Source organism: Pseudomonas sp. 1 (assembly GCF_056626735.1).
Window position 1 is genome coordinate 1 of record NZ_JBWXMQ010000010.1, and the last position, 57061, is coordinate 57061.

Annotated in this window: 49 protein-coding genes (1 of these 49 cut by a window edge); 24 read left to right on the forward strand and 25 right to left on the reverse strand. The window is 60.6% G+C overall.

Features of this window, described 5'->3' with window-relative positions; all coding sequences use genetic code 11:
• Positions 1 to 42: 42 nt before the first annotated feature.
• Genes AC1MDC_RS16205 through AC1MDC_RS16220 form a run of 4 tightly spaced genes read right to left on the reverse strand, consistent with a single transcriptional unit; the run spans position 43 to position 3465 of the window.
• Positions 43 to 1197 (reverse strand): osmoprotectant ABC transporter ATP-binding protein OsmV, encoded by a 1155-nt coding sequence (locus AC1MDC_RS16205; protein ID WP_085702450.1) that lies wholly within the window; start codon positions 1195 to 1197, stop codon positions 43 to 45.
• The gene (locus tag AC1MDC_RS16210; RefSeq protein WP_085698416.1) at positions 1194 to 1847 is read right to left on the reverse strand and encodes an ABC transporter permease; all 654 of its coding nucleotides are present in this window, start codon (positions 1845 to 1847) and stop codon (positions 1194 to 1196) included. The genes AC1MDC_RS16205 and AC1MDC_RS16210 overlap by 4 nt, the downstream gene beginning before the upstream one ends.
• 13 nt (positions 1848 to 1860) lie before the next feature.
• Positions 1861 to 2754, reverse strand: a complete 894-nt coding sequence (locus AC1MDC_RS16215) for a glycine betaine ABC transporter substrate-binding protein (protein ID WP_480393338.1) — start codon at positions 2752 to 2754, stop codon at positions 1861 to 1863.
• Between the two features lie 21 nt (positions 2755 to 2775).
• Positions 2776 to 3465 carry an ABC transporter permease gene (locus tag AC1MDC_RS16220; protein ID WP_166554532.1) on the reverse strand — a complete coding sequence of 230 codons (690 nt, stop codon included), beginning with the start codon at positions 3463 to 3465 and terminating at the stop codon, positions 2776 to 2778.
• Positions 3466 to 3820: 355 nt separating this feature from the next.
• On the opposite strand from AC1MDC_RS16220, the gene AC1MDC_RS16225 reads away from it, so the two are divergent.
• From AC1MDC_RS16225 to AC1MDC_RS16235, 3 genes are all read left to right on the forward strand, one after another.
• Entirely contained in the window at positions 3821 to 5404 is a 1584-nt protein-coding gene (locus tag AC1MDC_RS16225; RefSeq protein WP_085702451.1) for a peptide chain release factor 3, read from the forward strand.
• Positions 5405 to 5531: 127 nt separating this feature from the next.
• Entirely contained in the window at positions 5532 to 6740 is a 1209-nt protein-coding gene (locus AC1MDC_RS16230) for an MFS transporter (RefSeq protein ID WP_480393339.1), read from the forward strand.
• A gap of 161 nt (positions 6741 to 6901) precedes the next feature.
• Positions 6902 to 7162, forward strand: a complete 261-nt coding sequence (locus tag AC1MDC_RS16235; RefSeq protein ID WP_085702453.1) for a hypothetical protein — start codon at positions 6902 to 6904, stop codon at positions 7160 to 7162.
• A gap of 107 nt (positions 7163 to 7269) precedes the next feature.
• Here AC1MDC_RS16235 and AC1MDC_RS16240 read toward each other — a convergent pair whose 3' ends face one another.
• From AC1MDC_RS16240 to AC1MDC_RS16280, 9 genes are all read right to left on the reverse strand, one after another.
• Positions 7270 to 8250: a peptide ABC transporter ATP-binding protein gene (locus AC1MDC_RS16240; protein ID WP_085698421.1), complete on the reverse strand. Its 981-nt coding sequence runs from the start codon at positions 8248 to 8250 to the stop codon at positions 7270 to 7272.
• Positions 8250 to 9218 carry an ABC transporter ATP-binding protein gene (locus AC1MDC_RS16245; protein ID WP_085698422.1) on the reverse strand — a complete coding sequence of 323 codons (969 nt, stop codon included), beginning with the start codon at positions 9216 to 9218 and terminating at the stop codon, positions 8250 to 8252. Before AC1MDC_RS16245 ends, AC1MDC_RS16240 begins: the two co-directional genes overlap by 1 nt.
• A 10-nt stretch (positions 9219 to 9228) precedes the next feature.
• Positions 9229 to 10155, reverse strand: coding sequence for an ABC transporter permease subunit (locus tag AC1MDC_RS16250; protein ID WP_085702454.1), 927 nt, complete (start codon positions 10153 to 10155; stop codon positions 9229 to 9231).
• A gap of 11 nt (positions 10156 to 10166) precedes the next feature.
• Positions 10167 to 11177 carry an ABC transporter permease subunit gene (locus tag AC1MDC_RS16255; protein WP_085698424.1) on the reverse strand — a complete coding sequence of 337 codons (1011 nt, stop codon included), beginning with the start codon at positions 11175 to 11177 and terminating at the stop codon, positions 10167 to 10169.
• Between the two features lie 74 nt (positions 11178 to 11251).
• Complete coding sequence (locus AC1MDC_RS16260) at positions 11252 to 12847, reverse strand: ABC transporter substrate-binding protein (RefSeq protein WP_085698425.1); 1596 nt, start codon at positions 12845 to 12847, stop codon at positions 11252 to 11254.
• Between the two features lie 78 nt (positions 12848 to 12925).
• Entirely contained in the window at positions 12926 to 14347 is a 1422-nt protein-coding gene (locus AC1MDC_RS16265; RefSeq protein WP_480393340.1) for an OprD family porin, read from the reverse strand.
• 177 nt (positions 14348 to 14524) lie between these two features.
• Positions 14525 to 16123 (reverse strand): ABC transporter substrate-binding protein, encoded by a 1599-nt coding sequence (locus tag AC1MDC_RS16270; RefSeq protein ID WP_480393341.1) that lies wholly within the window; start codon positions 16121 to 16123, stop codon positions 14525 to 14527.
• Between the two features lie 299 nt (positions 16124 to 16422).
• On the reverse strand, positions 16423 to 18048 hold the full coding sequence (locus AC1MDC_RS16275; protein ID WP_085698428.1) for an ABC transporter substrate-binding protein: 1626 nt from the start codon (positions 18046 to 18048) through the stop codon (positions 16423 to 16425).
• A gap of 260 nt (positions 18049 to 18308) precedes the next feature.
• Positions 18309 to 19910 carry an ABC transporter substrate-binding protein gene (locus AC1MDC_RS16280; RefSeq protein ID WP_480393342.1) on the reverse strand — a complete coding sequence of 534 codons (1602 nt, stop codon included), beginning with the start codon at positions 19908 to 19910 and terminating at the stop codon, positions 18309 to 18311.
• A gap of 961 nt (positions 19911 to 20871) precedes the next feature.
• On the opposite strand from AC1MDC_RS16280, the gene AC1MDC_RS16285 reads away from it, so the two are divergent.
• Positions 20872 to 21231: a DUF6124 family protein gene (locus tag AC1MDC_RS16285; RefSeq protein WP_085702457.1), complete on the forward strand. Its 360-nt coding sequence runs from the start codon at positions 20872 to 20874 to the stop codon at positions 21229 to 21231.
• Positions 21232 to 21418: 187 nt separating this feature from the next.
• Here the strand turns inward: AC1MDC_RS16285 and AC1MDC_RS16290 are convergent, their stop codons facing one another.
• Entirely contained in the window at positions 21419 to 22135 is a 717-nt protein-coding gene (locus AC1MDC_RS16290; RefSeq protein ID WP_085608062.1) for an SIMPL domain-containing protein, read from the reverse strand.
• A 317-nt stretch (positions 22136 to 22452) separates the two neighbouring features.
• On the opposite strand from AC1MDC_RS16290, the gene AC1MDC_RS16295 reads away from it, so the two are divergent.
• The 4 genes from AC1MDC_RS16295 (at position 22453) to AC1MDC_RS16310 (ending at position 26970) form a co-directional block, all read left to right on the forward strand.
• Positions 22453 to 23715 carry an ATP-binding protein gene (locus AC1MDC_RS16295; RefSeq protein ID WP_085698432.1) on the forward strand — a complete coding sequence of 421 codons (1263 nt, stop codon included), beginning with the start codon at positions 22453 to 22455 and terminating at the stop codon, positions 23713 to 23715.
• The gene (locus AC1MDC_RS16300) at positions 23708 to 24268 is read left to right on the forward strand and encodes a response regulator transcription factor (RefSeq protein ID WP_003221630.1); all 561 of its coding nucleotides are present in this window, start codon (positions 23708 to 23710) and stop codon (positions 24266 to 24268) included. The genes AC1MDC_RS16295 and AC1MDC_RS16300 overlap by 8 nt, the downstream gene beginning before the upstream one ends.
• 96 nt (positions 24269 to 24364) lie before the next feature.
• Positions 24365 to 26092 carry an ABC transporter ATP-binding protein/permease gene (locus tag AC1MDC_RS16305; RefSeq protein WP_085702459.1) on the forward strand — a complete coding sequence of 576 codons (1728 nt, stop codon included), beginning with the start codon at positions 24365 to 24367 and terminating at the stop codon, positions 26090 to 26092.
• 131 nt (positions 26093 to 26223) lie between these two features.
• Positions 26224 to 26970, forward strand: coding sequence for a FadR/GntR family transcriptional regulator (locus AC1MDC_RS16310; RefSeq protein WP_176247715.1), 747 nt, complete (start codon positions 26224 to 26226; stop codon positions 26968 to 26970).
• A 22-nt stretch (positions 26971 to 26992) separates the two neighbouring features.
• Here AC1MDC_RS16310 and AC1MDC_RS16315 read toward each other — a convergent pair whose 3' ends face one another.
• The 4 genes from AC1MDC_RS16315 to AC1MDC_RS16330 form a co-directional block, all read right to left on the reverse strand.
• Positions 26993 to 27364, reverse strand: a complete 372-nt coding sequence (locus AC1MDC_RS16315; RefSeq protein WP_085698434.1) for a hypothetical protein — start codon at positions 27362 to 27364, stop codon at positions 26993 to 26995.
• Positions 27365 to 27496: 132 nt separating this feature from the next.
• Positions 27497 to 27871: a hypothetical protein gene (locus tag AC1MDC_RS16320; protein WP_085698435.1), complete on the reverse strand. Its 375-nt coding sequence runs from the start codon at positions 27869 to 27871 to the stop codon at positions 27497 to 27499.
• Positions 27872 to 27973: 102 nt separating this feature from the next.
• Positions 27974 to 28165 (reverse strand): hypothetical protein, encoded by a 192-nt coding sequence (locus AC1MDC_RS16325; protein ID WP_227234450.1) that lies wholly within the window; start codon positions 28163 to 28165, stop codon positions 27974 to 27976.
• 11 nt (positions 28166 to 28176) lie between these two features.
• The gene (locus AC1MDC_RS16330; RefSeq protein ID WP_480393343.1) at positions 28177 to 29475 is read right to left on the reverse strand and encodes a phospholipase; all 1299 of its coding nucleotides are present in this window, start codon (positions 29473 to 29475) and stop codon (positions 28177 to 28179) included.
• A 234-nt stretch (positions 29476 to 29709) separates the two neighbouring features.
• Here AC1MDC_RS16330 and kdgD point away from each other — a divergent pair, with 234 nt between their 5' ends.
• The 5 genes from kdgD (at position 29710) to AC1MDC_RS16355 (ending at position 36337) form a co-directional block, all read left to right on the forward strand.
• On the forward strand, positions 29710 to 30621 hold the full coding sequence (kdgD, locus tag AC1MDC_RS16335; protein WP_085698438.1) for a 5-dehydro-4-deoxyglucarate dehydratase: 912 nt from the start codon (positions 29710 to 29712) through the stop codon (positions 30619 to 30621).
• Between the two features lie 61 nt (positions 30622 to 30682).
• Positions 30683 to 32122, forward strand: coding sequence for an aldehyde dehydrogenase family protein (locus AC1MDC_RS16340; protein WP_085698439.1), 1440 nt, complete (start codon positions 30683 to 30685; stop codon positions 32120 to 32122).
• A 159-nt stretch (positions 32123 to 32281) separates the two neighbouring features.
• Positions 32282 to 33646, forward strand: coding sequence for an MFS transporter (locus AC1MDC_RS16345; protein ID WP_085698440.1), 1365 nt, complete (start codon positions 32282 to 32284; stop codon positions 33644 to 33646).
• Between the two features lie 11 nt (positions 33647 to 33657).
• Positions 33658 to 35211, forward strand: a complete 1554-nt coding sequence (garD, locus tag AC1MDC_RS16350) for a galactarate dehydratase (RefSeq protein WP_480393344.1) — start codon at positions 33658 to 33660, stop codon at positions 35209 to 35211.
• Between the two features lie 184 nt (positions 35212 to 35395).
• The gene (locus tag AC1MDC_RS16355; RefSeq protein ID WP_085702465.1) at positions 35396 to 36337 is read left to right on the forward strand and encodes an AEC family transporter; all 942 of its coding nucleotides are present in this window, start codon (positions 35396 to 35398) and stop codon (positions 36335 to 36337) included.
• Positions 36338 to 36387: 50 nt separating this feature from the next.
• Here AC1MDC_RS16355 and AC1MDC_RS16360 read toward each other — a convergent pair whose 3' ends face one another.
• From AC1MDC_RS16360 to gatC, 6 genes are all read right to left on the reverse strand, one after another.
• A complete protein-coding gene (locus AC1MDC_RS16360; RefSeq protein WP_085698443.1) occupies positions 36388 to 36765 on the reverse strand; it encodes a carboxymuconolactone decarboxylase family protein in 378 nt (125 codons plus the stop codon).
• Complete coding sequence (locus AC1MDC_RS16365) at positions 36762 to 37823, reverse strand: calcium/sodium antiporter (RefSeq protein ID WP_085698566.1); 1062 nt, start codon at positions 37821 to 37823, stop codon at positions 36762 to 36764. Before AC1MDC_RS16365 ends, AC1MDC_RS16360 begins: the two co-directional genes overlap by 4 nt.
• Before the next feature lie 46 nt (positions 37824 to 37869).
• Positions 37870 to 38244 carry a septal ring lytic transglycosylase RlpA family protein gene (locus tag AC1MDC_RS16370; protein ID WP_039769262.1) on the reverse strand — a complete coding sequence of 125 codons (375 nt, stop codon included), beginning with the start codon at positions 38242 to 38244 and terminating at the stop codon, positions 37870 to 37872.
• Positions 38245 to 38408: 164 nt separating this feature from the next.
• Positions 38409 to 39854: an Asp-tRNA(Asn)/Glu-tRNA(Gln) amidotransferase subunit GatB gene (gatB, locus tag AC1MDC_RS16375; RefSeq protein ID WP_085698444.1), complete on the reverse strand. Its 1446-nt coding sequence runs from the start codon at positions 39852 to 39854 to the stop codon at positions 38409 to 38411.
• A gap of 10 nt (positions 39855 to 39864) precedes the next feature.
• The gene (gatA, locus tag AC1MDC_RS16380; RefSeq protein WP_085698445.1) at positions 39865 to 41316 is read right to left on the reverse strand and encodes an Asp-tRNA(Asn)/Glu-tRNA(Gln) amidotransferase subunit GatA; all 1452 of its coding nucleotides are present in this window, start codon (positions 41314 to 41316) and stop codon (positions 39865 to 39867) included.
• A gap of 16 nt (positions 41317 to 41332) precedes the next feature.
• Positions 41333 to 41620: an Asp-tRNA(Asn)/Glu-tRNA(Gln) amidotransferase subunit GatC gene (gene gatC, locus AC1MDC_RS16385; RefSeq protein WP_085698446.1), complete on the reverse strand. Its 288-nt coding sequence runs from the start codon at positions 41618 to 41620 to the stop codon at positions 41333 to 41335.
• A 211-nt stretch (positions 41621 to 41831) separates the two neighbouring features.
• Between gatC and mreB the strand changes: the two genes are divergently transcribed.
• The 8 genes from mreB (at position 41832) to tldD (ending at position 53185) form a co-directional block, all read left to right on the forward strand.
• Entirely contained in the window at positions 41832 to 42869 is a 1038-nt protein-coding gene (gene mreB, locus AC1MDC_RS16390) for a rod shape-determining protein MreB (RefSeq protein ID WP_002555108.1), read from the forward strand.
• Between the two features lie 140 nt (positions 42870 to 43009).
• Complete coding sequence (mreC, locus tag AC1MDC_RS16395) at positions 43010 to 44137, forward strand: rod shape-determining protein MreC (RefSeq protein WP_480393408.1); 1128 nt, start codon at positions 43010 to 43012, stop codon at positions 44135 to 44137.
• Positions 44137 to 44628, forward strand: a complete 492-nt coding sequence (gene mreD / locus AC1MDC_RS16400; RefSeq protein ID WP_064593386.1) for a rod shape-determining protein MreD — start codon at positions 44137 to 44139, stop codon at positions 44626 to 44628. The genes mreC and mreD overlap by 1 nt, the downstream gene beginning before the upstream one ends.
• Before the next feature lie 199 nt (positions 44629 to 44827).
• Positions 44828 to 45424 (forward strand): Maf family protein, encoded by a 597-nt coding sequence (locus AC1MDC_RS16405; protein WP_085698448.1) that lies wholly within the window; start codon positions 44828 to 44830, stop codon positions 45422 to 45424.
• Between the two features lie 57 nt (positions 45425 to 45481).
• Positions 45482 to 46939: a ribonuclease G gene (rng, locus tag AC1MDC_RS16410; protein ID WP_007953605.1), complete on the forward strand. Its 1458-nt coding sequence runs from the start codon at positions 45482 to 45484 to the stop codon at positions 46937 to 46939.
• Between the two features lie 75 nt (positions 46940 to 47014).
• Positions 47015 to 50818 (forward strand): YhdP family protein, encoded by a 3804-nt coding sequence (locus AC1MDC_RS16415; protein ID WP_480393345.1) that lies wholly within the window; start codon positions 47015 to 47017, stop codon positions 50816 to 50818.
• Between the two features lie 58 nt (positions 50819 to 50876).
• Complete coding sequence (locus AC1MDC_RS16420; protein ID WP_480393346.1) at positions 50877 to 51737, forward strand: carbon-nitrogen hydrolase family protein; 861 nt, start codon at positions 50877 to 50879, stop codon at positions 51735 to 51737.
• Between the two features lie 5 nt (positions 51738 to 51742).
• A complete protein-coding gene (tldD, locus tag AC1MDC_RS16425) occupies positions 51743 to 53185 on the forward strand; it encodes a metalloprotease TldD (RefSeq protein WP_480393347.1) in 1443 nt (480 codons plus the stop codon).
• A gap of 50 nt (positions 53186 to 53235) precedes the next feature.
• Here the strand turns inward: tldD and yjgA are convergent, their stop codons facing one another.
• The gene (gene yjgA, locus AC1MDC_RS16430) at positions 53236 to 53760 is read right to left on the reverse strand and encodes a ribosome biogenesis factor YjgA (protein ID WP_085698452.1); all 525 of its coding nucleotides are present in this window, start codon (positions 53758 to 53760) and stop codon (positions 53236 to 53238) included.
• A 108-nt stretch (positions 53761 to 53868) separates the two neighbouring features.
• Between yjgA and pmbA the strand changes: the two genes are divergently transcribed.
• The 3 genes from pmbA to AC1MDC_RS16445 form a co-directional block, all read left to right on the forward strand.
• Positions 53869 to 55215 (forward strand): metalloprotease PmbA, encoded by a 1347-nt coding sequence (gene pmbA / locus AC1MDC_RS16435; protein ID WP_480393348.1) that lies wholly within the window; start codon positions 53869 to 53871, stop codon positions 55213 to 55215.
• Between the two features lie 161 nt (positions 55216 to 55376).
• Complete coding sequence (locus AC1MDC_RS16440; RefSeq protein WP_480393349.1) at positions 55377 to 55784, forward strand: FagA protein; 408 nt, start codon at positions 55377 to 55379, stop codon at positions 55782 to 55784.
• A protein-coding gene (locus AC1MDC_RS16445; RefSeq protein ID WP_480393350.1) for a class II fumarate hydratase crosses the window boundary here: on the forward strand, positions 55765 to 57061 show its 5' portion. The gene runs 80 nt beyond the window's last position; 1297 of the gene's 1377 nt are visible here — the first part of the coding sequence; the start codon lies at positions 55765 to 55767; the stop codon falls past the right edge of the window. Before AC1MDC_RS16440 ends, AC1MDC_RS16445 begins: the two co-directional genes overlap by 20 nt.

A 57061-nucleotide genomic window follows, 5' to 3' on the forward strand; every position in this document is an offset into this window, starting at 1 on the left:
GGTCGAAAAAAAAGGGCTGTTGAACAGCCCTTTTGCATTTTGTCAGGCCACCGTTTCGGCCGGTGACACGATATTGGTCTTCATTCCGCGCGATCGACCCGAACTCAGGTACGCCGCAATCGACTCCTGGGTGACCTCGCCGAGGAATACCCGCTCGGCATCCATCACCGGCAACCAGGCACGATTGAACTCGTACATCCGCGACAAGAGGATGCGCAAATGCTCGTCGTACGCCGCCGTGGCGTTGAACTCGCGCAGGAACTGGGCACAGGTGCCGGTCTGGCGATGCAGGTCGCGACGGCGCACATAACCCAGTGCCTTGTTCTCGGCGTCGGTGACGACGACATAGCGGCGGTCATGCTCGTCCATCAACTCCAGCGCATCGGCCACCGGGGTTTCCGGGCTCACCGATGGCGCGTTGTCTGCCGCGTCTTCGGCTTTTACCAGTAGCAGGCGTTTGAGGGTGCTGTCCTGGCCGACGAAGTTGCTGACAAAGTCGTCTGCCGGATGCGCCAGCAGCGTGTCCGGATGATCGATCTGCAACAGCTTGCCGGCGCGGAAGATCGCGATCTTGTCGCCCAGCTTGATCGCTTCGTCGATGTCGTGGCTGACCATGATCACGGTCTTGTTCAACGCGCGCTGCATCTCGAAGAACTCGTTCTGGATCATTTCGCGGTTGATCGGGTCCACCGCACCGAACGGTTCGTCCATCAGCAACAGCGGTGCATCCGCGGCCAGCGCGCGGATCACGCCGATCCGCTGCTGCTGGCCGCCGGACAGTTCACGCGGGTAACGATGCAGATACTGCTTGGGCTCAAGCTTGATCATGCTCATCAGTTCGCGGGCGCGGTCGTGGCATTTCTGTTTATCCCAACCGAGCAGTTTCGGCACGACGACGATGTTCTCTTCGATGGTCATGTTCGGGAACAGACCGATCTGCTGGATCACGTAGCCGATGTTGCGGCGCAGGGTCACTTCGTCGAGGTCGGTGGTGTCTTCGCCGTTGATCAGGATCTTGCCGGAGGTAGGCTTGATCAGGCGGTTGATCATTTTCAGCGTGGTGCTTTTGCCGCAACCCGATGGACCGAGGAACACACAGATTTCGCCTTCATTGACGGTCAGGCTTACCGAGTCCACGGCTTTCACATCTTTGCCGTTGCTTTGGAAGGTCTTGCTGAGGTTTTGAAGTTCGATCATTTGAGGAGTCCTTTTGGAGTCAGCGAACGTTGCAGCCACTGCAAAATGAGGTCGGCGAAAATCGCCAGAAGACTGACCAGCAGCGCGCCGACGATGAGCATCGACATGTCGCTGCGGCTGATGGAGGCGAGGATCAGCACGCCAAGGCCGCCGGCGCCGATGGTCGCGGCGATGGTCATCACGCCGATGTTCATCACCACGGCGGTGCGTACGCCCGCGAGGATCACCGGTACCGCAATCGGCAACTCGACCATGCGCAGGCGCTGGCCGAAGGTCATGCCGATGCCGCGAGCAGCTTCGCGGATGCCCGGCTCGACGCCGGTCAGGGCGAGGTAGGTGTTGCGCATGATCGGCAGCAGTGAATAAAGGAACACCGCCGTGATTGCCGGCATCGGGCCGAGGCCCTGGCCGAATTTCGAATAGAACGGCAGCAGCAGACCGAACAGGGCAATCGACGGCACGGTGAGCAATACCGTGGCGCTGGCCTGCAAGGGACCTGCGAGCGTCGGAAATCGAGTCATCAAAATCCCCAGCGGCACGCCGATGAGGATTGCCAGACTGACGGCGATGCCGACCAGGGTGATGTGCTGCCAGGTCAGGTGCATCACCTGCTGCCAGTCGAGGTGGGAAAAGGCGTTCAAAAATTCCATGACTTTTCCTCCTTTAATTCAGTGGATGCTGGCGCAGGAAATCGGCAGCGACTTTCGACGGGCTTTCGTGATCGACATCGACCCGCGCGTTGAGCTGGCGCATGGTTTCGTCGTCGAACAGTTCAGCCAGCGGCTTGAGTTGCTCCGCCAGTTGCGGATGGGCGTCGAGGTAGGCCTGACGCACCACAGGAGCGGCGGTGTAGTCCGGGAAGTAATGCTTGTCGTCCTCCAGCAGCTTCAGGCCGAAAGCATTGAGGCGACCGTCGGTGGTGTAGACCAGACCGGCAAACACCTGCCCGTTGCGCAGCGCGGTGTAGACCAGGCCTGCGTCCATCTGTCGGATGTTCTTGCGGGTCAGGTTCATGTCGTAAAGCTTGACCATGCCGTCCAGACCGTCGGAGCGGTTGGCGAACTCGGTGTCCAGCGCGACCAGGTGGTTGGTCTTGGCTTCAGCCTTCAGCACCTCGTTCAACTGGCTGATATTGCTGATCTGCGGATATTCCTCGGCCACCTTTTTCGGCAGGGCGAGGGCGTAGGTGTTACTGAATTTCGACGGCGTGAGCCAGACCAGGCCTTTTTTCGCGTCGAGTTCTTTTACCCGGGCGTAGGACTGTTCGCTGTCGAGTTTCTCGGTGACATGGTTGTAGGCCACCAGCGACACACCGGTGTATTCCCAGAGCATGTCCAGCTGTCCGCTTTCGTGGGCGCTGCGGGCCAGGTTGCTGCCCAGGCCGCCGGTGATCCGCGCGTCGTAACCTTTGCTGCGCAGGTATTGCGCGGTGATTTCCGCGAGCAGCGTCTGCTCGGTGAATACCCGGGCGCCAAGACGGATAACGGGCTTTTCAGCGGCTTGCGCCAATCCCGCGAACAGCAGGGCGCAGCCTAAGATCAAGCTAAGTCGTTTCATGTTCATTCCTTCGCAAGAGCCTTAAGACGGGCGCAAACCGCGTTCCAGCCAGAGACGGCTGGCGAGGGTGACCACGCCATCGAGCAGCAGGGCCAGCAGCGCGGTGCACGCGGCGCCGAGCAGCAGTTGCGGCTGATTGTTCAGGGCGATGCCGGGGAAGATCAGGCTGCCAAGGCTGTTGGCGCCGATCAGGAAGGCCAGCGGCGCGGTACCGACGTTGATCGCCAGCGCGACCCGCACACCGCCGACGATGATCGGCACGGCGTTGGGCAATTCGACTTTCCACAACACCTGACGCGGCGTCATGCCGATGCCGACGGCGGCTTCTTTCAGCGAACCCTGAACGTTTTTCAGGCCTTCATAGGTGTTGCGCACAATCGGCAACAGCGAGGCGAGGAACAGAGCGAAGATCGCCGGACCGCTGCCGATGCCGAGAATCCCCAGGGCAATCGCCAGCACGGCCAGCGGAGGCACGGTATTGCCGATATTGAAGATCTGCATGAAGCGTTCAGCGCGGCCGACCATGCTCGGGCGGCTCAGGAAGATACCGGCGGGGATGCCCACGACCAGGGCGGCCAGCATTGAAGCGAGGACGAGAATCAGATGAGCTTGCAGGTAAAACAACAAATCGTCGCGGTAGTGTTCGATCGTGTTGATGCCGATCCAGTGGACCAGCAGGGCCAGGAGCGCGATCACCACCGCACCTCCCATCAGCCCTTTGCCATAGCGGATAGCCACAGGCGGACTCCTTTTTTTAGTCGGCGAACGCAGCTCCGCGTGGCATGCCATTCCTGGCTGCCGGAGTCAGCGTTCGCGAGAAGCGGCTTTTTTTCAGCCCGGCAAAAACGGTCTGAAAGCGAGCCATGAGCGCAGCCTCGTCAGGCTAACTTGCTGATTTTTCAGCCCCTGACGAATTGTCGTAACAGGGGATGGACGTCTCCGTGCTTTAAAAGGTTCCCATCCGAGGCAGCATTTGGCCACCCTTAATGTGCTCAACGGTTCGGTTATTGAATCGAGTTGGGCTATAATCGCCGCCCTTTTTTGAATCACCGCCAGGCGATTTCCCATGACCAACCAGGCCGCCGAAGTCGCGAAACGCCGCACTTTCGCCATTATTTCCCACCCCGATGCCGGTAAAACCACCATCACCGAAAAGCTCCTGTTGATGGGCAAGGCGATTGCCGTGGCCGGTACGGTGAAATCCCGTAAATCCGATCGCCATGCGACATCCGACTGGATGGAGATGGAGAAGCAGCGGGGTATTTCCATTACCACCTCGGTCATGCAGTTCCCGTATCGCGAACACATGATCAACCTGCTCGACACCCCGGGCCACGAAGACTTCTCCGAAGACACCTACCGCACCCTGACCGCGGTGGACTCGGCCCTGATGGTCCTCGACGGCGGTAAAGGTGTAGAGCCGCGGACCATCGCGCTGATGGATGTCTGCCGTCTGCGTGACACGCCGATCGTCAGCTTCATCAACAAACTCGACCGTGACATCCGCGACCCGATCGAACTGCTCGACGAGATCGAGGCCGTCCTGAAGATCAAGGCGGCGCCGATCACTTGGCCGATCGGTTGCTACCGCGATTTCAAGGGTGTGTACCACCTGGCGGGCGATTACATCATTGTCTACACCCCTGGCCACGGCCACGAACGCACCGAAACCCGGATTATCGAGAAGCTCGACTCCGACGAAGCCCGCGCTCACCTGGGCGACGAGTACGACCGCTTCCTCGAGCAGTTGGAACTGGTGCAGGGCGCCTGCCATGAGTTCAACCAGCAGGAGTTCATCGACGGTCAACTGACCCCGGTGTTCTTCGGTACCGCACTGGGCAACTTCGGGGTCGACCACGTACTCGACGCCGTGGTCGACTGGGCCCCGCGCCCGCTGCCGCGTGTGGCCAACGAGCGCACCGTGGAGCCGGTGGAAGAGAAGTTCTCGGGCTTCATCTTCAAGATCCAGGCGAACATGGACCCGAAACACCGCGACCGCATCGCCTTCATGCGTATCTGCTCCGGCAAGTACGAGAAAGGCATGAAGATGCGCCATGTGCGTACCGGCAAGGACGTGCGCATCGGCGACGCCCTGACGTTCTTCTCCTCCGAGCGTGAGCAGCTGGAAGAAGCGTACGCCGGCGACATCATCGGCCTGCACAACCACGGCACGATCCAGATCGGCGACACCTTCACCGAAGGCGAAGCCCTGGGCTTTACCGGTATCCCGCACTTCGCCCCGGAACTGTTCCGTCGCGTACGTCTGCGCGACCCGCTGAAATCCAAGCAATTGCGCCAGGGCCTGCAACAGCTGGCCGAAGAAGGCGCGACCCAGGTGTTCTTCCCGGAGCGCACCAACGACATCATCCTCGGCGCCGTCGGTGTGCTGCAGTTCGATGTGGTCGCCAGCCGCCTGAAAGAGGAATACAAGGTCGAGTGCTCCTACGAGCCGATCACCGTGTACTCCGCGCGCTGGATCGAATGCAGCGACAAGAAGAAGCTTGAGGAATTCTCCAACAAGGCGGTGGAAAACCTGGCACTGGACGGCGGCGGTCACCTGACCTACCTCGCCCCGACCCGGGTCAACCTGGCCCTGATGGAAGAGCGCTGGCCGGACGTGAAATTCCGTGCAACCCGTGAGCACCACTAAGCGCTGACTGGTGAGACCCGAAAGCCCACTGATAAAACAGTGGGCTTTTTTTTGCGTGCTGATTAAGTATGCGAACTCATTCAATTCGGGCGCCGAGCGTCCGGTCGATCAACAAGGGAGCAATCGAATGACAGGGAGGCTCGCTCATCTGCTTCGGCCCAACGGTTATTTCAGCCTGATGGCCTGGGTGCTGGCGGCGCTGCTGTTCATCAATCGCCTGAGCAGCATGGTCAAGCTGTTCATGGCGTTGTACTTGCGCCAGGAACTGGGGCTGGCGATCGAAACCGTGGGCTGGCTGCTGTCGGCGTATGGCGGTGGCTTGCTGATCGGCTCGATGCTCGGCGGGTGGCTCAGCGACCACGTGCGCACGGCGCGGCTGACGGCGGCGCTGTTTTTCATCTCTGCGTGGGTTCTGGTGTTGCTGGGGCTGGTCACGCAAGTGCCGTTGCTGGCCGGGTTGCTGTTGCTCAGCGGCACGCTCGACGGCGCGATCCGTACGCTGCATCAACGCTTGATCATGGAGTATTGCGAGGTTGGGCAGCGTCCACGGGCGCAGGCGTTGAGTCGCATCGCCAGGAACCTCGGGATGGCCGCTGCCGGTGTGGCGGGCGGTGTTCTGGCGCAAGTGGATTTTCGTTGGGTGTTTTTCATCAGCGCCGGGCTCACGCTGCTGGCGCTGCTCTGGTTTGTTCGCACGACCTGGCGCCGGCCGGTGCTGGACGCTGAGGAGGCGCCGCAGGCGCAATCGGGTGCGGGCCTGCCGTATCGCGACAAGCCATTCCTCTGGCTGCTGGCAGCGACCCTCCTTCTGGGTATGGCGTTCGACACGGTCTACAGCACCTTGGGCAACTACCTACGCGACTATTACCGCTTGAGTACCGAGGCCATCGGCTGGCAGTTCGCGATCAATGCGATTCTGGTCGTGGCTTTGCAGATTCCCATGTCGCACTGGGGGGAACGCTGGGGCGCGCGTCGGCCGTTGATCGCCGGTTGTGTGCTGCTGGCGGTCGGGCTCGGCATGTTGCCGCTGGGTTCCGGATTGCTTTATGCCTGCCTCTCGACCGTGATCTGGACGCTGGGGGAGGCGTTGTTCATGCCACCGTTGAACGTGCTGGTGATGCAACATGCGCAAACCGGAAAAAGCGGTCGCTATTTCGGTCTGTTCTTCATGGCCTGGAGTGCGAGTTCGCTGCTGTCGCCCGTGCTCGGCGGGCAGCTTTATGGCCAGTTCGGGGGCCACAGTGTCTGGCTGGCGAGTGCCGTGCTGGCCTTGCTGTCTATGCCGCTGATTTATCAGGCGACCCGAGTTCGGCCCGCAAGAGGCGCAGGCGCTTAGCTGATCCGGTTATGGACGTTATTCGAAAGCGGTCTGTCCAGGCACGGCATTTCCGGGCGTTGGTTAGCGTCCTATCTGGTGAACCCGGCTGATCGGAACTAGATTTCAATCAGCGTCAGGTCAGGCATGAATTTCTCACCTGGAACAGGATGGAATCGGCTATGAAAAACAGGTTGCTACGCGTTTTGTTGCTGTTGAAAGTGATGGTGATGCTGTCCCTCGGCACCGCGACGGCCTGGGCCGAGTGCGAGGATCACGATACTCAGGCCTTTAGCGGGCCGGTCGGGCACAGCGCGCTGATGCTGGCCAAGTCCGAGTCCGAGCCGGGTGATCAGGGCCAGGGCGGCAGCGCCGACGATGACGACGACACCACCGATGAGCCGGACACCGACGATCCGGACGAAGGCGACAGCCAGACGTAGATTCCGGGCAAAAGAAAACCCCTTCTTTCCCGATCGATGCGCAATCGAGGCAGAAGGGGTTTGGGCAACTCATCAACAACCCGCCCCGGAAAACGGGGCGGGTTTTTTCATGCCGCGCCGTCGAGGAACTGCTCGGCGTAGTGGCACGCTACCTGACGGGTGTCGAGCTGGCGCAGGGCCGGCTCTTCGCTGCTGCAACGCGCGGTGGCGTACGGGCAGCGCTTGTGGAACGCGCAGCCAGGCGGCGGGTTCAGCGGGTTGGGCAGCTCGCCGACGATCTTGATTTTCGGCTTGTCCGGATCCGGATGGATGGTCGGCGTCGCCGACAGCAGCGCCTGGGTGTACGGGTGCAGAGGACGGGCATAGATGTCCTCTTTCGGACCGATTTCCACCGGACGACCGAGGTACATCACCATCACGTCATCGGCCACGTGCTGCACCACCGCCAGGTTGTGCGAGATGAACACGTAACCGGTGTTGAACTCCTGCTGCATGTCCATGAACAGGTTCAGCACCTGCGCCTGGATCGACACGTCCAGCGCCGAGGTCGGTTCGTCCGCCACCAGCACTTTCGGTTGCAGCATCATGGCGCGGGCCAGCGCGATACGCTGACGCTGACCGCCGGAGAACATGTGCGGATAACGCTGGTAGTGCTCGGGACGCAAGCCGACCTGCTTCATCATCGCCTGGACTTTCTCGCGACGCTCGGAAGCACTCAGGTTGGTGTTGATCAACAGCGGCTCGGCCAGTTGATCACCGATTTTCTGCCGTGGGTTCAACGAGGCGTACGGGCTCTGGAACACCATCTGCACGTCTTTGCGCAGTTGTTTGCGCTGGGCCTTGTCGGCGCCTGCCACTTCCTGCCCGGCGATTTTCAGGGAACCGGACGACGGTTCCTCGATCAGGGTCAGGGCGCGGGCGAGGGTGGATTTGCCGCAGCCCGATTCACCAACGACGGCGAGGGTCTTGCCGGCTTCCAGCTCGAACGACACGCCGTTGAGGGCGCGCACGGTGGCGTGGCCCTTGAACAGGCCACGGGAGACTTCGTAGTGACGGGTCAGGTCGCGGGCGGTAAGTACGACGGCCATTACGCCACCTCCTGGTTCAGCGGATAGAAGCAGCGGGCGAGGCTGTGGCTTTTCGGGTCAAGAGTCGGACGCTGCGCGCGGCAGCTGTCTTGCACGTACGGGCAGCGCGGCGACAGCAGGCAGCCCTGCGGGCGGTCGTAACGGCCGGGAACGATGCCTGGCAGTGTGGCCAGACGCGCGGCACCCTGGCTGTGTTCCGGAATCGCCTTGAGCAGCGCTTCGCTGTACGGGTGGGCCGGGATGTCGAACAGTTGCGGCACCTGACCGACTTCAACGGCTTGACCGGCGTACATCACGCACACGCGCTGGGCGGTTTCAGCCACGACGGCGAGGTCGTGGGTGATCAGCACCAGGCCCATGTTCTGCTCTTTCTGCAGCGCCAGCAGCAGGTCCATGATCTGGGCCTGGATGGTTACGTCGAGTGCAGTGGTCGGCTCGTCTGCGATCAGCAGTTTCGGCTCGCCGGCAATTGCCATGGCGATTGCCACGCGCTGGCTCATGCCGCCGGACAATTGGTGCGGATAGGCATCCATACGGCTGGCGGCGCCGGGGATCTCAACCTTTTCCAGCAGCTCGATGGCGCGCTTGCGGGCGGCCTTGCCGGACATTTTCAGGTGCAGGCGCAGCACTTCTTCGATCTGGAAACCGACGGTGTAGCTCGGGTTGAGCGCGGTCATCGGGTCCTGGAACACCATCGCCAGGTCTTTGCCGACGATCTGCCGACGCTGGCGGTTGTTCAGCTTGAGCATGTTCTTGCCGTCGAAGCTCAGCGAGTCGGCAGTCACGATGCCCGGGTGCTCGATCAGGCCCATCAGCGCCATCATGGTCACCGACTTGCCGGAGCCCGACTCGCCCACGATCGCCAGGACTTCGCCCTTGTCGACTTTCAGGTCGAGGCCGTCGACCACCGGTGTGGCGTTCTTGTCGCCGAAGCGAACGTTGAGATTCTTGATTTCTAACAGTGACATGGGAATCTCCTCAGGCGGCGTTCTTGAGTTTCGGGTCCAGCGCATCGCGCAGGCCGTCGCCCATCAGGTTGATTGCCAGCACGCTGAGCAAAATGGTCAAACCAGGCAGACTCACCACCCACCAGGCGCGTTCGATGTAGTCGCGGGCCGAAGCCAGCATGGTGCCCCACTCAGGGGTTGGCGGCTGGACGCCGAGGCCGAGGAAGCCCAGGGCGGCGGCATCGAGGATCGCCGAGGAGAAGCTCAGGGTCGCCTGCACGATCAGCGGTGCCATGCAGTTCGGCAGCACGGTGATGAACATCAGGCGTGGCAGCCCGGCACCGGCCAGGCGCGCGGCGGTCACGTAGTCGCGGTTCAGCTCACCCATCACGGCAGCACGGGTCAGACGCACATAGGACGGCAGCGACACCACGGCAATCGCGATCACGGTGTTGATCAGGCCTGGGCCGAGGATGGCGACGATCGCCACGGCCAGCAGCAGCGATGGCAGAGCCAGCATGATGTCCATCAGACGCATGATGGTCGGGCCGACCACTTTCGGGAAGAAACCGGCGAACAGACCCAGCAGGATCCCGGGAATCAGCGACATCACCACCGACGACAGACCGATCAGCAGCGACAGGCGCGAGCCCTGGATCAGACGCGACAGCAAGTCGCGACCCAGTTCATCGGTGCCGAGCAGGAACTGCATCTGCCCGCCTTCGAGCCACGCCGGCGGCGTCAGCAGGAAGTCGCGGTATTGCTCGCTCGGGTTATGCGGGGCGACCCACGGCGCGAAAATCGCGCAGAAAATCACCAGCAGCATGAACAGCAGGCCGGCGACGGCGCCCTTGTTTCTGGCGAATGCCTGCCAGAACTCTTTGTACGGTGACGGGTACAGCAGACTTTGATCCACGGCGGTGGCGGCGGTGACTACTGAGGAAGTTGGAGTGCTCATGGGGATTGACCTCAGCGCTGATGACGGATGCGTGGGTTGGCAAAGCCGTAGAGGATGTCCACCACGAAGTTGACCAGAATCACCAGGCAGGCGATTAACAGGATGCCGTTTTGCACAACCGGGTAGTCCCGGGCGCCGATGGCTTCGATCAGCCATTTACCGATGCCGGGCCAGGAGAAGATGGTTTCGGTCAGGACCGCGCCAGCGAGCAGGGTACCGACTTGCAGGCCGACCACGGTCAGTACCGGAATCAGCGCGTTGCGCAGGCCGTGCACGAACACCACGCGCGACGGCGACAGGCCTTTGGCCTTGGCGGTGCGGATGTAGTCTTCACGCAGGACTTCGAGCATCGACGAACGGGTCATCCGCGCGATCACCGCCAGCGGAATGGTGCCCAGCACGATGGCCGGCAGGATCAGGTGGTGCAGGGCATCGACGAACGCGCCCATGTCATCGGCCAGCAGAGTGTCGATCAGCATGAAGCCGGTGCGCGGCTCGATGTCGTAAAGCAGGTCGATCCGCCCGGACACCGGGGTCCAGCCCAGGCTCACCGAGAAGAACATGATGAGGATCAGGCCCCACCAGAAGATCGGCATCGAATACCCCGCCAGGGAGATGCCCATTACCCCGTGGTCGAACAGGGATCCTCGCTTGAGGGCCGCGATCACCCCGGCCAGCAGGCCCAGGATACCGGCGAACAGCAGGGCGGCCATGGACAGTTCCAGGGTCGCCGGGAAGAGGGAGGTGAACTCGGTCCATACGCTCTCACGGGTGCGCAGGGATTCGCCGAGGTCGCCGTGAGCCAACTTGCCGATGTAGTCCAGGTACTGGGCGTACAACGGTTTGTTAAGACCGAGGCGTTCCATTGCCTGAGCGTGCATTTCGGGGTCGACCCGACGTTCGCCCATCATCACTTCCACGGGGTCGCCGGGAATCATGCGAATCAACGCGAAAGTCAGCAAGGTGATGCCGAAAAACGTGGGGATCAATAACCCCAGTCGGCGGGCAATAAAACTAAACATCGTGTGTGGTACCTCATCAGCCGGTTAGGCGTGCCCGGCGACCCTGGGGTCAGGGAGGCCGGGAGTTTTCTTATCTACTTCACCTGGGTGGTGGCGAAGTTATTGGTTGTCAGAGGGCTGATGTGATAACCCTCTACGTTGTTGCGCATTGCGGTGAACATGCGGGTATGGGCCATGCTGATCCATGGCTGATCCTGATTGAACAGCACTTGAGCCTGTTCATACAGCTTGGCGCGTTCGGCCGGATCTACTTTAGCCCGTGCTTCGTCGAGCAGGGCCTGGAATTTCTCGTTGCACCAGCGAGCGTAGTTTTCGCCGTTCTTGGCGGCTTCGCAACTGAGCATAGGCGTCAGGAAGTTATCCGGGTCGCCGTTGTCGCCCGCCCATCCGGCCGAAACCATGTCGTGCTCGCCGGCCTTGGCGCGCTTGAGCATCTCGCCCCATTCCATCACCCGGATGTCGATCTTGATTCCGACTTTCGCCAGGTCAGCCTGCATCATCTGCGCGCCGAGCATCGGGTTCGGGTTGGTCGGGCCGCCGCCGTTGCGGGTGAACAGGGTGAAGGTGGTGCCTTCCGGTACGCCGGCTTCCTTGAGCAGCGCGCGGGCCTTGTCCAGGTCACGTGGCGGGTTTTTCAGCTCGTGGTTGTAGCCCAGCAGGGTCGGCGGGTACGGGTTGACCGCAACGGTCGCGTTGCCTTTGCCGAACAGGGCGTTGACGTAGGCTTCCTTGTCGAAGGCGATGTCGATCGCTTTGCGCACCCGCACGTCGCTGATGTACTTGTGCTGGGTGTTCATGGCGACGTAGGAGACAGTCATCGCATCCAGTTCATCGACTTTCAGGTTGCTGTCTTTCTTGATGCTCGGGATGTCATCCGGTTTCGGGTACAGCGCGATCTGGCACTCGTTGGCCTTGAGTTTCTGCAAGCGCACGTTGTTGTCGGTGGCGATCGCCAGGATCAGTGCGTCAGCCGGGGCCTTGCCACGGAAGTAATCCGGGTTGGCCTTGAAGCGTACCTGGGCGTCCTTGTTGTAGCGCTGGAAGATGAACGGCCCGGTGCCGACCGGTTTGCTGTTCAGGTCGCCGGTCTTGTTGGCCTTGAGCAACTGGTCGGCGTATTCGGCCGAATAGATCGAGGAAAACGCCATGGCGATGTCGGCCAGGAACGGCGCTTCACGACGGGTCAGGGTGAACTTGACGGTGTTGTCGTCGACTTTCTCGACGCTTTTGAGCAGTTCCTTGAAACCCATGCTTTCAAAGTACGGGAAGCCCACGCTCGACAGCTTGTGCCACGGGTGATTCGGGTCCAGCTGACGCTGGAAACTCCAGACCACGTCGTCGGCGTTCATGTCGCGGGTCGGCTTGAAATATTCGGTGGTGTGAAACTTGACGCCTTTGCGCAGGTGGAACGTGTAGGTCAGGCCGTCTTCGCTGATGTCCCAGGATTCGGCCAGCGCCGGAATCACTTCGGTGGTGCCCGGCTTGAAGTCCGCCAGACGGTTGAACACCGTTTCAGCTGCCGCATCGGCTGTGACTGCAGTCGTGTATTGGACTATATCGAAGCCTTCCGGACTGGCTTCGGTGCAGACCACCAAGGGTTTGGCCGAGACGCCGACAGCGACACTCAGCAACGCAGCCGCGATGGCCGCACGTAGGGGAAGCATTTTCATCAAGAACCCTCTGCAATCGGTTGAAGACAAAAAGCCGAACGGCCGACTCGTCACTGAGTCAGCCGTCGGCTGGCGTTTTTACAGGATGTTGAATGGAACGGTGGTCACGAGACGGAACTCGTTGATGTTGCCGTCAGCCTGGTGTTCGCTGGCGCGGTGAGTGGTGTACGTCGCGCGAATCGCAGTGGCCTTGAGCGGGCCGCTCTGCACGGCGTAGGAAGCACCGATGCCGTATTCGTAGTGCGATTCGCCGTCCATCAGGCTCAGGTCGCCGCGCTTGTCATCTGGAATGGTGTAAGCCGTGCCACGGTAGTGAGTACCGTCAATGCCCCAGCCGCGAGCCTGATAGATGTTGAACTTCAGGCCTGGTACGCCGTATTCGGCCATGTTGATGCCGTAGGCGATCTGGAAGGATTTCTCGTTCGGGCCGTTGAAGTCCGACAGCAGGGAGTTGGCCAGGTAGATGCCGTTGGTTTCATGCAGGTAGTCGAAGTACTCGTTACCGTTCACTTGCTGGTACGAGAAGGTCAGGCTGTGGGCCTGGTGAGTCAGGCCGAGGGACAACGAGTAGGTATCGTTGTCGATGTTGCCCATCAGTTTTTTGCCTTCGTCGACGGTCTTGTAGTAGTTCAGACCGGTGGTCAGGCTCAGGACCTGGCTGTCACCCAGTTCGTGGGTACCGCCGAAGTAGTACTGATTCCAGAAGTCTTCGACGTTGGCGACGTACAGGCTGGTTTTCAGGCTTTTGAGCGGCTGATAGTTCACGCCCGCGGTGTAGACCTTGTCGGTTTCTTCGCCGTTGGCGCCGTATTCGGAACGGAATTTCGACAGGCTCTGCTCGGTACGTGGCGAGACGCGGTCGAAACCGGCGAGGTCGAACGACAGGTTGTTCAACTCCTCGCTATGCAGACTGATCCCTTCAAAGCTCGAAGGCAGCGGACGGTTGCCGATAACATCGACAATCGGCGTGCTGAAGTTCTGACGACCGGCGGTCAACGTGGTGTTCGACACGCGGAACTTGACGTTGGCCAGACCCAGTTTGCTCCACTGGTCGACCGCATCACCGTCGGAATGGGCGAGGGTGCGGTTGGAGCCGCCGGCGATATCCTTGCGGTCACGGTCGAGAACGATGGCGTTGTAAGCGGCAACTTCGGTGCTCACGCCAACGGTGCCTTGGGTGAAGCCCGAGGTGTAGTTGACGATGGTGCCCTGAACCCAGTTGATACGACGCGGGGTCTTTGTTCTGACCACTGGCGAGGTGTCTTTGTCGCTGTTTTTCACGTAACTGAAACTGTCGTCACGACGACGCAGTTCGTTGGCATACCAGTTACGCGTTGTGCCGCCCAGGCTTTGTCCATCGATAAAGCCTTTGGCCTCGCTTTGGGCGCTGCTGCCGGCCAATGTGGTAGGGATGAACTCCTGACTTGCAGGTTCCGCGTAAGCCGTGGCGGTGATGCTGCTGATGGCCAAGGCCAGTATCGCGGTATTGCTCAGTTTCATGGGTGAAGCTCCTTTACTTTCTTTTTATGCCGGCTTTTTTGGGTTGGCCGGTTATTGGTTTAGAACTCATTCACACATCGCAAACGTTTGCAAAAGGCCTGAATGGCGAATTTCGGCAAAGCGCTTGCGTGAGGGGGTAGACGGCCCCCTCAGCGTTGCGGCTAATCGGTTGTTTGTTTAATCGATGCTGACACCCGAAAACACGTTGCGACCGAACGGGCTCACCTTGAACCCTTCGACTTTGGCGCTCAGCGGCTGGTTGACCGTCGAGTGGGCGACAGGCGTGATCGGCACTTGCTGCTTGAGCAGTTGTTGGGCCTGTTTGTAGAGGACGGTGCGCTGGTCGCGGTCGGTGACGACCTTGGCCTGCTTGATCAGCTTGTCGTAAGCCGGATCGCACCACATGGAGTAGTTGTTGCCGCCGATGGCATCGCAGCTGTACAGCGTGCCGAGCCAGTTGTCCGGATCCCCGTTGTCACCGGTCCAGCCGATCAGGCTGATGTCGTGCTCGCCATTCTTGGTGCGCTTGATGTACTCGCCCCATTCGTAGCTGACGATCTTCACTTTCAGACCGATTTTGGCCCAGTCAGCCTGGAGCATTTCGGCCATCAGTTTGGCGTTCGGGTTGTACGGACGCTGTACCGGCATCGCCCACAGGGTGATCTCGGTGCCTTCCTTGACGCCGGCAGCCTTGAGCAGCTCTTTGGCTTTTTCCGGGTTGTAGGCGGCGTCCTTGATGGTGTCGTCGTAGGACCATTGGGTCGGCGGCATGGCGTTGACGGCCAGTTGGCCGGCGCCTTGATAAACCGCGTTGAGAATCCCCTGTTTATTCACCGCCATGTCCAGTGCCTGACGCACTTCGAGCTGGTCGAACGGCTTGTGGCGCACGTTGTAGGCGATGTAGCCGAGGTTGAAGCCCGGCTTCTCGATCAATTGCAGTTTCGGATCGTTCTTCAGTGCCGGTACATCGGCCGGACGCGGGTGCAGCGTGACCTGGCATTCGCCGGCCTTGAGCTTTTGCACGCGTACCGAAGCATCGGTATTGATCGCGAAAATCAGGTTCTTCAGCTTCACCCGGCTCTGATCCCAGTAATGCGGGTTGCCGGTGTAGCGGATGTTCGAGTCTTTCTGATAGCTCTTGAACACGAACGGGCCAGTGCCGATCGGCTTCTGGTTGATGTCGCTCGGTTTGCCTTCGGCCAGCAGCTTGTCGGCGTACTCGGCGGACAGGATGGCGGCGAAGCTCATGGCGATGTTCTGGATGAACGCGGCGTCGACGCTGTTGAGCGTCATGACCACGGTCAGCGGCCCGGTCTTCTCGACCTTGGCGATGTTCTTGTTGAGGCTCATCCCGTTGAAATACGGGAACTCGGTCGGATAAGCCTTACGGAATGGCTGTTGCGGATCGAGCATGCGGTTAAACGTGAACAGCACGTCGTCGGCATTGAAGTCGCGCGTGGGTTTGAAGTACGGCGTTGTATGAAACTTCACACCTTCACGCAGGTGAAAGGTGTACTTGAGACCATCCTCGGAAATATCCCAGCTGGTTGCCAGGCCCGGTACGACATTGGTCGCGCCTTTTTCGAACTCGGCCAGCCGGTTGTACAGCGGCTCGGCGGCGTCGTTATCGGTCGCCGTTGTGTACTGCGCGGTATCGAAACCGGCCGGGCTGCCTTCGGAGCAGAACACCAGACTGTTGCCGGCGGCGAAACTGGCGGACGCGGCGGTCAACAGACCGGCGCCCAGCAATGCGGAAAAAACCAAGGTATGGCGCATGACGCTCCCTCTTTTTTAGTGTTGTTCAATGCGCCGCGATCCCGTCCAGGGAAGTTGTGGCGGCATCGAGTTCAAACCAATACGGCAGCAAAACCGATGGTCCACGCAGTCACTGGTCAGAACCCGACGGTAGGGGCCGTGGGTCTGGCAGTAAATGCGCTGAGTCCTAAAGACTCGTAGGAAAAGGCAACACGTCCTGAACCAACCCGGTAAGACCGGTTGGAAAAGTTTGTAGGCAGATTCCTAACTTCTCGGCAAAAAAAACAGCGGCGACGCTGAAAACGTCGCCGCTGCTTCTTTTATTTGCTGACGCTGACGCCGTAGAAGGAGTTCAAGCCGAATGGGCTGATCTTGAAGTCCTGCACGTTGGCGCGCATGGGTTGATACACCGTCGAGTGAGCGATAGGTGTCATAGGGACTGCATCTTTGAGGACGTGCTGCGCCTCTTTGTAGAGTTCGGTGCGCTTGGCCTGGTCAGTGGTGCGCTTGGCTTCTTTCACGAGGCCGTCGAATTTCTTGTCGCACCATTTGGAGAAGTTGTTGCCGCTCAGGGAGTCGCAACCAAACAACACGTTGAGCCAGTTGTCCGGATCACCATTGTCACCGCTCCAGCCAATGATCATCGCCTGGTTCTCGCCACCCTTGGAGCGCTTGATGTACTCGCCCCATTCGTAGCTCTGGATCTTCACTTTCAGGCCGATCTTGGACCAGTCGGACTGGAGCATTTCAGCCATCAGCTTGGCGTTCGGGTTGTACGGACGCTGCACCGGCATCGCCCACAAGACGATTTCGGTACCTTCCTTGACGCCGGCTTCCTTGAGCAGCTGCTTGGCTTTCTCGGGATCGTACTTGGCGTCCTTGATGGTGGTGTCGTAGGACCACTGGGTCGGCGGCATGGCGTTGACGGCCAGTTGGCCGGCGCCCTGGTAAACCGAGTCGATGATCTGAGGCTTGTTGACCGACATGTCCAGTGCCTGGCGAACGCGCAGGTCGGCCAGCGGGTTAGGCTCGTTGCTGCCCTTGACCTTGTCCATCACGTTGTAGGCGATGTAGCCCAGGTTGAAACCGGCCTGGTCCGGCATTTTCAGCGCAGGGTCGGCTTTCAGTGCGGCGAGGTCGGCCGGACGCGGGAACAGGGTGACCTGGCACTCGTTCTTTTTCAGCTTCTGGATACGTACCGACGGGTCGGTGGTGATGGCGAAGATCAGGTTGTCGATCTTCACGTCTTCAGGCTTCCAGTAGTCCTTGTTGCCGGTGTAACGGATGTTGGAGTCTTTCTGGTAGCTCTTGAACACAAACGGACCAGTGCCGATCGGCTTCTGGTTGATGTCGGCAGCCTTGCCTTCCTTCAGCAGCTGGGCTGCGTACTCGGCGGACTGAACAGACGCGAAGCTCATGGCCATGTTCTGGATGAACGCGGCGTCGACTTCTTTGAGGGTGAACTTGACGGTGTGGTCGTCGACTTTATCGATCTTGGTGATGTTGGTGTCCATCCCCATGTCGGTGAAGTACGGGAATTCGGTCGGGTACGCCTTACGGAACGGGTCATCCTTGTTAATCATGCGATTGAAGGTGAACAGCACGTCGTCGGCGTTGAAGTCACGAGTCGGCTTGAAATACGGGGTGGTGTGGAACTTGACGCCTTCACGCAGGTGGAAGGTGTAAGTCAGGCCGTCATCAGAAATGTCCCACTTGGTCGCCAGACCAGGAACAACGGCGGTGCCGCCGCGCTCGAACTGGGTCAGACGGTTGAACATGGTTTCGGCTGAGGCGTCGAAGTCGGTTCCGGTGGTGTATTGGCCTGGGTCGAAACCGGCCGGGCTGCCTTCGGAGCAGAACACCAGGTTAGTCGCAGCGGAAGCGAAAGGTGCGGAGGCTAACAAGCCTGCGCCGACTAAAAACGGAATGACCGCGTGTTTAAGCATGTTGGCCTCATGATTTGTTGTCATTTTTTAGTAGTGAGGTACGACCTCGTGAGTCGTGCCTGCGGATACTTATGCAGGGCCCATACCCAATGCAAGATCCAGAGCGCTCGGCGGCGTCAAAGCGTGGCACGAACGTACCTTAATGTCGCATCCGTATAACTTCTGACGCATTTGACCGTTTGCGGCCGGTTTTTACGGTGCAAACGAAGCCCCAAAACGGTGCGCCGGTCACGTTGTGCGCGCCGGATTGGGGCCGGGTGTTACTTATTTATACCCACCCCGTAAAAGGGGGTTAGACCGAACGGGCTGATCTTGAAGTCGGTGACTTCCTTGCGCAGTGGCTGGAACACCGTGGAATTGGCGATCGGCGTGATCGGCACCTGCTGTTTGAGGATCAGTTGCGCCTGTTGATACAGTTTTACCCGTTGCGATTTATCGGTGGACACCTTGGCCTGCTGCACCAGCTTGTCGTAGGCCGGATCGCACCACTTGGCGTAGTTGCTGCCTTTCACCGCGGCGCAGCTGTAAAGCACGCCCAGCCAGTTGTCCGGGTCGCCGTTGTCACCGGTCCAGCCGTAGATCATCGCGTCGTGTTCGCCATTCTTGGCGCGCTTGATGTACTCGCCCCATTCATAGCTGACGATGTTGGCCTTGATCCCGATCTTCTCCCAGTCCTGCTGGATCATCTGCGCCGACATCCGCGCATTCGGATTGGAGGCGCGCTGCACGGTCATGGCCCAGAGGTTGATGGTTGTACCCGGTGCAACCCCGGCTTCCTTGAGTAGCGCCCTGGCTTTTACCGGGTCGTGCGGCGCGTCTTTTATGTTCGGATCGAACGACCATTGCGCTGGCGGCAAGGCGTTTTGCACCAGCTGCCCGGCACTCTGATAAACCGCTTTGATGATCGCGGGTTTGTCGATGGCCATGTCCAGCGCCTGGCGCACTTTGAGCTGATCCAGCGGTGGATGAGTGGTGTTGTAGGCGAGAAAGCCGAGGTTGAATCCGGCCTGCTTCAATACGCGCAAGTTCGGGTCTTTTTCCATCACTTCAATGTCGGCCGGGCGCGGGTAGCCGCTGACCTGGCATTCGCCGGTCTTGAGCTTTTGCAGGCGTACGGCGGCGTCCGGGGTGATCGAGAACACCAGGTTATCGAGCTTCACGTCCTCGGGTTTCCAGTAGTCCTTGTTCGCCACGTAGCGGATCTGCGCGTCCTTCTGGTAGCGCTTGAACACGAACGGGCCGGTGCCGACCGGTTTCTGGTTGAGGTCGGTGGCGTGGCCTTCCTTCAGCAGCTGCGCGGCGTATTCGGCCGATTGCACCGAGGCAAAGCTCATGGCGAGGTTTTGCACGAACGCGGCGTCAACGTTGTTCAGATTGAAGCGCACGGTGTTTTCGTCGAGCTTTTCCACGGATTTGATTGTGCTGTTCAGGCCCATGTCGGTGAAGTACGGGGATTCGGCAGGGTAGGCCTTGCGGAAGGCGTTTTCCGGGTCGAGCAGGCGCTGGAAGGTGAACAGCACGTCATCGGCGTTGAAGGTGCGGGTCGGGGTGAAGTAGTCGGTGGTGTGGAATTTTACGTTTTGGCGCAGGTGGAAGGTGTATTGGAGGCCGTCCGGGCTTACGTCCCAGCTTGTGGCCAGGCCCGGTTCGATGTCGGTGCTGCCGCGTTTGAATTGGGTGAGGCGGTTGAAGACGGTTTCGGCGGAGGCGTCGAAGTCGGTGCCGCTGGTGTATTGGCTGGGGTCGAAGCCTGCGGGGCTGGCTTCGGAGCAGTAGACGAGGGTTGTTGCTGCGTTGGCGATGGGGGTTATGGCGGTCAGGGCCAGGGTGATCAGGAGTGGTTTTAGGGTGGTTCTTTGCATGTCTGGCCCGTGGGTCTGGAGGTGGTTGTTCCTTGAGGTTAGCGGGGATTTGAGGGGGATCGGAAATATCGTTTTTTGAGGGGATGCGTCTATCTCGGTATATCTGGGCTTGTGTACATATCCGTTGCTGCGGTAACGGCTTCTTAGGGTTCCGCCCTTACGGCGGGTCACTTTTTACAAACGCCTAAAAAGTAACCAAAAACGCTTGCTCCTGCGTTCGGCCCCTCGCTAAGGCTCGGGGTTCCTTCGCTCCGGGATTTATCCGGGGGGCATCGCCTACGGTTTGCTTCGCTGCACCTCCTCTCGATGTGTTTGGCTTCGCCAAACGGTCGCTGCGCTCCCACCCCCGGATAAATCCCTCCACTCAGCCTTCCGACGTCGCCCGTGGATCAAGATCAAAAGCTGCAGCCGAGCTAACGCTCATCCTGTTGAGTGGTGGTGGGGCAACAGCTAGAGCGGTTTGTGTGCTTTTCGGATTTTGAATTCACCTTCGATATCTCACGTCGGCGTATTTCATTTAAACGACGCGGTCAGTCCCCTCTCCCTCCGGGAGAGGGCTAGGGTGAGGGCAGCTTTTGATCGTTCCCACTCGCGTGGGAATGCAGCCCGGGACGCTCCGCGTTCCATTTTCGAATGTTTAAAGATGTGTGGGATTCACCGAACCTTCCCACAATGTTTTCAGGTTGTCCGTCGGAAGCACGCTCTCTAGTCTTCGGTTGTCGCAGAAAACTCTGTGATTGGGTGTGAGAACCCAGGCAAGCGAGTGTTATTCAAACGTCAGTCCGACCATAATTGCCGCCAGCATTCCTGCTGCCTGTAATTGATTTATGGCGGCTGTGTGCGGGCAGACTTCGGTCTGGCCGGAATCTCCTTGCCCGGTTTCTCACCCCGCACATAGCTGCCACCTCTTCGCCGCGTGAGAACGGCATTTGGTGGCTTCAAGTCAGCAAGGAGTTAATCAATGAACAAGGTTGTCCCCGATCCACCCTTCGAAACACCCACCCCCCTCGAAGAAGCCATGCGCGCCGAAGACCTCGCCCGCAACCGCGAAGCCATCAAACGCGCCCTCGACTATTACCTGTGCCCCAACCCTTCCAAACCGCGCCCGAGCACGATGTATATGGTCACGCCCAACGTCGACACCGAAAGCCTGTTGGTCAATGCCTGCGAATCCCTGGCCTCGGCCAGTACGATCGCGAGCAATTTCGCCAATGAACTCAGCGGTTCGCAGCGCAGTACGGCGCTCGGCATCCAGCAGATCATCATGCTGGCCGAGCTTGCGGTGAACCGGGCGCTGGATCGGGTTGATCCGCGAGCCTGACGACCGAGTCATCGTTCATTGCGGGCAAGCCCGCTCCCACAGGGTCGTGCGCGATTTCAATAAATCCACAGAACGGGAGGGAGCTGGCTTGCCAGCGATGACGGCAGAGCTGACAACACAAATCCCGGGCACAAAAAAACCGGCGATCATTTTCTGATCGCCGGTTTTTCATTCAGCCGTCACTCAATCACTGCATCAACACTTCAATCGAGCCATCGGCCGTCAGGCTGACCTGGCTGGTGCCGGCTTCGACTTCAGGTGTGACAGGCGCTGCGTCCATGCCGGCGGCTTTCATCATCATCGGGGCGCGCATGTACGGTTGCGGGAAGCCGTTGCTGTTGAGGTTCAGGTTGACGATTTTGTAGCCCTTGCCGCCCAGGGCGTCGGTGGCCAGTTGGGCGCGGGCCTTGAAGGCGGTGACGGCTTCTTTCAGCAGTTTGTCTTCGCTGGCCTTGCGGGTCGGGTCGGCGATGGCGAAGTCCATGCCACCCATTTTCAGGTCGGTCAGCAACTCGCCGGTGAGTTTGGACAGGGCGGCGAAGTCGGCGCTTTCAAGGCGCAGTTCGGCGCGTTCGCGCCAGCCGGTGATTTTCTGGCCTTTGGTGTCGTAGATCGGGTAGCTGTTGCGGCTGCCCTGGCGCAGGGTGATGTCTTTGACTTGCTTGGCCTGGGCGAGGGCCTTGTTCATGGTAGTGCTGACGTCGGCGGCGAGTTTGGCCGGGTCGGTGTTCTGTTCTTCGGTGTAGAGAGTCACGATCATCAGGTCGCGGGCCACTTCCTGGCTGACTTCGGCGCGCAGGGAAATCTGGTTGTAGTGCAGCTCATCGGCGGCCAGGGCCGGAAGGCTGGCGATGCTGCCGACGGTCAGGGCGAGAAGGGCGGCGCTGCGGCGAAATGTGTGCATGAAAGCTCCTTGATGAGGGGCGCAGGTGATGGTTCGGGGGCCTGCGTCAAACCATCAGACTCTAGCTTTTATGATCCGGTTCGCCCAGTTACAACTTCTATACAGATGGCCGGCAGCCGCTGCGCAGCCAATCGCGAGCAAGCTCGCTCCCACATTTGGGACGCGTTCCCCTGTGGGAGCGAGCTTGCTCGCGAAGGGGCCCTTATAGCCGCAGAAAATCTTTGCGCCATGTGGTCGTTTGCCGCACTTTCGCCTCTCAAGCGCGCGCCTTGGTTATACTCCGTGCGATCCGCCTGGAGCGCTCATCAGGAGAGCTCATGCTCGCCCCCGTACAACTGACTTCCGCCACTCGCCAGAACCTCTGGCGGCTGACTTTCATCCGCACCCTGGTGCTCGCCGCGCAGGCCGGTTCCGTGGGCCTGGCCTACTGGCTGGAATTGTTGCCGTTGCCGTGGGTGCAACTGGTGATGACCCTCGGCTGTTCGATTCTGCTGTGTGTGTTCACCGCTGTACGCCTGCGCACTTCGTGGCCGGTTACCGAGCTCGAATACGCGCTGCAACTGGCCTGCGATCTGGTTATCCACAGTGCCTTGCTGTATTTCTCCGGTGGTTCGACCAACCCGTTCGTTTCGTACTATCTGGTGCCGCTGACCATCGCTGCGGTGACGTTGCCGTGGCGTTATTCGGTGGTGCTCTCGGGCATTGCGCTGGCCTTGTACACCTTGATGCTGACGCATTTCTATCCGCTGGAAACCCTGCCGGTGGCGCGGGAGAACCTGCAGATCTACGGCATGTGGCTGAGCTTCGCGCTGGCGGCAGCGGTCATTACCTTCTTCGCCGCGCGCATGGCCGAAGAGCTTCGCCGGCAGGAAGAGTTGCGTGCGATCCGTCGCGAAGAAGGCCTGCGCGATCAGCAATTGCTGGCCGTTGCGACGCAGGCTGCCGGTGCCGCTCATGAACTGGGCACACCGCTGGCGACCATGAGCGTCTTGCTCAACGAAATGCAGCAGGATCATCACGACCCGATGCTTCAGGAAGACCTGAAAGTGCTGAAGGATCAGGTGAAACTCTGCAAGGAGACCCTGCAACAACTGGTGCGCGCCGCCGAAGCCAATCGCCGGATGGCGGTGGAGATGCAGGACGTTACCGATTGGCTCGACGAGGCGCTCAACCGCTGGCACCTGATGCGTCCGGAAGCCAGTTATCGCTTCCAGCGCCTGGGCCAGGGCCCGTTGCCGCGTGTGGCACCGCCGCCGGATCTGACCCAGGCCTTGTTGAATCTGCTGAACAACGCCGCCGATGCCTGCCCGGAAAACCTTCAGGTGACCCTGGACTGGACCGCCGAAGACCTGACCATCAGCATCCGCGATCATGGCGCTGGTGTGCCGCTGGCCATCGCCGAGCAGATCGGCAAACCGTTTTTTACCACCAAGGGCAAAGGTTTCGGCCTGGGCCTGTTTTTGAGCAAGGCCAGCGTGACACGCGCCGGCGGCTCAGTGAAACTCTATAGTCATGAGGAAGGCGGCACGCTCACCGAGCTGCGCCTGCCCCACGGCGCCCGAGGAGAGCAACATGAGTGACGAAATCCAAGTCGAAGGCGAAGAACTGCCGCATTTGCTGCTGGTCGATGACGATGCGACCTTCACCCGGGTGATGGCCCGTGCCATGGCCCGCCGTGGTTTCCGCGTCAGCACCGCCGGTTCCGCCGAGGAAGGCCTGACCATCGCCCAGGCCGATCTGCCGGACTACGCCGCGCTGGACCTGAAAATGGACGGCGATTCCGGTCTGGTCCTGCTGCCGAAGCTGCTGGAACTGGACCCGGAAATGCGCGTGGTGATCCTCACCGGTTATTCGAGCATTGCCACCGCCGTCGAAGCGATCAAGCGCGGCGCCTGCAATTACCTGTGCAAACCGGCCGACGCCGACGACGTGCTGGCAGCGCTGCTGTCCGAACACGCCGATCTCGACAGCCTGGTGCCGGAAAACCCGATGTCGGTGGATCGCCTGCAGTGGGAACACATCCAGCGCGTGCTGACCGAGCACGAAGGCAACATCTCTGCCACTGCCCGCGCCCTGGGCATGCACCGCCGCACCCTGCAGCGCAAACTGCAGAAGCGCCCGGTTCGTCGCTGAACCTGCGCTGAACGACCATCGCCAGCCCTCGCGATAAAACGCACCGATCATCTATGATCGGTGCGTGTCTGTTCTTTTCTTTATCGAGCCTTTTCCATGAATCAGAACGCTGAATATTCCGCGGTCAACGATGCTGTGCGCGGGCAGTTTTTTCGCAAGGTGTGGGCCATGACCACGCCTTATTGGCGCAGCGAAGAGAAGGGCAAGGCCTGGACGTTGCTGATCGCCGTCATCGCCCTGTCGCTGTTCAGCGTGGGCATCTCGGTGTGGCTCAACAGTTGGTACAAGGATTTTTACAACGCCCTGCAAAAGAAGGATGAGGCGGCGTTCTGGCAATTGATCCTGTACTTCTGCGGGATTGCGACCGTGGCCATTCTCGGTGCGGTGTACCGCCAGTATCTGACGCAAATGCTCACCATCCGCTGGCGGGCGTGGCTCACCGAAAACCATTTCAAGCGTTGGCTGGGGCACAAGAACTACTACCAACTGGAGCAGGGCGGTTATACCGATAACCCTGACCAACGGATTTCCGAAGACCTCAACACGTTCACCAGCACGACTTTGAGTCTCGCCCTGGGCTTGATCCGCACAATCGTCAGCCTGGTGTCGTTCTCGATCATTCTGTGGGGCGTGTCCGGCAGCATCGAAGTTTTCGGCATCGAAATTCCGGGCTACATGTTCTGGTGTGCGCTGCTGTACGCGGCGGTCGGCAGCTGGCTGACACACTTGATCGGTCGACGCCTGATCGGCCTGAACAACCAGCAACAACGGTTCGAAGCCGACCTGCGTTTCTCCATGGTGCGGGTGCGCGAAAACGCCGAGAGCATCGCGCTGTACAACGGCGAGCCCAACGAAAACCGTCGCCTGAGCAGCCGCTTCGGTCTGGTCTGGCACAACTTCTGGGACATCATGCGAGTGTCCAAGCGCCTGACGTTCTTCACCTCGGGTTATGGCCAGATCGCAATCATCTTTCCCTTCATCGTTGCGGCCCCCCGTTACCTGTCCGGCAAGATCGAACTGGGTGAGTTGATGCAGATCAACTCGGCGTTTGGCAACGTGCAGGAGAACTTCAGCTGGTTCATCGATGCCTATGCGTCGCTGGCAGCCTGGAAAGCCACCTCCGATCGTCTGTTGAGTTTCCGGCAGGCCATGACCGATAACGAAGAGCGTTCGCCGGCCATCGATGTGCAGAATCAGGGCGATGAGCTGAAGGTTCATAACCTGGGCCTGGATCTGGCCGACGGTCGTCACCTGCTGACCAGCGCTGACATGACGGTGGAAGCGGGCGACCGCGTGATGCTCAGCGGCCGTTCCGGCAGCGGCAAGTCGACACTGCTGCGGGCAATGGGGCATCTGTGGCCGGCGGGGCACGGCAGTATTCGCTTGCCGGCGTCGCGTCATCTGTTTCTGCCGCAAAAACCGTATCTGCCGATCGGCACCCTGCGCGACGCCTTGAGTTATCCACAACCGGGCGAAACCTACGCGCCAGAGCGTTACGCACAAGTGCTGGAGACTTGCCGCTTGCCGCATCTGGTGGCGCGACTGGACGAGGCCAACCACTGGCAGCGCATGCTCTCGCCGGGCGAACAGCAACGTCTGGCCTTCGCCCGCGCGCTGCTCTATGCACCGCAATGGCTGTACATGGACGAAGCGACGTCGGCGATGGACGAAGAAGACGAAGCCACGTTGTATCAGGCGCTGATCGATCAGTTGCCGGGTCTGAGCATCGTCAGCGTCGGCCATCGCAGCAGCCTCAAGCGCTTCCATCCACGGCATGTGCGGATCGATGGCGGGCATCTGGTCGAGCAGACCGTGACCGCCTGATTTATCCGCACCTCTCTCGTGGGAGCTGGCCTGTCAGCTCCCACAGGATTTGCGTGGAAACGGAAAGTGATCGTACAACTCGCTTGAGCTATGATGCCCACAAGCCGAAATTTCGAGACAAGATGCAGACCATGGAAAACCTGATCGACACCCCGCGCCTCCCTCGCAAGCGCCGCAGCCTGGCTCAAGAACTGGTGACGGTGCTGACCGAGCAAATCCGCGACGGTCTGCTCAAGCGTGGCGACAAGTTGCCCACCGAGTCGGCGATCATGGAAGCCCATGGTGTCAGCCGCACTGTAGTGCGCGAGGCGATCTCCCGGCTACAGGCCGCAGGTCAGGTGGAAACCCGTCATGGCATCGGTACTTTCGTGCTCGACACCCCGAGCCCCAGCGGTTTCCGGATCGACCCGGCTACCGTGGTCACTCTGCGTGATGTGCTGGCGATTCTCGAATTGCGCATCAGCCTGGAAGTCGAATCCGCCGGCCTCGCCGCGCAGCGTCGCAGCACCGAACAACTGGCCGCAATGCGCGCCGCTCTCGATGCGCTGAACGAAAGCGTGGCCCATGCCAGCGATGCGGTGGCCTCGGACTTTCAATTCCACCTGCAAATCGCGCTGTCCACCGGCAACCGCTACTTCACCGACATCATGACCCACCTGGGCACCAGCATCATTCCGCGCACTCGGTTGAACTCGGCGCGCCTGGCCCATGACGATCAGCAGCACTACATGAATCGCCTGAGCCGCGAGCACGAGGAAATCTACGACGCCATCGCCCGTCAGGATTCCGATGCGGCACGCGCGGCCATGCGCCTGCACCTGACCAACAGCCGCGAACGGCTGCGTCAGGCGCACGAAGAAGCGCAGGCGCAGGGCTGAACTCTGGAAGTGCGGGAAAACGTCATACGGTGTCGACTATAGATAGCGGTAATACCTTTGATGGTTGCGTGGTTCCGTCTATCGTTGCGATGTAGCTGATTTCTGCGGACCCATTTTTGAATTGATAGTTGAAAAGGCTTCTTGAATCCAGAGAGACCTGTTCCTTTCCGGCTGCCGAGGTCGTAAATCTAGTGCCCCATGGTATAGGGGGGCTAAAGCGGTCGGGCTTGACTGCAATTGTTATGTCGATCTGTTGGTTTGCTGCTTTCCCCTCATAAAAGAAATCGAGTAGAAAAACGCCATCCAGTTTTTTGGTGTCCAGCACTCCATTTGGCGCCTGAGGTGCTTCCGCTGGGGCAAGTAGATTTAATGGGGATAATTGTAGTGTCTGCATGAGAAACTCTCCTTGGGTCGGGGTGAGTGCAATCTTTTTGTACCCCGCCAGTTGAGCTTCTTTGTGTGCCGGTGTGCCACTGTCAGAAATAACAGTGGCGACAAGCGGTCGCAATTGATCCCCCGCGCGTGATCAGGCCTCGATATATAGTCTCAACGGCTCCGAACACGGCTCCAGACTGGCCTCATCAGCAAACTTGTAGCGCAGCTCAACGGTACTGTTCAGGTACTTTTCCAGCTCGAACTTCGGGATGCTCAGTTCGATCCCGGTCAGGCCGACCATGTCATCGAGTGCTTCATCCCAGACGCCGGTCGGTTCCGACAGGCCCAGCCATTCAGGCTCTTCAGGATCAGCGCCGAGAATCGGGTACACATCCCAGTTCGGCGGTGTGTTCTGCCCGTCGGGCACACGGACGATCAAATCGTCATCCAGAGTCGACAGCCGCAGGATGATCGAATCGCTGGCGTGGTCGGGGAATTGCGGAAGGTGTGCAGCGGCAAACGTCATGCTTCGTTCTCCTTGAAAGATCTGCCGCGATCCTTCGCGGCAGTCGTCGCACTTTACCCGGCGAATCGGTGAGGCGCGCCGGGGCAATCTTGTCCGGGCATTTCAGCTCTGGGGCAGAATCGAACGATCGACCCTGACCGCCAGCTTGCCCGGGCCGGGCCTGACGTCGAACGTCGCCAGGCCCTGAGCATCCACCGACGTGCGGGCGATGGCCATGCCGTCACGCAGCAATTGCAGCGGCGCACCTTTCAACGATTGGCCCGAGGCCAGTTCCACTTTCAATTTGATCGTCATCGAATCACTCCTTAATTCGTGTTGCCGGTTGGTTGGTAGTCCTTGAGCAGCAGGTAAGTGCTCCAGCCCCACCAGTCGTCGACGGTGGCGGTGTCGTTGAGGTTGTTGACGTCCTTGCGCCGCAGGACTTTGTTGCCCTGAAGGCGGAACAGTGGCGAGAAGTTGTTGGCCGGATCCAGCACGGCTGTCAGATCCGGCAACCGTTGCAGCGCGTTGAAGGTGGTCGGCACGCTGCCGCTTGAGTACGCGGCATACACCTCGTCCGCCGAATCCTGCACTGCCTGATTCACCTGCTTTCGGTTGTCGGCATCGGTGGCGTCGAAGTAGCGCTTGTCACCAAACGCACGCCATTGTTCGCCATGTCCGTTGCGTACCTTGAGGCCGAACTTGCTGTCTTCATCGTGCATGAAGCGAGTGATGAGCGAACCCAGGTCGCTCGGCGTCACTGCTGCGGCCATGGCCTTGCGCGGCACCCGCAGATGCCCGGCGGAGAACAGGTCGGTGAGGTAGTGATCGGCGAACGCGTTCATCGCGTAGGCCCGTTCCAGTTGCAGTTCGTCCCGACTGGCGTGGGCGGCAGCGGCGACTTGCAGGGCGGCGGTATGCCCGGCGATGTAGGCCTGACGTGCCCATTCGCCGAAGTGGTCGGCGTTGTTCGCTGCCAGTTTCAGATAGCGCCCGAGCGGGAAGAGGGCCGAGACAAAGCTGCCGCCACCGGTGATCTTGTTCCACTCTTCCGACAACGTATCTCCCAAGGCGTCATAGGCCTCATGGGGTTGCTTGCCGTCCTTGATCGCCTGGTTAACCGCGTCGATCTCTTTTTGCATGATCGCGAGAATCTGTACCGCTTCGGCCTTTGAAGCCGGCAGCGCGGCGAGGGTGTCGAAGGCTGCCGTGAAGCGTTGCAAGCGATCCGCCGGTGTCGCGCCTTCATTGATCGGACGCTCGACGACGCCGTAGAAATCTCCTCCCAGCGCCAGCACCTGGCCGTAGGTCAGTGCCGATCCATTTGGCAGATGCAAGGGCACGTTTTGCGCAAGAAGCGGCTCGGCATTTTCACCGAAACGCAGCCGTGTGTTATCGCCGATAGCTTTGTGTTCCGCGCCCTCGAAGCGTAACTGCGGTTTGCCTTTCAAGGCTTGAGCGGGCAGGGCGGTCGCAGGTTCGACATCGCTGTGCGAGTCGGCGATATGCAGCAACAGATGCGGATTTTCGGTACTGAAAGCGATGCCGTCGCAGGTGAAAAGATCATCGAACCGGGCGATGACCGGCGTGGGTTTTTCCAGGCATTTTGTTTGTAGACCGGACATTTCTTTCTCCTTGATATGTCATCGGTGAGTTTTTATTTAACTGTATGCATATACAGTCAAATCCACTCTAGACGAGAAATTTCCTACGTCAAAAAGAAATCCTGTCCGACAAAAATGCCTGCCAGCGATGAAATGCAGTTGACGGTTATCTTTTAAGTTGTACGATGACCTACAACTTCGGCGAAGGCTGAACGGTCCACTCACAAAAAACGTTGCTACCAGGGTGTTCGAATAATGAATCCACAAGAACTGAAGTCCATCCTCTCCGCCGGCCTGCTGTCGTTCCCGGTGACCGATTTCAATGCTCAGGGCGATTTCAACCGCGCTGGCTACATCAAACGCCTGGAATGGCTGGCCCCGTACGGTGCTTCAGCCCTGTTCGCCGCCGGTGGCACCGGTGAATTTTTCTCCCTCGCTGCCAGCGAATACTCGGAAATCATCAAGACTGCCGTCGACACCTGCGCCAGCAGCGTGCCGATCCTCGCCGGTGTCGGCGGCTCGACCCGCCAGGCCATCGAATACGCTCAGGAAGCCGAGCGTCTGGGCGCCAAAGGTCTGTTGCTGCTGCCGCACTACCTGACCGAAGCCAGCCAGGACGGCGTTGCCGCCCACGTTGAAGCCGTGTGCAAATCGGTCAACATCGGCGTGGTTGTGTACAACCGCAACGTCTGCCGCCTGACCGCGCCGCTGCTGGAACGTCTGGCCGAACGTTGCCCGAATCTGATCGGTTACAAGGATGGTCTGGGCGATATCGAACTGATGGTGTCGATCCGTCGCCGTCTCGGCGATCGCTTCAGTTACCTGGGTGGTCTGCCGACCGCCGAAGTCTACGCTGCGGCCTACAAGGCCCTGGGCGTGCCGGTTTATTCCTCGGCGGTGTTCAACTTCATTCCGAAAACCGCGATGGAGTTCTACCACGCCATCGCCCGCGAAGATCACGCCACCGTCGGCAAGATCATCGACGACTTCTTCCTGCCATACCTGGACATCCGCAACCGCAAGGCCGGCTACGCCGTGAGCATCGTCAAGGCAGGCGCCAAGATCGCCGGCTATGACGCAGGCCCGGTGCGGGCGCCGCTGACCGACCTGACCCGCGAAGAGTACGAAATGCTCGCCGCGCTGATCGACAAGCAAGGTGCGCAGTAACCCAACCCTATAAACAAGGCCGCTGAGCGATCAGCGGCCTTTTGCGTCAGGAGAATGATTCGTGACCAAGCGCTATGACAACTACATCAACGGTGAATGGGTCGCCGGCAACGATTACTCGGTCAACATCAACCCGTCCGAGCTGAGCGACACTATCGGCGATTACGCCAAGGCTGACCTTGCTCAGGTCAACGCCGCCATCGACGCCGCGCGCGCCGCGTTCCCGGCGTGGTCGACTTCGGGGATTCAGGCCCGTCATGACTCGCTGGACAAAGTCGGCACCGAAATTCTCGCCCGTCGTGAAGAACTCGGCACCCTGCTGGCCCGGGAAGAGGGCAAGACCCTGCCGGAAGCTATCGGTGAAGTGACCCGCGCCGGCAACATCTTCAAGTTCTTCGCGGGTGAATGCCTGCGTCTTTCCGGCGACTACGTGCCGTCGGTGCGTCCGGGCGTCAACGTTGAAGTGACCCGCGAAGCCCTCGGCGTGGTCGGCCTGATCACCCCGTGGAACTTCCCGATTGCCATCCCGTCGTGGAAAATCGCCCCGGCCCTGGCCTACGGCAACTGCGTAGTGTTGAAACCGGCGGATCTGGTGCCGGGTTGCGCCTGGGCACTGGCCGAAATCATCTCCCGCGCAGGCTTCCCGGCCGGTGTGTTCAACCTGGTGATGGGCAGCGGTCGCGTGGTGGGGGAAGCGCTGGTCAACAGCCCGAAGGTCGACGGTATCAGCTTCACCGGCTCTGTCGGTGTGGGCCGTCAGATCGCGGTCAACTGCGTGTCGCGCCAGGCCAAGGTTCAGCTGGAGATGGGCGGCAAGAACCCGCAGATCATTCTCGACGACGCCGACCTCAAGCAAGCGGTCGAGCTGTCGGTGCAGAGCGCTTTCTACTCCACCGGCCAGCGTTGCACGGCATCGAGCCGACTGATCGTCACCGCCGGGATTCACGACAAGTTCGTCGATGCCATGGCCGAGCGCATGAAGTCGATCAAGGTCGGTCACGCGCTGAAGGCCGGCACCGACATCGGCCCGGTGGTCTCGCAGGCACAGCTTGAGCAGGACCTGAAATACATCGACATCGGCCAGTCCGAAGGTGCGCGCGTGGTCAGCGGCGGTGGTCTTGTGACTTGCGACACCGAGGGCTACTTCCTCGCGCCGACTCTGTTTGCCGACAGCGAAGCGTCGATGCGCATCAGCCGCGAAGAGATCTTCGGTCCGGTGGCCAATATCGTCCGCGTGGCCGATTACGAGGCGGCACTGGCCATGGCCAACGACACTGAATTCGGCCTGTCGGCGGGTATCGCCACCACGTCGCTGAAGTACGCCAACCACTTCAAGCGTCATTCCCAGGCCGGGATGGTGATGGTCAACCTGCCGACCGCCGGTGTCGATTACCACGTTCCGTTCGGTGGCCGTAAGGGTTCATCCTATGGCTCACGTGAGCAAGGCCGCTATGCGCAGGAGTTCTACACGGTCGTGAAGACCAGCTACATCGGTTCCTGATAGACGCACTATCTGTGGGAGCTGGCTTGCCAGCGAAAGCATCACCTCGGTGTGACAGACATTCCGGGGCGCCTGCATCGCGGGCAAGCCCCGCTCCCACAACGCAAGACCAAAGAAGATTCACCCGCGCATAAAAATAATCAGTGGGAGTACATCTACATGCAATCGTCCAAGCCGACTCACGTCCGCTATTTGATCCTGCTCATGCTGTTTCTGGTGACCACGATCAACTACGCCGACCGCGCCACCATCGCGATCGCCGGCTCCAGTCTGCAAAAAGACCTCGGCATCGACGCGGTCACCCTCGGCTACATCTTCTCTGCATTCGGTTGGGCCTACGTGGCCGGGCAAATTCCCGGCGGCTGGCTGCTCGATCGCTTCGGCTCGAAAAAAGTCTATGCCCTGAGCATCTTCACCTGGTCGCTGTTCACCGTGCTGCAAGGCTTCGTCGGTGAGTTCGGCATGTCCACGGCCGTTGTGGCGCTGTTCATGTTGCGCTTCCTCGTGGGGCTGGCCGAGGCGCCTTCGTTCCCCGGCAACGCGCGCATTGTGGCGGCCTGGTTCCCGACCGCGGAACGCGGCACCGCTTCGGCAATCTTCAACTCGGCGCAGTACTTTGCGACGGTGTTGTTCGCGCCGCTGATGGGCTGGATCGTGTTCACCTTCGGCTGGGAGCATGTGTTCATCGTCATGGGCCTGCTCGGCATCGTGTTCTCGCTGGTCTGGCTCAAGATTATCCATAGCCCGCGCCAGCACCCGATGGCCAACGAAGCGGAAGTGAAGTTCATCGCCGACAACGGCGGCATGGTCGACATGGACCAGAAGCAAGGCAAAAAGGCTGACGGCCCGAAATGGGATTACATCCGCCAGTTGCTGACCAATCGCATGATGCTTGGCGTTTACCTGGGCCAGTACTGCATCAACGGCATTACCTATTTCTTCCTGACCTGGTTCCCGGTGTACCTGGTGCAAGAGCGCGGCATGACCATCCTCAAGGCCGGTTTCATTGCCTCGTTGCCGGCGATCTGCGGTTTTATCGGCGGTGTTCTCGGCGGGGTGATTTCCGATTACCTGCTGCGCAAGGGCCACTCGCTGACCTTCGCCCGCAAGGCGCCGATCATTGCCGGTCTGCTGGTGTCGAGCAGCATCGTGGCCTGCAACTATGTCGACGTTGAATGGATGGTAGTCGGCTTCATGGCCCTCGCGTTCTTCGGCAAAGGCGTCGGCGCGCTGGGCTGGGCGGTGGTGTCCGACACCTCGCCGAAACAGATCGCCGGTCTGAGCGGTGGCCTGTTCAACACCTTTGGCAACATCGCGTCGATCACCACCCCGATCGTCATCGGCTACATCATCAGCTCCACCGGTTCGTTCAAGTGGGCGCTGGTGTTTGTCGGCGCCAACGCGCTGGTGGCGGTGTTCAGCTATCTGGTGATCGTCGGCCCGATCAAGCGTGTGGTACTCAAAGAGCCGCCAACCAGTGGCGGTTCCGAAATCACCGGTAAATTGTCTCAAGCGCATTCCTGAGGAGCGGCGTCATGCAGCTGATTGAACATTCCGACTCGCCGCGCTACATCCGCCTGCACGAGCGGGACAACGTAGTGGTCGTGGTCAATGACCAGGGCGTTCCGGCCGGCACCGCTTTCGCCGATGGCCTGGTGACGGTGGATTTCGTGCCGCAGAGTCACAAGGTCAGCCTGGTGGACATCCCCGAGGGCGGCACGGTGATTCGTTACGGCCAGATCATTGGCTACGCGTTGCAGCCGATTCCCCGTGGCAGTTGGGTCAAGGAAGATCAATTGCGCATGCCGACCGCGCCGCCGCTGGACAGCCTTCCGCTGTCCACCGATGTGCCGGCCGCCCAGGCGCCGCTGGAAGGCTTCACATTCGAGGGGTATCGCAATGCCGACGGCACCGTCGGCACGCGCAACATCCTCGGGATCACCACCACCGTGCAGTGCGTCACCGGGGTACTGGATCACGCGGTCAAACGCATCAAGGATGAACTGTTGCCGAAGTATCCACATGTCGATGACGTGGTGGCGCTGACCCACAGTTACGGTTGCGGCGTGGCGATCACGGCCACCGACGCCTACATCCCGATCCGTACCGTGCGCAATCTGGCGCGCAACCCGAACCTCGGTGGCGAGGCGCTGGTGATCAGCCTGGGCTGCGAGAAACTGCAGGCCGGTCAGGTCATGCACGAAGACGATGCGTCGGTGGATCTGAGCGAGCCTTGGCTGTATCGCTTGCAGGATTCCAGTCACGGTTTCACCGAGATGATCGAACAGATCATGGAACTGGCCGAAACCCGCTTGAAGAAACTCGACCAGCGCCGCCGGGAAACCGTGCCGGCGTCCGAGCTGATCCTCGGCATGCAATGCGGCGGCAGCGATGCGTTTTCCGGGATCACCGCCAACCCGGCGCTGGGTTACGCCTCCGACTTGCTGCTGCGGGCGGGGGCGACGGTGATGTTTTCCGAAGTCACCGAAGTGCGCGACGCGATTTACCTGCTGACCTCACGGGCGCAGAGCAAAACCGTTGCCGAGGAACTGGTGCGCGAGATGGACTGGTACGACCGATACCTGGCCAAGGGCGAGGCGGATCGCAGCGCCAACACCACGCCAGGCAACAAGAAGGGCGGGTTGTCGAACATTGTCGAGAAGTCGTTGGGCTCGATCGTGAAGTCCGGCAGCAGTGCGATCAGCGGCGTGCTCGGCCCGGGGGAACGCTTCAAGCAGAAGGGGTTGGTTTTCTGTGCGACGCCGGCGAGTGATTTTGTCTGCGGCACGTTGCAACTGGCGGCGGGGATGAACCTGCATGTGTTCACCACCGGACGTGGTACGCCTTATGGTCTGGCCATGGCGCCGGTGGTGAAGGTTTCGACCCGTACCGAACTGGCGCAGCGCTGGCCGGATCTGATCGACATCGATGCCGGCCGGATTGCTACCGGACGCGCGTCCATCGAAGAGTTGGGCTGGGAGCTGTTCCACTACTACCTGGATGTGGCGAGCGGCAAGCAGCAGACGTGGGCGGAGAAGCACAAGCTGCATAACGACATTACGTTGTTCAATCCGGCGCCTATCACTTGATCTACTTGAGGGGTGTTGATCGTTCCCACGCTCCGCGTGGGAATGCAGCCCGGGACGCTCCGCGTCCCAACAGCGTGACGCGGAGCGTCACAGGAGACGTTACCACGCAGAGCGTGGGAACGATCAGGGTGAAAGTGGCTTATCATTGGCCCCCTGACGACGCTCACCTCCAAGGCTCTCCGGCATGCTGGCTATCTTCCTCGAAACCTTGAACATCACCGCGCCGGTGTTTGCCATGCTGTTTCTCGGTGTGCTGCTCAAGCGCATCGACTGGATCAACGACAACTTCATCCACACGGCATCGTCATTGGTGTTCAACGTCACCATGCCGGCGCTGCTGTTTCTCGGCATCCTGCATGCCGACCTGCACGCCGCGCTGCAACCGGCGCTGCTGATCTATTTCGCACTGGCCACGCTGGTCAGTTTTGCCGTGGCCTGGGGCTGGGCGATTTTTCGCTGTCCGCGCGAAGATCGTGGCATCTACACGCAAGGCGCGTTTCGCGGCAACAACGGGGTGATCGGCCTGGCGCTGGCGGCGAGCATGTACGGCGACTACGGAATTTCCCTCGGGGCGATTCTCGCGGCGCTGGTGATCCTGTTCTACAACACCCTGTCGACGATCGTGCTGGCGGTGTACAGCCCGGTGATCAAGTCCGATCCGTGGAGCATCTGCAAAAGCGTGGTCAGCAATCCGCTGATCATCAGCGTGATCGCAGCGGCACCGTTCGCTTATTTCAAGATCGGTCTGCCGGGGTGGCTGGAGACCTCGGGCCAATATCTGGCGCAGACCACGCTGCCGCTGGCCCTGATCTGCATCGGCGGTACGCTGTCGCTGGCGGCGCTGCGCAAGAGCGGCAACATGGCGCTCAGTTCGAGTCTGGTGAAGATGATCGGCCTGCCGGTGATCGCCACGCTGGGTGCATGGCTGTGGGGCTTTCGCGGGGCGGAGCTGGGGATTCTGTTTCTGTACTTCGGCAGCCCGACCGCCGCGGCCAGTTTCGTCATGGCCCGTGCCGCGCAGGGCAACCATGAACTGGCGGCGGCGATCATCGTGCTGACCACGTTGATGGCGGCGATCACCACCAACATCGGGATCTTCTTCTTGCAGTGGGGCGGGTGGATCTAGCCCGAGACCGGGCTTGATCTTTCGGGCCTCTTCGCGAACAGGCCCGTCAATCAGGGTTTCTGGTAGGTATCGATCACTTCCTGCGCCGCGCGGAACGCATCGATTGCCGCCGGCACGCCGGCGTACACCGCGCAATGCAGCAGCGCTTCGCGGATCTCATCGACCGTGCAGCCGTTGTTCAGCGCACCACGCACATGCCCCTTCAACTCCTGCGGACACTTCAGCGCGGTCAGTGCGGCAAGAGTGATCAGGCTGCGGGTTTTCAGCGGCAGGCCTTCGCGATTCCACACGCCGCCCCAAGCGTGTTCGTTGACGAAATCCTGCAACGGTTGAGTGAATTCGGTGGCGTTGCCCAGCGCGCGGTCGACAAACGCGTCGCCCATTACCTGACGGCGGACTTCAACCCCGGATTTCTTCGATTCGGTCATGGCACATCCCTCTTGTGGTGTTGGCGGCGCCAAGCGCGTACGGACGTAAAAAACAGAAACGTCAGCAGCGTCGGCAGCACATAAAACAGCATCAACCGTTCAAGCTTGCCGGCCAGTGGCATGCCGGTGGTGAACGACACCACGTGCAGCCCGTAAGCCAGATACAAACCAAGCAGCAACAGGCCTTCAGCCCGAGTCACGCGATAACCGGAATAGAACACCGGCAGGCACAGCGCCGCGACGCCGAGCATCACCGGCAGGTCGAAATCCAGTGCGTTCGGCGAGACCGACAGCGGCGTCGGCGCGATCAGTGCGGTGAGGCCCAGCACCCCAAGCAGATTAAACAGGTTGGCACCGATCACGTTGCCCACGGCAATGTCCCGCTGGCCGCGCAGCGCGGCGATCAGTGAGGTGGCGAGCTCCGGCAGCGAGGTGCCGACCGCGACCACGGTCAGACCGATCACCCGTTCGGAGAATCCCAGGTCGGTGGCCACGACCACGGCCGCACCCAGCAGCAGGTGCCCGGCGAACACCAGCATGCCCAGACCGCCGACGATCATCAGCAGGCTGGTAAACCACGGCGCCTGCGGATCGTGCGGTTGATCGGAATGCGGTCGGGTCGAGTGCCGCGACTGGCGCAGCAACAACCCGAGGTAAAGCCCCAGGGCGCCAAGCAGCAGTACGCCGTCGAGGCGCCCGAGCTCTTCATTCCATGCCAGCACGAACACCAGCAGGCTGGCGCCGATCATCAACGGGATGTCGAGGCGCACCAGTTGCCGCGACACCCGCAGCGGAATGATCAGCGCCGACAGGCCGAGGGTGACAAGAATGTTGAAAATACTGCTGCCGATCACGCTGCTGACGGCGATGTCCGGCGTGTGCGCCTGCACGGCCTGCAGGCTGACGGCCATTTGTGGAGCGCTGCTGCCGAGGGCAACGATGGTCAGGCCGATGATCAACGGTCGTACATGCAGGCGCGCGGCCAGGCGCACGGCGGCGCGCACCATCAGTTCGGCGCCGGCGATCAGCAGGAACAGCCCGCTGAGCAATTCGATCACGCTGATCAGGGGTAAGTCGGTCAATCCGAAAATGGTGGGCGCTCCATCAGTCGTCGAGAGCCTGGACCCGAACACGGGCGGTTCCACTGCGCAGCATACCGAGCTGTTCGGCCGCCGCACGTGAAACATCGATCAGGCGGCCACGGGTGTGCGGGCCGCGGTCGTTGATGCGGACCACGACGGATTCATCGTTTTTCAGGTTGGTGACCTTCACCCGTGTGCCGAACGGTAACTGGCGGTGGGCGGCGGTCAGGGAATTCTGGTTGAACGCTTCGCCGCTGGCGGTGCGTTTACCGTGGTGCTTGGCACCGTAATAGGAGGCGACGCCGGTCTGGTCGTAACCGTGCGGGTCGATGGTGTCGGTGCTGGCGCAACCGGCTAGCAAAGAGAGCAGGGCGCAGGCGCCGAGCAGACGTTTCATTCAAAAGCTCCCAAATAACAATGTGGGAGCGAGCTTGCTCGCGAAGAAGCCGTCACATTCAGCATCAATGTTGAATGTCACGACGCCTTCGCGGGCAAGTCGGAGCGCCGAACCGCCACTCCCACAGGGAATGGAGCCAGGCTTTGGATCTGGCTCCATTGTGGTCAGCCTTCGAGCTTGCTTTTCAGCAGTTCGTTCACTTGCTGCGGGTTGGCCTTGCCTTTGGAGGCTTTCATGGCCTGACCGACGAAGAAGCCGAACATCTTGCCGCGCTTGGCTTCGTCTGCCGCACGGTATTGCTCGACCTGCTCGGCGTTGGCCGCGAGCATTTCATCCAGTACCGCGGAGATTGCACCGGTGTCGGTGACTTGCTTCAGACCGCGCTTCTCGATGATCTCGTCCGCGCTGCCTTCACCGTTGGCCATCGCTTCGAACACCACCTTGGCGATCTTGCCGGAGATGGTGTTGTCCTTGATGCGCTGCAGCATGCCGCCCAGTTGCTCGGCCGAAACCGGCGAATCCTCGATGTCCAGGTTCTGCTTGTTGAGCAGGCTGCCCAACTCGACCATCACCCAGTTCGCCGCCAGTTTGGCGTCGCCGCCGATGCTGGCGACCTTCTCGAAGTAGTCCGCCTGCTCACGGCTGGTGGCCAGCACGTTGGCGTCGTAGGCCGACAGACCGAACGCAGTCTGGAAGCGCTCGCGTTTCTGCGGTGGCAGTTCCGGCAGGGTGGCGCGCACGTCGTTGAGGAACGAGTCCTCAATGACCACCGGCAGCAGGTCCGGATCGGGGAAGTAACGGTAGTCGTTGGCTTCCTCTTTGCTGCGCATCGGACGGGTCTCGTCCTTGTTCGGATCGTACAGACGGGTCTGCTGGATCACTTTGCCGCCGTCTTCGATCAGGTCGATCTGACGCTGGATTTCGGAGTTGATTGCCTTCTCGATGAAGCGGAACGAGTTGACGTTCTTGATCTCGCAACGGGTGCCGAATTCAACCTGGCCTTTGGGACGCACCGACACGTTGCAGTCGCAACGCAGCGAGCCTTCGGCCATGTTGCCGTCGCAGATGCCCAGGTAACGCACCAGCGCGTGGATCGCCTTGACGTAGGCCACGGCTTCCTTGGCGCTGCGCATGTCAGGTTCGGACACGATTTCCAGCAGCGGCGTGCCGGCACGGTTCAGGTCGATGCCGGTGGCACCGCTGAATTCTTCGTGCAGGCTTTTGCCGGCGTCTTCTTCAAGGTGCGCGCGGGTGATGCCGACGCGTTTGACCGTGCCGTCTTCCAGGGCGATGTCCAGGTGGCCCTTGCCGACGATCGGCAATTCCATCTGGCTGATCTGGTAGCCCTTCGGCAGATCCGGGTAGAAGTAGTTTTTACGGGCGAACACGTTGCGCTGGCCGATCTCGGCGTCAATCGCCAGACCGAACATCACCGCCATGCGCACGGCTTCCTGATTCAGTACCGGCAGGGTGCCGGGCATGCCCAGGTCGATCAGGCTGGCCTGGGTGTTCGGCTCGGAACCGAAAGTGGTGGAACTACCGGAAAAGATTTTCGACCGGGTGGTGAGCTGGGTGTGAATCTCCAGCCCGATCACGACTTCCCATTGCATGTGTGTCTCCTCAGAAGCCGGTTGGGGTGCGGGTGTGCCAGTCAGTGTTCAGTTGATACTGGTGCGCAACGTTGAGCAAGCGGCCTTCCTGGAAATACGGAGCGAGCAGTTGCACGCCGACCGGCAGACCATCGACAAAACCGGCCGGCATCGACAGGCCCGGCAGGCCCGCGAGGTTAGCGGTGATGGTGTAGACGTCTTCCAGGTAGGCAGCGACCGGGTCGCTGTTCTTGGCGCCGAGTTTCCAGGCCGGGTTTGGCGTGGTCGGGCCGAGGATGATGTCGACTTCGTTAAATGCGCTCATGAAGTCGTTCTTCACCAGGCGACGGATCTTCTGCGCTTTCAGGTAGTAGGCGTCGTAGTAACCGGCGGACAGCGCGTAGGCACCGACCATGATCCGGCGCTGGACTTCAGCTCCGAAGCCTTCGCCACGCGAGCGCTTGTACAGGTCTTCCAGGTTCTTCGGGTCTTCGCAGCGGTGGCCGAAGCGCACGCCGTCGAAACGCGACAGGTTGGAGGACGCTTCTGCCGGGGCGATCACGTAGTACGCAGGAATCGCGTGCTGCATGTTCGGCAGGCTGATTTCCTTGATCACGGCACCGAGCTTCTGCAGCTCTTTGATGCTGTTCTGGATCAGGTCGGCGATGCGCGGGTCGAGACCGGCGCCGAAGTATTCCTTCGGCACGCCGATGCGCAGCCCTTGCAGCGAACCGTTCAGGCCGGCGGTGTAGTCCGGCACTGGCTCATCGATGCTGGTGGAGTCGTTCGGATCGAAGCCGGCCATACCTTGCAACAAAATCGCGCAGTCTTCGGCGGTGCGAGCCAATGGGCCGCCCTGATCGAGGCTGGAGGCGTAAGCAATCATGCCCCAGCGCGACACCCGACCGTAGGTCGGCTTCAGGCCGGTGAGGTTGGTGAACGCGGCCGGTTGGCGGATCGAACCGCCGGTGTCGGTGGCCGTGGCAGCCGGTAGCAGACGAGCGGCAACTGCTGCCGCCGAACCACCGGACGAACCGCCCGGCACGTGTTCCAGGTTCCACGGGTTTTTCACCGCGCCGTACCAGCTCGACTCGTTGGCCGAACCCATGGCGAATTCGTCCATGTTGGTCTTGCCCAGAGTCACGGTGCCGGCGGCGGCCAGCTTCGACACCACGGTGGCGTCGTACGGGGCCTTGAAGTTGTCGAGCATCCTTGAGCCGCAACTGGTGCGGATGCCCTGGGTGCAGAACAGGTCTTTGTGGGCGATCGGCGCACCGAGCAGCGCGCCGCTCTCACCATTGGCCCGGCGCACGTCGGCGGCTTTGGCCTGCTCGAGGGCCAGCTCTTCGGTGAGGCTGATGAAACTGTTGAGCTGCGGATCGAGCTGGGTAATGCGCGCCAGCAGGACTTTGGTCAGCTCTTCGGAAGAAAACTTTTTATCGGCGAGACCGCGGGCGATCTCGGCCAGAGTCAATTGATGCATTGCAGGCTCTTTCCCTTTAGTCGATGACTTTCGGAACCAGGTACAGGCCGTTTTCGACCGCTGGTGCGATGGACTGATAAGCCTCGCGGTTATTGCTTTCGGTCACGACGTCGGCGCGCAGGCGCTGACTGGCTTCCAGCGGGTGGGCCAGCGGCTCGATACCGTCGGTATCGACCGCCTGCATTTCGTCGACCAGCCCGAGAATGCTGTTGAGGGCCGAAGTGATATGTGGAAGATCGGCGTCATTAAGGCCAAGGCTGGCCAGATGAGCGATTTTTTCCACGTCGGAGCGTTCTAGCGCCATCGGGTTTCTCCAGTGGAAAACAGGACGGACGGCGTCCGTGTGTTAGATTGTCGGAACACTACCGCACTTCTACGGTCATAAGGCCGCGATTGTGGGGCTTGGTGCACAGAAAAGCGGCCAATTTAACATATTGGCGCCTTGCCCAAAATCCCTGTCGTTGTTAGAGTTTGCCGCACTTTTTTACCCACGCGTTGCCTAGGGTCCCTTTCCCATGTTCAAGAAACTGCGTGGCATGTTTTCCAGCGATCTTTCCATTGACCTGGGCACTGCCAACACCCTTATTTACGTGCGCGAGCGCGGCATCGTCCTGAATGAGCCATCGGTTGTGGCCATTCGGACACACGGTAACCAGAAAAGTGTCGTCGCTGTCGGCACCGAGGCCAAGCGCATGCTCGGTCGTACGCCGGGCAACATTGCTGCCATTCGTCCGATGAAGGACGGCGTGATCGCCGACTTCAGCGTCTGCGAAAAGATGCTGCAATACTTTATCAACAAGGTTCACGAAAACAGCTTTCTGCAGCCCAGCCCTCGTGTGCTGATCTGCGTTCCATGCAAGTCCACCCAGGTTGAGCGTCGTGCCATCCGTGAATCGGCCCTTGGCGCCGGTGCCCGTGAAGTGTTCCTGATCGAAGAACCAATGGCCGCTGCAATCGGTGCCGGTCTGCCGGTTGAAGAAGCTCGCGGTTCGATGGTCGTGGATATCGGTGGTGGTACTACCGAAATCGCGCTGATCTCCCTGAACGGTGTGGTCTATGCCGAATCCGTACGCGTTGGCGGCGACCGCTTCGACGAAGCGATCATCACCTACGTGCGCCGCAACTACGGCAGCCTGATCGGCGAATCCACCGCCGAGCGCATCAAGCAGGAAATCGGCACAGCCTACCCGGGCGGCGAAGTTCGCGAAGTCGACGTTCGCGGTCGCAACCTGGCCGAAGGCGTTCCACGCGCATTCACCCTGAACTCCAACGAAGTGCTGGAAGCTCTGCAAGAGTCCCTGGCAACCATCGTTCAGGCCGTGAAAAGTGCTCTTGAGCAATCGCCGCCGGAACTGGCTTCCGACATCGCCGAGCGTGGCCTGGTGCTGACCGGTGGTGGCGCGCTGCTGCGTGACCTCGACAAGCTGCTGGCCCAGGAAACCGGTCTGCCGGTGATCGTTGCCGAAGATCCGCTGACCTGCGTCGCTCGCGGCGGTGGCCGTGCATTGGAAATGATGGACAAGCACACCATGGACCTGCTCTCCAGCGAATAATCGCCGGGTGCAATACGTGGGTGAGCGCGCAGGCAGCACTTTGCAGTGCTGCCTGTTGGCGTTTATCTTCTGTCAGTCTTCATCCAGGCCGGTTTGATGCCGTATGAATAAACAGAACATTTGCCTGGGAGGAGCGGCTTATTAAACCGCTTTTCGCCAAGGGCCCCTCACTGGGCGTGCGCTTGTTGGTGCTGGCCGTGCTATCGGTCGCGCTGATGGTCGTTGACGCGCGTTTCAGCCTGCTTAAACCCGTACGCAGCCAGGCCTCGCTGGTGCTGATGGACGCCTACTGGATTACTGACCTGCCCGGACGGTTGTGGGAAGGTATCGCCAGCCAGTTTGGCAGTCGCACCGAGCTCGTGGCCGAAAACGAAAAACTCAAGTCGGAGAACCTGCTGTTGCAGGGGCGCATGCAGAAGCTTGCCGCCCTCACCGAGCAGAACGTCCGTCTGCGCGAGTTGCTCAATTCCTCCGCGCTGGTCAACGAGAAGGTCGAAGTGGCCGAGCTGATCGGCATGGACCCCAACCCTTTCACCCATCGCATCATCATCAATAAAGGTGAGCGTGATGGCGTGGTGCTCGGTCAGCCGGTGCTCGATGCTCGCGGTCTGATGGGGCAGGTGGTCGAGCTGATGCCATACACCTCCCGCGTATTGTTGCTGACCGACTCGACTCACAGCATTCCCGTGCAGGTGAACCGTAATGGTCTGCGGGCGATCGCCAGTGGGACGGGCAACCCGGAGCGCCTTGAGTTGCGCCATGTTGCCGATACTGCCGATATCAAGGAAGGGGATCTGTTGGTCAGCTCCGGCCTGGGTCAGCGTTTTCCGGCCGGTTATCCGGTGGCAACGGTCAAGGAAGTCATCCACGACTCCGGCCAGCCTTTCGCCATTGTTCGCGCTGTGCCGACCGCCGCACTGAACCGCAGCCGTTACCTGCTGCTGGTATTCAGTGACAACCGCACCGCCGAAGAACGTGCCAATGATGCCGCGCAGGCGCAGGAAAACCTTGATGCCTTCGGTGGCGGTCCGGTGATTCCAGCCACAGTGCCGAAAATCGTCACACCGCCTGCCGCAGCCGCAACAGCAACCCCTGCCACGGCGACACCGGCTGCGCCTGCCGCCAGCACCACGCCGGTCAAACCCGCTGCAAGCAAACCGCCTGCAGCCACACCAGCGGCCAGCAAACCACCGGCAAGTCAACCGGCGGCTCGACCAGCGGCCAAACCGCCAGTCACTGCGCCGGCTACCACCGGGAGGCAAGAATAATGGTCGGGGCTACCGCATCGCGGAACGGCTGGATTGTCTGGCTGACGTTTATTGTCGGCATACTGCTCAGTGTGTCGCCACTGCCCATTTTCATGGAAATCCTGCGCCCGCTGTGGCTGGCCTTGCTCCTGACTTTCTGGGCTTTGTATCTGCCGCACACCGTCGGCATGGTCACGGCTTTCTGCCTGGGACTGGCCGAGGACGTGCTGCAGGGCGACCTGCTCGGTCAGAATGCCTTGATCCTGACCCTGATCACATTCCTGGTGCTTTCATTGCAGCAACGTCTGCGAATGTTCCCGATGTGGCAGCAAAGCCTGGTGATTCTGGTGATCTTCGGCCTTGCCCAGCTGGTACAGCTTTGGCTCAGTGCCTTGACCGGCAACCGTCAGCCGACCCTCGCGCTGGTCCTGCCGGCACTGGTCAGTGCCTTGCTCTGGCCATGGGTCAGCTTCGCTCTGCGTGGATTGCGCCGGCGCTACAAAATCAACTGATCGCTCAGGCATTTGCCCGTACCAGTGCTTGCCTCGCAAATGAAGAGCTTTTTGGGCGAGTGGCTGTTGTTGCCAGACAAGGCGCCGTGACGAGTCATAGCGTGCTATGGCGAGGAGCGGCAACGCAGTAGGCAACACCAGACGCCGACCAAAGGGAACAGCATTTGTGAGGCCGGGCACCAAACAGGGAGATGTCTTGATGAAGCCGCTTTACCTCGCCTCAGGATCGCCGCGTCGGCGTGAATTGCTCACGCAGATCGGCATCCCGTTTACCGCCATCAGCGCGGATATCGATGAAACCCCTCTAGCCCATGAATCCCCATCGGCCTACGTCGAGCGCCTGGCGCGCGGCAAGGCCGAAGCCGGGCGGCGCACGGTCGTTTCCGATGTGGCGTTTTGCGTACTGGGCGCCGACACCGCCGTGGTGCTGGACGGCAAAATTCTTGGCAAACCGGTGGACGAAGCCGATGCATGCGCCATGCTGATGATGCTGTCCGGAAAGGAGCACGAAGTGCTGACGGCGATTGCCGTACTTGACGGCGAGCGCTGCGAGTCGCGTGTGGTGCGCAGTCTGGTGCGGTTCCGGTCGATCAGCCGCGAAGAAGCCGCCGCCTACTGGGCCAGCGGTGAGCCTCGGGACAAGGCGGGTGGCTACGGCATTCAGGGGCTCGGCGCGGTGTTCGTTGCCGGCCTTAATGGCAGTTACTCGGCGGTCGTCGGCTTGCCGGTGTGCGAAAGCGCAGAACTGCTCGGCCATTTCGGCATACCCTGTTGGCAAACCCTGAACGCGCAATGAGCGTCGAACGGAAAAGATGCGGCCATAATCGTGAACATGCCTGAACGAGACCCTGCCATGAGTGAAGAGATTCTGATCAACATCACGCCGATGGAATCGCGCGTGGCGGTGGTCGAAAACGGTGTGCTGCAAGAAGTGCACGTCGAGCGTACGCAAAAACGCGGGATCGTCGGCAACATCTATAAAGGCAAGGTGGTGCGCGTCCTGCCGGGCATGCAGGCGGCATTCGTCGACATCGGTCTGGATCGCGCAGCTTTCATTCACGCCTCGGAAATTTCCCTGCGCGAAGGCCCGGCGGTGGAAAGCATCAGCGCCCTTGTGCACGAAGGCCAGAGCCTGGTGGTTCAAGTCACCAAGGATCCGATCGGTTCCAAAGGCGCGCGGCTGACTACGCAACTGTCGATTCCGTCGCGCTATCTTGTGTACATGCCGCGTACCGCCCACGTCGGCATTTCCCTGAAAATTGAAGACGAAGCCGAGCGCGAACGTCTCAAACAGGTGGTCAGCGATTGCGTGGCCAAAGAAGGCATCAAGGAGGCCGGCGGCTTCATTCTGCGCACCGCCGCCGAAGGTGCCGGGGCCGATGAGATCCTGATGGACATCCGCTACCTGCGCCGCCTCTGGGATCAGATCAACGAACAGATCAAGACCATCGGCGCACCGAGCGTCATCTACGAAGACCTCGGCCTGGCGCTGCGCACCCTGCGCGATCTGGTCAGCCCGAAGATCGAGAAGATCCGCATCGACTCCCGGGAAACCTTCCAGAAGACCACGCAGTTCGTTGCCGAGCTGATGCCGGAAATCGCCGATCGTCTGGAGCACTACCCGGGTGAACGGCCGATCTTCGATCTTTATGGCGTCGAGGATGAAATCCAGAAAGCCCTGGAGCGCAAGGTGCCGCTGAAGTCCGGTGGCTATCTGGTGATCGACCCGGCGGAAGCCATGACCACCATCGATGTGAACACCGGGGCGTTTGTCGGTCATCGCAACCTCGAAGAGACCATCTTCAAGACCAACCTCGAAGCCGCGACCGCGATCGCCCGGCAGATGCGCCTGCGCAACCTGGGCGGGATCATCATCATCGACTTCATCGACATGGAAGATGAAGAGCATCAGCGTCAGGTGCTGCGTACTCTGGAGAAACAGCTGGAGCGCGATCACGCCAAGACCAACATCATCGGTATCACCGAGTTGGGTTTGGTGCAGATGACGCGCAAGCGCACCCGCGAAAGTCTCGAGCAAGTGCTGTGCGAACCGTGCAGCAGCTGTCAGGGCCGGGGCAAGCTGAAAACCCCGGAAACCATTTGCTACGAGATTTTCCGCGAGATCCTGCGTGAAGCCCGGGCCTATCAGGCCGAGGGTTATCGGGTGCTGGCGAACCAGAAGGTGGTGGATCGCCTGCTCGATGAAGAGTCCGGTAACGTGGCCGAGCTTGAAGGTTTCATCGGGCGCACCATACGCTTTCAGGTGGAAACCATGTATTCCCAGGAACAATATGACGTGGTGCTGCTCTGAATCCCTGCGTCACCCTTTTCCTGAAACGGCTGGCCTCAGCTTTTTGCAGTATTTTTGCCATGGGAGCCAACTGACATGGAACGTCTGACACGCATTTTGGCCGCACTGACCCGCTGGGGTCTGGGCCTGTGCGCGTTGGTTCTGGTATTGATGGCGTTGTACGTCAGTCTCGGCCGGGAACTCACGCCGCTGGTGGCCGAATACCGCGCGGATATCGAAGACAAGGCCAGTGCTGCCCTGGGCATGCCACTGCAGATCGGCGAGCTGGAAGGCAACTGGAGCGGATTTGCGCCGATCCTGCTGGCTCATGACGTGATGGTCGGCAGCGGCGCCAACGCCTTGCGCCTGGATCGGGTGCGTGCGGTGCCGGATCTGTGGGCCAGTCTGCTGGCTCGCGAAGTGCGAATCGCCCACCTTGAACTCAATGGCCTGAAGATCAGCCTCAAGGAAGGCGAAGACGGAAAGTGGGCGCTGGAAGGCCTGCCGGTGCAGCAGGATCAGCCCATGGATCCCGAGCAACTGTTCAACCGCATGCAAATGATTCAGCAACTGTCGGTGCTCGACAGCCAGGTGACCTTGCAGCCGCGGGAACAGGCACCGCTGACCTTCACGTATGTCGGCCTCAATCTAAAAACTGGCACTAGCCGCCAGCGCCTCGATGCGCGGTTGACCCTGCCGGACGGCCAGCCCGTGGCGCTGAGCCTGCGCACGCGGATTCGTGCGAACAACTGGCAGAACAGCGAAGTGGAAGGTTATGTCAGCCTGCCGCAGAGCGACTGGTCGAAATGGCTGCCCGAGCGCCTGACCCGACAATGGAATTTCTCCGAGATCAAGGCCGGCGGGGAGCTGTGGGTCAACTGGCGCGAAGGGGCGTTGCAGAGTGCTGCGATCCGTCTCAACGCGCCGCAACTGACCGGCGCCTATGCCGAACGCAAGCCGATCCAGATCAACAATCTGGCGCTCGACGGCTACTTCCAGCGCGGTCCGGAGGGAGCCACTGTCACGCTTGATTCGCTGGCGATGAATTTCGGCGAAACCCGTTGGGAATCGCATGTCCAGATCAAACAGACCGCTGCCACCGACAAGACTGAAGAGCTCTGGCATTTGCAGGCCGACCGGCTCGACCTGACGCCGATCACGCCCTTGCTCAATGCCCTCGGCCCGTTGCCCGAAGGCTTCGCCACCGTGGTCGAGCGCCTGAAAGTGACCGGCGGTCTGCGCAACGTGCTGCTGGATTTCCGGCCGAACGCCACCGACGACAGCAAATTCAGCTTCGCTGCCAACCTTGATCAGGTCGGTTTCGACGCCTATCACGGCGCCCCGGCGGCCCGGAACGTCAGCGGCAGTCTCAGCGGCAACCTCGGCGGCGGCGAGCTGCGCATGGACAGCAAGGATTTCGTCCTGCACCTCGATCCGATTTTTGCCAAGCCGTGGCAATACATTCAGGCCAACGCCCGATTGACCTGGAAGCTCGATAAAGAAGGTTTCACCCTGATCGCCCCCTACCTGAAGGTGCTCGGCGAGGAGGGCAAGATCGCTGGCGACTTCCTGATCCGCCTGCATTTCGATCACAGTCAGGAAGACTACATGGACCTGCGGGTCGGTCTGGTGGACGGCGACGGTCGTTATACCGCCAAGTACCTGCCGCAAGTCCTGAGCCCGGCACTCGACGAATGGCTGCGTACGGCGATTCTCAAGGGCGCAGTGGATCAAGGGTTCTTCCAGTATCAGGGCTCGCTGAACAAGAACGCCGGGGAAGCTGATCGCAGCATCAGTCTGTTCTTCAAGGTGCATGACGCCGAACTGGCGTTCCAGCCGGGCTGGCCGCATGTGAGCAAGGTCGACGGTGACGTGTTCATCGAAGACAGCGGCGTGCGTATTCTCGCCAGCAAGGGCCAGTTGCTCGACACTCAGGTCAGCGATGTCTTCGTCAATATTCCCCATGTGCCGAGCGGCGAGCACAGCCATATGTTCCTCGACGGCACCTTTGCCGGCGGGCTGGGCGATGGCTTGAAGATTCTTCAGGAAGCGCCGATCGGCACCGCCGACACCTTCGCCGGCTGGGAAGGCGAGGGCGATCTGCAAGGTACGCTCAAGCTCGATGTGCCGTTGGCCAAGGGCGATCAGCCGAAAATCCTCGTCGATTTCAAAACTGCCAATGCGCAATTGAAACTGGCGGAGCCGAAGCTCGAACTGAGCCAGCTCAAGGGTGATTTCCGCTTCGACAGCGCCAAGGGCCTGAGCGGGCAGAACATCAGTGCCCGGGCCTTCGACAAACCGGTCACCGCGCAAATTTTCGCCGACGGCGGACCCGGCAAACTCAAGACCCGGGTGGCAGCGTCAGGGCAGGTCGAGGTCAAGAAACTCACCGACTGGCTGGGCGTGACTCAGCCGTTGCCGGTGTCCGGGACCCTTCCATATCAGCTGCAGGTGAATCTGGACGGTGCCGACAGCCAATTGATGGTCAGTTCCAGCATGAAGGGTGTGGCGGTGGATTTGCCGGCACCGTTCGGCATGGCCGCCGATGTCGGGCGTGACACGGTGTTCCGCATGACGTTGCAGGGACAGGAGCGGCGTTACTGGGTCAATTACGATCAACTGGCCAACTTCACCTTCGCTGCGCCACCGGACAATTTTGCCGATGGCCGTGGCGAATTGTTCCTCGGCGCCGGCGAAGCGGTGTTGCCGGGTAACAAAGGTTTGCGGATACGCGGCGTGTTGTCCGAGCTGGACGTCAAACCCTGGCAGGATCTGCTGGACAAGTACGCTGGTCAGGATCCAGGCGGCAATGCCAAGCAGTTGCTCAGCAGCGCGGACTTCAAGATCGGCAAACTCACGGCCTTCGGCACCACGCTGGATCAGGCGGCAGTGCAAGTGAATCGCAAGCCTGGCGCCTGGGCTCTGGCCCTCGACAGTCAACAGGCCAAAGGCACGGCCGGCATTCCCGACGCCAAGGGCGCGCCGATTGCGGTGAACCTGCAATACGTGCGGTTGCCGGCGCCGGACCCGACGGTGCAGGCCGACGAAAACGCGCCCGATCCACTGGCTTCGGTCGATCCGAGCAAGATTCCGGCGCTGGATATCACCATCAATCAATTGTTCCTGGGCCAGGACCTGGTCGGTGGCTGGTCGCTCAAGGTTCGGCCGACCGCCAAGGGCATCGCCCTGAACAACCTTGATCTGGGTCTCAAGGGCATTCTCTTGCAGGGCAGCGGTGGCTGGGAAGGTGCACCCGGTGCCACGACCAGTTGGTACAAGGGCCGGATCGGCGGCAAGAACCTCGCCGATGTGCTCAAGGGCTGGGGTTTTGCGCCGAGCGTGACCAGCGAAGAATTCCACATGGATGTCGATGGCCGATGGCCGGGCTCGCCGGCGTGGTTGGCGACCAAACGTTTCTCCGGCACCCTCGATGCGTCGTTGAACAAAGGCCAGTTTGTCGAAGTGGAGGGCGGGGCTCAGGCATTGCGCGTATTCGGTCTGCTCAACTTCAACTCCATTGGCCGGCGTTTGCGTCTCGACTTCTCCGATCTGTTCGGCAAAGGCTTGAGCTATGACCGGGTGAAGGGATTGTTGGAGGCGACCAACGGGGTCTATGTCACGAAAGAGCCGATCAAGTTGACCGGCCCTTCGAGCAACCTGGAACTGGATGGCACGCTGGATCTGGTGGGCGACAAAGTGGATGCCAAATTGCTGGTGACTTTGCCGGTGACCAACAACCTGCCGATTGCCGCGCTGATTGTCGGCGCGCCGGCAGTCGGCGGTGCCTTGTTCCTGATCGACAAGCTGATCGGCGATCGCGTGGCGCGCTTCGCCAGCGTCAAATACACCGTCAAAGGGCCTTGGAAAGAGCCGAAAATCACCTTCGACAAGCCTTTTTGAACAGCCACCCTCTGAACCGATGGAGTAGCATGGCCGCATATCTCTTGCGGAGTGCGCCATGTCTTTAGCGGTGATTCAAATGGTCAGCCAAAGCGATGTGCTGGCCAATCTGCGCGATGCCCGACGTTTGCTCGAACAAGCAGCCAGTGCCGGCGCGAAGCTGGCCGTGCTGCCGGAAAATTTCGCGGCCATGGGGCGTCGCGACATTGCCGATATCGGCCGGGCCGAAGCGCTTGGCGATGGCCCGATCCTGCCGTGGTTGAAACAGACCGCCCGCGACCTCAGGTTATGGATTGTGGCCGGCACCTTGCCGTTGCCGCCAATGGGGCAGCCTGAGGCCAAGTCCCATGCCTGCTCGTTGCTGGTGAACGATCAGGGTGAAATCGTTGCCCGCTATGACAAGTTGCACCTGTTCGATGTTGACGTAGCGGACAATCGCGGCCGTTACCGCGAATCCGATGACTATGCTTATGGCAGTGGCGTGGTGGTCGCGGATACGCCGGTCGGGCGATTGGGGCTGACGGTGTGTTACGACCTGCGCTTCCCGGAGCTGTACAGCGAATTGCGCGCTGCCGGGGCTGAACTGATTACCGCACCGTCGGCTTTCACCGCTGTGACGGGGGCGGCGCACTGGGATGTGCTGATCCGCGCGCGGGCCATTGAAACCCAGTGCTATGTGCTGGCGGCCGCTCAGGGCGGAACGCATCCGGGGCCGCGTGAAACCTTTGGCCACGGGGCGATTGTCGATCCGTGGGGGCGCGTGCTGGCGCAACGGGAACGAGGCGAAGCCGTGCTGTTGGCCGAGCGCGACAGCAGTGAACAAGCGTCCATCCGGGCGCGAATGCCGGTGACGGGTCATCGGCGGTTTTTTTCGCAGGGCGCACAGCGACCTGCTTCAGAACACGAATTTAAGGCGTAAAACCTATGAGCGAGTTGTTGTCCTCAGTCAGTGATCACCTGTTGGCGCCCGGCGGCGTGACGATCGAGAGTCTGCAAGGCGTGCTCGGTGATCTGGCGGGCCCAGGCATCGATGCGGCCGACCTGTATTTCCAGGGGCAGATTTCCGAGTCCTGGTCGCTGGAAGACGGCATCGTCAAGGAAGGCAGTTTCAACCTCGACCAGGGTGTCGGCGTGCGTGCGCAGTCCGGTGAGAAAACCGGTTTCGCCTACAGTAACGCGATCACCCTCGAAGCCCTCGGCGCAGCGGCCCGTGCGGCCCGTTCGATTTCCCGCGCCGGGCAGAACGGCACGGTGCAGGCGTTCAGCGCCCAGGACGTCGCCCAGCTGTATGCGCCGGATAACCCGCTGGAAGTGCTCAGCCGCGCTGAAAAAGTTGACCTGCTCAAGCGCATCGACGTGGCGACCCGCGCCCTAGACCCGCGTATCCAGCAGGTGAGCGTAAGCATGGCCGGGGTCTGGGAACGTATTCTGGTGGCTTCGACCGACGGTGGCCTGGCTGCCGATGTGCGTCCGCTGGTGCGTTTCAACGTCAGCGTGATCGTCGAGCAGAACGGTCGTCGCGAGCGTGGCGGCCACGGCGGCGGTGGGCGTACCGACTACCGTTATTTCCTCGCCGAAGACCGCGCCATGGGCTATGCCCGTGAAGCGTTGCGTCAGGCGCTGGTGAATCTGGAAGCGATTCCGGCACCCGCCGGCACATTGCCGGTTGTTCTGGGCTCGGGCTGGTCCGGCGTGCTGCTGCACGAAGCGGTGGGTCACGGTCTGGAAGGCGACTTCAACCGCAAGGGCAGTTCGGCCTACAGCGGTCGCATGGGTGAAATGGTTGCCTCGAAACTTTGCACCATCGTCGATGACGGCACGTTGGCCGGTCGTCGCGGTTCCCTGAGCGTCGACGACGAAGGCACCCCGACCGAGTGCACCACGCTGATCGAAAACGGCGTACTCAAGGGCTACATGCAGGACAAGCTCAATGCGCGGCTGATGGGCGTAGCCCGTACCGGTAACGGTCGCCGTGAATCCTATGCGCACCTGCCGATGCCGCGGATGACCAACACATACATGCTCGGCGGCGAGAGCGATCCGGCGGAAATCATCGCCTCGGTGAAGAAGGGTATCTACTGCGCCAACCTCGGCGGTGGTCAGGTCGACATCACCAGCGGCAAGTTCGTGTTCTCCACCAGCGAGGCTTACCTGATCGAGGATGGCAAGATCACCGCACCGGTTAAAGGCGCAACGTTGATCGGCAACGGTCCGGAAGCGATGAGCCGGGTGTCGATGGTCGGTAACGATCTGGCGCTGGACAGCGGTGTGGGGACTTGCGGCAAGGACGGCCAGTCGGTGCCGGTAGGTGTCGGTCAGCCGACGCTGAAGATCGATGCGATCACCGTGGGTGGCACGGGCGCATAAGAAGGATGGAGCTTCGGGTGGCGCGCGGTGCGGCCACCCGGTGGCGAATATCAGCGCAGACCGCGTTGAGTCTCGTCCAGCTCACGGATGTACTTGAAGATTTTACGGCTCGAGGCAGGAGGCTTGTTATGCGCTACCTCGTGCTGGGCCTGACGGATCAGGGAGCGCAGTTGCTGGCGGTCGGCGTCCGGGTACTCGACGACGAATTTCTCCAGCACGGCATCGTCACCGGCGATCAGGCGGTCACGCCAGCGTTCGAGGTTGTGGAACCGCTCGTTGTACTGACGGGTAGAGGCATCGAGTTGATCGAGCAGCTCAAGGATCGCGGTGGTGTCCTGATCGCGCATGAGTTTGCCGATGAACTGCAAATGCCGTTTACGTGCAATGTGCGCAACGTGTTTGGGCGCATCGGCCAGAGCCCGGCGCAGGGCGTCGGTCAGTGGCAGTTTGGCCAGCCGGTCCGGCTTGAGTGTCGTAAGGCGCTCGCCAAGGTCAACCAGAGCATGCAGCTCGCGTTTGACCTGGGATTTGCTTTTTTCTCCCGTATCGAGGGAGTCGTCGTAAGAATCAACCATGGTGGCAGTCCGCAAAGAAACGCCGCCATGATAACCAGTCGGGGGCCGCTTGTCCGGCCCGGTCGCTCGAAGGCCCCAGCCGAAAGCAGAATTTGAGTGGAGATGAGCATGAGTGCAGTTGAAAGCGTCGGCCCACAGGCATTGCCGGCACTGCAGGAACAGGTCGAGCAGATCATCGCCGAAGCCAAGCGTCAGGGCGCCAGTGCCTGCGAAGTGGCGGTGTCGCTGGAGCAGGGACTGTCCACGTCGGTGCGTCAACGTGAAGTCGAGACGGTCGAGTTCAACCGCGATCAGGGCTTTGGCATCACCTTGTACGTCGGTCAGCGCAAAGGCTCGGCCAGCACCTCCGCCACCGGGCCGGATGCGATTCGCGAGACCGTCGCTGCAGCGCTGGCGATTGCCAAGCACACCTCCGAAGACGAAGCCTCCGGGCTGGCCGATGCCGCGCTGATGGCCAGGGATATTCAGGATTTCGATCTGTTCCACGAATGGGACATCACCCCGGAGCAGGCCATCGAGAAAGCGCTGCTCTGCGAAGCTGCCGCGTTCGATGCCGATGCCCGCATCAAGAATGCCGATGGCACCACGTTGAGCACTCATCAGGGCTGCCGCGTGTACGGCAACAGCCATGGTTTCATCGGTGGTTATGCCTCGACCCGGCACAGCCTGAGCTGTGTGATGATCGCCGAGGCCGATGGCCAGATGCAGCGCGATTACTGGTATGACGTGAACCGTCAGGGCAGTTTGCTGGCGGATCCGGTGAGCATTGGCCAGCGTGCGGCACAACGGGCGGCGAGCCGTCTGGGGGCGCGTCCGGTACCGACCTGCGAAGTGCCGGTTTTGTTTTCAGCGGAACTGGCAGGTGGATTGTTCGGCAGCTTCCTGTCGGCGATTTCCGGCGGCAGTCTGTACCGCAAATCGTCATTCCTTGAAGGCACCCTGGGGCAGAAGCTGTTCCCGGAATGGTTGACCATCGACGAGCGCCCGCACCTGATGCGTGCCATGGGCAGTGCATCGTACGACGGTGACGGTCTGGCGACCTATGCCAAGCCGTTCGTCGAAAAGGGTGAGTTGGTCTCGTACATCCTCGGCACCTATTCGGGTCGCAAACTCGGCATGCCGAGTACCGCCAACGCCGGCGGCGTGCATAACCTGTTTGTCACTCATGGCGATGAAGACCAGGCGGCCTTGCTGCGGCGTATGGGGCGCGGGTTTCTGGTCACCGAGTTGATGGGCCATGGTCTGAACATGGTGACCGGTGATTACTCGCGCGGTGCGGCGGGTTTCTGGGTCGAGAACGGTGAAATCCAGTTCGCGGTGCAGGAAGTGACCATCGCCGGCAACATGCGCGACATGTTCAAGCAGATCGTCGCCGTTGGTAACGATCTGGAACTGCGCAGCAATATTCGCACCGGCTCGGTGTTGATCGAGAAGATGACTGTGGCGGGCAGTTAAGCCCCCGTCAGGTAAACAAAGGCGCGCCACCCAATTGGGGTGGCGCGCTTTTTTTGTGTCCGAAAATTTTTTTAGCTGATCAGGTCAGCTAAAAAGCCGCCCTTGTTTTGGTTCTTATTATCATCTAATAATAAATCTCATTATCGGATGAGCCCAGGATCATGAGTTCTGCCTTGCACGAGCAGCCGTACCTCGAAAGCTGGCGCTGGATGAGTCGCCAGATCCGTTGCGCGATGGATCCCGACGAGCCGCGTCTGATCGAACACTACTTGGCCGAAGGCCGATATCTGGCCTGCTGCACAGTGACCTCACCCTGGATGGTCGCTGAAACCTCTTTCCGTCTGCTGCTCGACACGGCCTCCGACATCGCGCTGCCGTGGCATTGGCGCAGCCTCTGTCTCGATCAAGCCTGGCGACCGCTGCGTGAAATGGAACGCCTCTCAATGTGCAAATGCCGGCTCAAACGCTGGCAAAGCTACACCTGGCAGCTCGCCACCTGCGAGTTGCAACCCTCGATTCCTCTCATTGAATTAGTCCAAGGATTTAGCGATGACCAAGACACGTATTGAGCGCGACAGTATGGGCGAACTGCAGGTGCCGGTGGACGCTCTCTACGGCGCGCAGACCCAGCGTGCAGTGGATAACTTCCCGATCAGCGGCAAGCCGATGCCGACCCAGTTCATCCGTTCCCTGATTCTGGCGAAAGCGGCCGCCGCCCGCGCCAACGTCGAACTCAACCAGATCAGCGCCGCGCAAGGCAAGGCCATCAGCGATGCCGCTCAAGCACTGCTGGAAGGCGACTTCATGCAGCATTTCCCGGTGGATATCTTCCAGACCGGCTCCGGCACCAGCTCCAACATGAACGCCAACGAAGTGATCGCCACCCTGGCCAGCCGCCTGCTCGAAGAACCGGTGAACCCCAACGATCACGTCAACTGCGGGCAGAGCAGCAACGACATCATCCCGACCACCATCCACGTCAGCGCCGCGTTGGCCCTGCACGAACAATTGCTGCCGGCGCTGCTGCATCTGGTGCAAGTGATCGAGCGCAAGTCCGGGCAAGTCCATCATCACGTCAAGACTGGCCGCACCCACTTGATGGACGCGATGCCGGTGCGCATGAGTCAGGTACTCAACGGTTGGGCACAGCAGCTCAAGGCCAATATCGGTCATCTGCAGGATTTGCTGCCAAGCCTGCAATCTCTGGCTCAGGGCGGCACGGCGGTCGGCACCGGGATCAATGCGCATCCGGAGTTCGCAGCGCGTTTCAGCCGCCAGTTGAGCCTGTTGACCAACGTCCAGTTCACGCCGGGCAAGGATCTGTTCGCCCTGATCGGCTCGCAGGACACCGCCGTAGCGGTGTCGGGTCAGCTCAAGGCTACTGCCGTGTCGCTGATGAAAATCGCCAACGACCTGCGCTGGATGAATTCCGGCCCGCTCGCCGGCCTCGGTGAAATCGAGCTGGAGGGTTTGCAACCGGGGTCGTCGATCATGCCGGGCAAGGTCAATCCAGTAATTCCTGAAGCTACCGCCATGGTCGCCGCGCAAGTGATCGGCAACGATTCGGTGATCACCATCGCCGGTCAGTCGGGCAATTTCGAATTGAACGTGATGCTGCCGATCATCGCCCAGAACCTGTTGAGCAGCATCGAGTTGCTGGCCAACTCCGGCCGTCTGCTGGCCGACAAGGCCATCGCCAGCTTCAAGGTCAACGAGTCGCGGCTCAAGGAAGCGCTGTCGCGCAACCCGATTCTGGTGACCGCGCTCAACCCGATCATCGGTTACCAGAAAGCCGCCGAAATCGCCAAGCAGGCCTACAAACAGGGCCGTCCGGTGATCGACGTCG

What these genes read in the sequence shown, in the direction of transcription:
- AC1MDC_RS16205 (WP_085702450.1), bottom strand. Translation starts at nt 1,197, where the DNA reads ATGATCGAACTTCAAAACCTCAGCAAGACCTTCCAAAGCAACGGCAAA.
- AC1MDC_RS16210 (WP_085698416.1), bottom strand. Translation starts at nt 1,847, where the DNA reads ATGGAATTTTTGAACGCCTTTTCCCACCTCGACTGGCAGCAGGTGATG.
- AC1MDC_RS16215 (WP_480393338.1), bottom strand. Translation starts at nt 2,754, where the DNA reads ATGAAACGACTTAGCTTGATCTTAGGCTGCGCCCTGCTGTTCGCGGGA.
- AC1MDC_RS16220 (WP_166554532.1), bottom strand. Translation starts at nt 3,465, where the DNA reads ATGGGAGGTGCGGTGGTGATCGCGCTCCTGGCCCTGCTGGTCCACTGG.
- AC1MDC_RS16225 (WP_085702451.1), top strand. Translation starts at nt 3,821, where the DNA reads ATGACCAACCAGGCCGCCGAAGTCGCGAAACGCCGCACTTTCGCCATT.
- AC1MDC_RS16230 (WP_480393339.1), top strand. Translation starts at nt 5,532, where the DNA reads ATGACAGGGAGGCTCGCTCATCTGCTTCGGCCCAACGGTTATTTCAGC.
- AC1MDC_RS16235 (WP_085702453.1), top strand. Translation starts at nt 6,902, where the DNA reads ATGAAAAACAGGTTGCTACGCGTTTTGTTGCTGTTGAAAGTGATGGTG.
- AC1MDC_RS16240 (WP_085698421.1), bottom strand. Translation starts at nt 8,250, where the DNA reads ATGGCCGTCGTACTTACCGCCCGCGACCTGACCCGTCACTACGAAGTC.
- AC1MDC_RS16245 (WP_085698422.1), bottom strand. Translation starts at nt 9,218, where the DNA reads ATGTCACTGTTAGAAATCAAGAATCTCAACGTTCGCTTCGGCGACAAG.
- AC1MDC_RS16250 (WP_085702454.1), bottom strand. Translation starts at nt 10,155, where the DNA reads ATGAGCACTCCAACTTCCTCAGTAGTCACCGCCGCCACCGCCGTGGAT.
- AC1MDC_RS16255 (WP_085698424.1), bottom strand. Translation starts at nt 11,177, where the DNA reads ATGTTTAGTTTTATTGCCCGCCGACTGGGGTTATTGATCCCCACGTTT.
- AC1MDC_RS16260 (WP_085698425.1), bottom strand. Translation starts at nt 12,847, where the DNA reads ATGAAAATGCTTCCCCTACGTGCGGCCATCGCGGCTGCGTTGCTGAGT.
- AC1MDC_RS16265 (WP_480393340.1), bottom strand. Translation starts at nt 14,347, where the DNA reads ATGAAACTGAGCAATACCGCGATACTGGCCTTGGCCATCAGCAGCATC.
- AC1MDC_RS16270 (WP_480393341.1), bottom strand. Translation starts at nt 16,123, where the DNA reads ATGCGCCATACCTTGGTTTTTTCCGCATTGCTGGGCGCCGGTCTGTTG.
- AC1MDC_RS16275 (WP_085698428.1), bottom strand. Translation starts at nt 18,048, where the DNA reads ATGCTTAAACACGCGGTCATTCCGTTTTTAGTCGGCGCAGGCTTGTTA.
- AC1MDC_RS16280 (WP_480393342.1), bottom strand. Translation starts at nt 19,910, where the DNA reads ATGCAAAGAACCACCCTAAAACCACTCCTGATCACCCTGGCCCTGACC.
- AC1MDC_RS16285 (WP_085702457.1), top strand. Translation starts at nt 20,872, where the DNA reads ATGAACAAGGTTGTCCCCGATCCACCCTTCGAAACACCCACCCCCCTC.
- AC1MDC_RS16290 (WP_085608062.1), bottom strand. Translation starts at nt 22,135, where the DNA reads ATGCACACATTTCGCCGCAGCGCCGCCCTTCTCGCCCTGACCGTCGGC.
- AC1MDC_RS16295 (WP_085698432.1), top strand. Translation starts at nt 22,453, where the DNA reads ATGCTCGCCCCCGTACAACTGACTTCCGCCACTCGCCAGAACCTCTGG.
- AC1MDC_RS16300 (WP_003221630.1), top strand. Translation starts at nt 23,708, where the DNA reads ATGAGTGACGAAATCCAAGTCGAAGGCGAAGAACTGCCGCATTTGCTG.
- AC1MDC_RS16305 (WP_085702459.1), top strand. Translation starts at nt 24,365, where the DNA reads ATGAATCAGAACGCTGAATATTCCGCGGTCAACGATGCTGTGCGCGGG.
- AC1MDC_RS16310 (WP_176247715.1), top strand. Translation starts at nt 26,224, where the DNA reads ATGGAAAACCTGATCGACACCCCGCGCCTCCCTCGCAAGCGCCGCAGC.
- AC1MDC_RS16315 (WP_085698434.1), bottom strand. Translation starts at nt 27,364, where the DNA reads ATGCAGACACTACAATTATCCCCATTAAATCTACTTGCCCCAGCGGAA.
- AC1MDC_RS16320 (WP_085698435.1), bottom strand. Translation starts at nt 27,871, where the DNA reads ATGACGTTTGCCGCTGCACACCTTCCGCAATTCCCCGACCACGCCAGC.
- AC1MDC_RS16325 (WP_227234450.1), bottom strand. Translation starts at nt 28,165, where the DNA reads ATGACGATCAAATTGAAAGTGGAACTGGCCTCGGGCCAATCGTTGAAA.
- AC1MDC_RS16330 (WP_480393343.1), bottom strand. Translation starts at nt 29,475, where the DNA reads ATGTCCGGTCTACAAACAAAATGCCTGGAAAAACCCACGCCGGTCATC.
- kdgD (WP_085698438.1), top strand. Translation starts at nt 29,710, where the DNA reads ATGAATCCACAAGAACTGAAGTCCATCCTCTCCGCCGGCCTGCTGTCG.
- AC1MDC_RS16345 (WP_085698440.1), top strand. Translation starts at nt 32,282, where the DNA reads ATGCAATCGTCCAAGCCGACTCACGTCCGCTATTTGATCCTGCTCATG.
- garD (WP_480393344.1), top strand. Translation starts at nt 33,658, where the DNA reads ATGCAGCTGATTGAACATTCCGACTCGCCGCGCTACATCCGCCTGCAC.
- AC1MDC_RS16355 (WP_085702465.1), top strand. Translation starts at nt 35,396, where the DNA reads ATGCTGGCTATCTTCCTCGAAACCTTGAACATCACCGCGCCGGTGTTT.
- AC1MDC_RS16360 (WP_085698443.1), bottom strand. Translation starts at nt 36,765, where the DNA reads ATGACCGAATCGAAGAAATCCGGGGTTGAAGTCCGCCGTCAGGTAATG.
- AC1MDC_RS16370 (WP_039769262.1), bottom strand. Translation starts at nt 38,244, where the DNA reads ATGAAACGTCTGCTCGGCGCCTGCGCCCTGCTCTCTTTGCTAGCCGGT.
- gatB (WP_085698444.1), bottom strand. Translation starts at nt 39,854, where the DNA reads ATGCAATGGGAAGTCGTGATCGGGCTGGAGATTCACACCCAGCTCACC.
- gatA (WP_085698445.1), bottom strand. Translation starts at nt 41,316, where the DNA reads ATGCATCAATTGACTCTGGCCGAGATCGCCCGCGGTCTCGCCGATAAA.
- gatC (WP_085698446.1), bottom strand. Translation starts at nt 41,620, where the DNA reads ATGGCGCTAGAACGCTCCGACGTGGAAAAAATCGCTCATCTGGCCAGC.
- mreB (WP_002555108.1), top strand. Translation starts at nt 41,832, where the DNA reads ATGTTCAAGAAACTGCGTGGCATGTTTTCCAGCGATCTTTCCATTGAC.
- mreD (WP_064593386.1), top strand. Translation starts at nt 44,137, where the DNA reads ATGGTCGGGGCTACCGCATCGCGGAACGGCTGGATTGTCTGGCTGACG.
- AC1MDC_RS16405 (WP_085698448.1), top strand. Translation starts at nt 44,828, where the DNA reads ATGAAGCCGCTTTACCTCGCCTCAGGATCGCCGCGTCGGCGTGAATTG.
- rng (WP_007953605.1), top strand. Translation starts at nt 45,482, where the DNA reads ATGAGTGAAGAGATTCTGATCAACATCACGCCGATGGAATCGCGCGTG.
- AC1MDC_RS16415 (WP_480393345.1), top strand. Translation starts at nt 47,015, where the DNA reads ATGGAACGTCTGACACGCATTTTGGCCGCACTGACCCGCTGGGGTCTG.
- AC1MDC_RS16420 (WP_480393346.1), top strand. Translation starts at nt 50,877, where the DNA reads ATGTCTTTAGCGGTGATTCAAATGGTCAGCCAAAGCGATGTGCTGGCC.
- tldD (WP_480393347.1), top strand. Translation starts at nt 51,743, where the DNA reads ATGAGCGAGTTGTTGTCCTCAGTCAGTGATCACCTGTTGGCGCCCGGC.
- yjgA (WP_085698452.1), bottom strand. Translation starts at nt 53,760, where the DNA reads ATGGTTGATTCTTACGACGACTCCCTCGATACGGGAGAAAAAAGCAAA.
- pmbA (WP_480393348.1), top strand. Translation starts at nt 53,869, where the DNA reads ATGAGTGCAGTTGAAAGCGTCGGCCCACAGGCATTGCCGGCACTGCAG.
- AC1MDC_RS16440 (WP_480393349.1), top strand. Translation starts at nt 55,377, where the DNA reads ATGAGTTCTGCCTTGCACGAGCAGCCGTACCTCGAAAGCTGGCGCTGG.